Annotated in this window: 39 protein-coding genes; 22 read left to right on the top strand and 17 right to left on the bottom strand. The window is 74.2% G+C overall.

The genetic code is table 11. The annotated features are described in order from the left end of the window. Positions 1-157: 157 nt before the first annotated feature. Positions 158-466 carry a glutaredoxin family protein gene (locus ACI79K_RS18855; protein ID WP_456600473.1) on the bottom strand — a complete coding sequence of 103 codons (309 nt, stop codon included), beginning with the start codon at positions 464-466 and terminating at the stop codon, positions 158-160. A gap of 36 nt (positions 467-502) precedes the next feature. Continuing rightward, positions 503-1,240, bottom strand: a complete 738-nt coding sequence (locus tag ACI79K_RS18850) for a peroxiredoxin (RefSeq protein ID WP_456600472.1) — start codon at positions 1,238-1,240, stop codon at positions 503-505. A 186-nt stretch (positions 1,241-1,426) separates the two neighbouring features. Between ACI79K_RS18850 and dnaK the strand changes: the two genes are divergently transcribed. From dnaK to ACI79K_RS18830, 4 genes are all read left to right on the top strand, one after another. Next, the gene (gene dnaK / locus ACI79K_RS18845) at positions 1,427-3,241 is read left to right on the top strand and encodes a molecular chaperone DnaK (protein ID WP_456600471.1); all 1,815 of its coding nucleotides are present in this window, start codon (positions 1,427-1,429) and stop codon (positions 3,239-3,241) included. A 43-nt stretch (positions 3,242-3,284) separates the two neighbouring features. Continuing rightward, positions 3,285-4,196: a DnaJ C-terminal domain-containing protein gene (locus ACI79K_RS18840; protein ID WP_456600474.1), complete on the top strand. Its 912-nt coding sequence runs from the start codon at positions 3,285-3,287 to the stop codon at positions 4,194-4,196. Positions 4,197-4,253: 57 nt separating this feature from the next. Then, entirely contained in the window at positions 4,254-6,737 is a 2,484-nt protein-coding gene (locus tag ACI79K_RS18835; protein ID WP_456600470.1) for an ATP-dependent Clp protease ATP-binding subunit, read from the top strand. A gap of 69 nt (positions 6,738-6,806) precedes the next feature. Then, positions 6,807-7,280 (top strand): Dps family protein, encoded by a 474-nt coding sequence (locus tag ACI79K_RS18830; protein ID WP_456600469.1) that lies wholly within the window; start codon positions 6,807-6,809, stop codon positions 7,278-7,280. A gap of 197 nt (positions 7,281-7,477) precedes the next feature. Here ACI79K_RS18830 and ACI79K_RS18825 read toward each other — a convergent pair whose 3' ends face one another. The 7 genes from ACI79K_RS18825 to ACI79K_RS18795 are packed head-to-tail and all read right to left on the bottom strand — an operon-like array spanning position 7,478 to position 12,826. Continuing rightward, positions 7,478-8,467, bottom strand: a complete 990-nt coding sequence (locus ACI79K_RS18825) for a heme-dependent oxidative N-demethylase family protein (RefSeq protein ID WP_456600468.1) — start codon at positions 8,465-8,467, stop codon at positions 7,478-7,480. Further along, complete coding sequence (locus tag ACI79K_RS18820) at positions 8,464-9,408, bottom strand: PDR/VanB family oxidoreductase (RefSeq protein ID WP_456590517.1); 945 nt, start codon at positions 9,406-9,408, stop codon at positions 8,464-8,466. Before ACI79K_RS18820 ends, ACI79K_RS18825 begins: the two co-directional genes overlap by 4 nt. Continuing rightward, on the bottom strand, positions 9,405-9,950 hold the full coding sequence (locus ACI79K_RS18815) for a dimethylamine monooxygenase subunit DmmA family protein (RefSeq protein ID WP_456600467.1): 546 nt from the start codon (positions 9,948-9,950) through the stop codon (positions 9,405-9,407). Before ACI79K_RS18815 ends, ACI79K_RS18820 begins: the two co-directional genes overlap by 4 nt. Beyond that, on the bottom strand, positions 9,947-10,939 hold the full coding sequence (locus tag ACI79K_RS18810; protein ID WP_456600466.1) for a heme-dependent oxidative N-demethylase family protein: 993 nt from the start codon (positions 10,937-10,939) through the stop codon (positions 9,947-9,949). The genes ACI79K_RS18815 and ACI79K_RS18810 overlap by 4 nt, the downstream gene beginning before the upstream one ends. Then, positions 10,936-11,922, bottom strand: a complete 987-nt coding sequence (locus tag ACI79K_RS18805; RefSeq protein WP_456600465.1) for a PDR/VanB family oxidoreductase — start codon at positions 11,920-11,922, stop codon at positions 10,936-10,938. The genes ACI79K_RS18810 and ACI79K_RS18805 overlap by 4 nt, the downstream gene beginning before the upstream one ends. Continuing rightward, entirely contained in the window at positions 11,919-12,458 is a 540-nt protein-coding gene (locus ACI79K_RS18800) for a dimethylamine monooxygenase subunit DmmA family protein (RefSeq protein ID WP_456600464.1), read from the bottom strand. Before ACI79K_RS18800 ends, ACI79K_RS18805 begins: the two co-directional genes overlap by 4 nt. 5 nt (positions 12,459-12,463) lie before the next feature. Beyond that, complete coding sequence (locus tag ACI79K_RS18795) at positions 12,464-12,826, bottom strand: cupin domain-containing protein (protein ID WP_456590512.1); 363 nt, start codon at positions 12,824-12,826, stop codon at positions 12,464-12,466. 207 nt (positions 12,827-13,033) lie between these two features. Between ACI79K_RS18795 and ACI79K_RS18790 the strand changes: the two genes are divergently transcribed. The 7 genes from ACI79K_RS18790 (at position 13,034) to ACI79K_RS18760 (ending at position 21,021) form a co-directional block, all read left to right on the top strand. Then, positions 13,034-13,648, top strand: a complete 615-nt coding sequence (locus tag ACI79K_RS18790) for a helix-turn-helix domain-containing protein (protein WP_456600463.1) — start codon at positions 13,034-13,036, stop codon at positions 13,646-13,648. 266 nt (positions 13,649-13,914) lie between these two features. Further along, positions 13,915-15,249 (top strand): ammonium transporter, encoded by a 1,335-nt coding sequence (locus ACI79K_RS18785; protein ID WP_456590510.1) that lies wholly within the window; start codon positions 13,915-13,917, stop codon positions 15,247-15,249. Positions 15,250-15,436: 187 nt separating this feature from the next. Beyond that, positions 15,437-16,798, top strand: coding sequence for a type III glutamate--ammonia ligase (gene glnT, locus ACI79K_RS18780; RefSeq protein ID WP_456600462.1), 1,362 nt, complete (start codon positions 15,437-15,439; stop codon positions 16,796-16,798). 30 nt (positions 16,799-16,828) lie between these two features. Beyond that, a complete protein-coding gene (locus tag ACI79K_RS18775; RefSeq protein ID WP_456590508.1) occupies positions 16,829-17,737 on the top strand; it encodes a hypothetical protein in 909 nt (302 codons plus the stop codon). Further along, on the top strand, positions 17,725-18,465 hold the full coding sequence (locus tag ACI79K_RS18770) for a GltB/FmdC/FwdC-like GXGXG domain-containing protein (protein ID WP_456590507.1): 741 nt from the start codon (positions 17,725-17,727) through the stop codon (positions 18,463-18,465). Before ACI79K_RS18775 ends, ACI79K_RS18770 begins: the two co-directional genes overlap by 13 nt. 13 nt (positions 18,466-18,478) lie before the next feature. Further along, positions 18,479-19,828: an FMN-binding glutamate synthase family protein gene (locus ACI79K_RS18765; RefSeq protein ID WP_456590506.1), complete on the top strand. Its 1,350-nt coding sequence runs from the start codon at positions 18,479-18,481 to the stop codon at positions 19,826-19,828. Further along, the gene (locus ACI79K_RS18760; protein WP_456590505.1) at positions 19,825-21,021 is read left to right on the top strand and encodes an NAD(P)/FAD-dependent oxidoreductase; all 1,197 of its coding nucleotides are present in this window, start codon (positions 19,825-19,827) and stop codon (positions 21,019-21,021) included. The genes ACI79K_RS18765 and ACI79K_RS18760 overlap by 4 nt, the downstream gene beginning before the upstream one ends. A gap of 119 nt (positions 21,022-21,140) precedes the next feature. Here ACI79K_RS18760 and ACI79K_RS18755 read toward each other — a convergent pair whose 3' ends face one another. Both ACI79K_RS18755 and ACI79K_RS18750 read right to left on the bottom strand, forming a co-directional pair. Further along, positions 21,141-21,869, bottom strand: coding sequence for an ANTAR domain-containing protein (locus tag ACI79K_RS18755; protein WP_456600461.1), 729 nt, complete (start codon positions 21,867-21,869; stop codon positions 21,141-21,143). 256 nt (positions 21,870-22,125) lie between these two features. Continuing rightward, a complete protein-coding gene (locus ACI79K_RS18750) occupies positions 22,126-23,556 on the bottom strand; it encodes an amidase (protein ID WP_456600460.1) in 1,431 nt (476 codons plus the stop codon). 132 nt (positions 23,557-23,688) lie between these two features. On the opposite strand from ACI79K_RS18750, the gene ACI79K_RS18745 reads away from it, so the two are divergent. The 3 genes from ACI79K_RS18745 (at position 23,689) to ACI79K_RS18735 (ending at position 28,467) form a co-directional block, all read left to right on the top strand. Continuing rightward, entirely contained in the window at positions 23,689-24,753 is a 1,065-nt protein-coding gene (locus tag ACI79K_RS18745) for a helix-turn-helix transcriptional regulator (protein WP_456590502.1), read from the top strand. A gap of 343 nt (positions 24,754-25,096) precedes the next feature. Continuing rightward, the gene (locus ACI79K_RS18740; protein ID WP_456590501.1) at positions 25,097-27,235 is read left to right on the top strand and encodes a DEAD/DEAH box helicase; all 2,139 of its coding nucleotides are present in this window, start codon (positions 25,097-25,099) and stop codon (positions 27,233-27,235) included. After that, complete coding sequence (locus ACI79K_RS18735; RefSeq protein WP_456600459.1) at positions 27,232-28,467, top strand: 3-deoxy-7-phosphoheptulonate synthase; 1,236 nt, start codon at positions 27,232-27,234, stop codon at positions 28,465-28,467. The genes ACI79K_RS18740 and ACI79K_RS18735 overlap by 4 nt, the downstream gene beginning before the upstream one ends. Here ACI79K_RS18735 and ACI79K_RS18730 read toward each other — a convergent pair. Further along, positions 28,464-28,673: a PF20097 family protein gene (locus tag ACI79K_RS18730; protein ID WP_456600458.1), complete on the bottom strand. Its 210-nt coding sequence runs from the start codon at positions 28,671-28,673 to the stop codon at positions 28,464-28,466. The two genes, ACI79K_RS18735 and ACI79K_RS18730, sit on opposite strands and share 4 nt — an antisense overlap. 87 nt (positions 28,674-28,760) lie before the next feature. Here ACI79K_RS18730 and ACI79K_RS18725 point away from each other — a divergent pair, with 87 nt between their 5' ends. Further along, entirely contained in the window at positions 28,761-29,672 is a 912-nt protein-coding gene (locus ACI79K_RS18725) for a diacylglycerol/lipid kinase family protein (RefSeq protein ID WP_456600457.1), read from the top strand. An 18-nt stretch (positions 29,673-29,690) separates the two neighbouring features. On the opposite strand, the gene ACI79K_RS18720 is transcribed toward ACI79K_RS18725, so the two are convergent. Beyond that, entirely contained in the window at positions 29,691-30,482 is a 792-nt protein-coding gene (locus ACI79K_RS18720) for a crotonase/enoyl-CoA hydratase family protein (protein WP_456600456.1), read from the bottom strand. Between the two features lie 78 nt (positions 30,483-30,560). Here ACI79K_RS18720 and ACI79K_RS18715 point away from each other — a divergent pair, with 78 nt between their 5' ends. Next, the gene (locus tag ACI79K_RS18715; RefSeq protein ID WP_456600455.1) at positions 30,561-31,001 is read left to right on the top strand and encodes a DoxX family protein; all 441 of its coding nucleotides are present in this window, start codon (positions 30,561-30,563) and stop codon (positions 30,999-31,001) included. Positions 31,002-31,065: 64 nt separating this feature from the next. Here the strand turns inward: ACI79K_RS18715 and ACI79K_RS18710 are convergent, their stop codons facing one another. Continuing rightward, positions 31,066-32,688, bottom strand: a complete 1,623-nt coding sequence (locus tag ACI79K_RS18710) for a phospholipase D family protein (RefSeq protein WP_456600454.1) — start codon at positions 32,686-32,688, stop codon at positions 31,066-31,068. A 168-nt stretch (positions 32,689-32,856) separates the two neighbouring features. Next, on the bottom strand, positions 32,857-34,779 hold the full coding sequence (locus ACI79K_RS18705) for an FAD-binding monooxygenase (RefSeq protein ID WP_456600453.1): 1,923 nt from the start codon (positions 34,777-34,779) through the stop codon (positions 32,857-32,859). Between the two features lie 82 nt (positions 34,780-34,861). On the opposite strand from ACI79K_RS18705, the gene ACI79K_RS18700 reads away from it, so the two are divergent. Beyond that, entirely contained in the window at positions 34,862-35,635 is a 774-nt protein-coding gene (locus tag ACI79K_RS18700; protein WP_456600452.1) for an IclR family transcriptional regulator, read from the top strand. On the opposite strand, the gene ACI79K_RS18695 is transcribed toward ACI79K_RS18700, so the two are convergent. After that, positions 35,636-35,848 (bottom strand): zinc-ribbon domain-containing protein, encoded by a 213-nt coding sequence (locus ACI79K_RS18695; RefSeq protein ID WP_456590494.1) that lies wholly within the window; start codon positions 35,846-35,848, stop codon positions 35,636-35,638. A 154-nt stretch (positions 35,849-36,002) separates the two neighbouring features. Here ACI79K_RS18695 and fabG point away from each other — a divergent pair, with 154 nt between their 5' ends. From fabG to ACI79K_RS18680, 3 genes are read left to right on the top strand one after another with little or no spacing between them, the layout of a single operon-like run. Further along, a complete protein-coding gene (gene fabG, locus ACI79K_RS18690) occupies positions 36,003-36,689 on the top strand; it encodes a 3-oxoacyl-ACP reductase FabG (RefSeq protein WP_456590493.1) in 687 nt (228 codons plus the stop codon). Beyond that, positions 36,689-37,459 (top strand): enoyl-ACP reductase FabI, encoded by a 771-nt coding sequence (fabI, locus tag ACI79K_RS18685; RefSeq protein ID WP_456600451.1) that lies wholly within the window; start codon positions 36,689-36,691, stop codon positions 37,457-37,459. Before fabG ends, fabI begins: the two co-directional genes overlap by 1 nt. 37 nt (positions 37,460-37,496) lie before the next feature. Next, a complete protein-coding gene (locus ACI79K_RS18680; RefSeq protein WP_456600450.1) occupies positions 37,497-38,645 on the top strand; it encodes a ferrochelatase in 1,149 nt (382 codons plus the stop codon). A gap of 256 nt (positions 38,646-38,901) precedes the next feature. Here the strand turns inward: ACI79K_RS18680 and ACI79K_RS18675 are convergent, their stop codons facing one another. Further along, positions 38,902-39,636, bottom strand: a complete 735-nt coding sequence (locus ACI79K_RS18675; RefSeq protein ID WP_456600449.1) for a hypothetical protein — start codon at positions 39,634-39,636, stop codon at positions 38,902-38,904. 73 nt (positions 39,637-39,709) lie between these two features. Between ACI79K_RS18675 and ACI79K_RS18670 the strand changes: the two genes are divergently transcribed. Both ACI79K_RS18670 and ACI79K_RS18665 read left to right on the top strand, forming a co-directional pair. After that, the gene (locus ACI79K_RS18670) at positions 39,710-40,144 is read left to right on the top strand and encodes an NfeD family protein (protein ID WP_456590489.1); all 435 of its coding nucleotides are present in this window, start codon (positions 39,710-39,712) and stop codon (positions 40,142-40,144) included. Between the two features lie 77 nt (positions 40,145-40,221). Beyond that, on the top strand, positions 40,222-41,451 hold the full coding sequence (locus ACI79K_RS18665; protein ID WP_456590488.1) for an SPFH domain-containing protein: 1,230 nt from the start codon (positions 40,222-40,224) through the stop codon (positions 41,449-41,451). Positions 41,452-41,639: the final 188 nt, after the last annotated feature.

Genomic DNA, 41,639 nt, shown 5'->3' with positions numbered 1-41,639 from the left:
AGAGCCCGCCGGCCGACCACCGCCGCCGCGGCGCCCCCCCCCCCCCCCCCCCCCCCCCCCCCCCCGCCCCCCCCCCCCCCCCCCCCCCCCCCCCCCCCCCCCCCCCCCCGGGCGGCGGCGGGGAGCCGGTTGCGCCGTCCGCAGGCCCGGCAGGTGGTCAGAGCAGGCCGTGCCGTGTCAGCGCCCATTCCAGCTCCCTCACGGTCGGTTGCTCCAGCCACTGGCCGCCCACGTCGACGACCGGGTTCCTCAGGACGCCGCCGGTCATCCAGCGCAGCCGGCGTTCCGCCTCCGGATGGAGGTCGAGATCGACGTACTGGTAGGGCACCCCGGCGCGGTCGAGCAGTCGGCGGGTCATCTGGGTGATCCCGCACCACCGATTGCCGTACACGGTGACCGGTGCTGTCCCGACGGCCGGCCGCACCCGGACGGCCGGCTGCTTCGGGACCATGTACGTGGTCGCCATCGAGGCCTCCTTCGCACGTGTCGGCGCTCGATCGGTTCAGGCCGCCTCGCGGCGGCCGGTGAGCTCGTCGAGCGCGGTGAACAGCTCGTAGATGTCGGGCAGGTGGTCGACGCGCGGCGAGACGTGGGCCCACCGGATGACCCCGTCGGCGTCCACCACGTACAGCGCCCGGTCGCTGAAGCCGTCGGATTCGCGCCAGACGCCGTACCGGCGGGCCACCTCGCCCCGCGGGTGGAAGTCCGACAGGAGCGGGAAGCTGATCCCCCGGACGGCGGCCCACGCGCCGTGGCTGTACAGCGAGTCGACGGAGATCCCCACCAGCTCGGCGTCCCGGCTCTCGAATTCCGCGAGCTCCTGCTGGTACAGCTCCAGCTGCCGGCTGCACCCGGGGCTCCAGTCGAGCGGGTAGAACACCAGGACGACCGGTCGGCCCCGGAAGTCCGACAGGCTCACCGGCCGGCCCTCGGCGTCGGGCAGGGTGAACTCAGGCGCCCGGGTGCCCACGGTCAAGCCGGTCGATTCGGCAGCGCCGCCCATCGGCGGCGCGGTCAGGTACAGGTCGGCGACGTCCCCGAGGTCCGTCTCCGCTCGCCGGTCACGGCTGTCCCCGGCCGACGGCGTCCGGTTCGCCACCTCCTGCACCATCGCGTGCAGCACGGAGAGTGCCTCCGACACCGGCGAGTCGTCGAGCTGCTCACCGAGCTCGGCGAAGCGCTCCTCCAGTCGGGTCAGGCGGGCGGGCTCCGCCGCCCGCGTGGAGTACGTGGTCCCCATCGAACCCCCTCGTCGACAGTCCCGGTTCCACCCGGGCACGTTGTACCTCGTACCGACGGACCAAAAAACCTGCAGTGACCGGGGGAATATTTCGGCTGCGTGGCACGTCGGTCGGAACGCTGCCCGGGGCGCCGGCACGGCGTCCCGGCCACGTCCCGACGTGAGGAGAGTCAGGGAGGTTCGGACATGTCACGTGCGGTCGGTATCGACCTGGGCACCACGAACTCGGCCGTCGCCGTCCTCGAGGGCGGCGACCCCACCGTCATCCCCAACAGCGAGGGAGGGCGCACGACACCGTCGGTCGTCGCCTTCAGCCGCAACGGCGAGGTCCTGGTGGGCGAGGTCGCCAAGCGTCAGGCGGTGACGAACGCGGCCCGCACGATCCGGTCGGTGAAGCGGCACATGGGCACCGACTGGGCCACCGACGTCGACGGCAAGCGGTACACCGCCCAGGAGGTCAGCGCCCGCGTCCTGCAGAAGCTCAAGCGTGACGCGGAGGCGTACCTGGGCGAGCCGGTCACGCAGGCGGTGATCACCGTCCCCGCCTACTTCGACGACGCGCAGCGGACCGCGACGAAGGAAGCGGGCACCATCGCGGGCCTGGAGGTGCTGCGCATCGTCAACGAGCCGACGGCTGCGGCGCTGGCCTACGGGCTGGACAAGGACGCCAAGGACGAGACCGTGCTCGTCTTCGACCTAGGCGGCGGCACCTTCGACGTCTCGGTGCTGGAGATCGGCGACGGCGTCTTCGAGGTGAAGTCCACGGCCGGCGACACGCGGCTCGGCGGTGACGACTGGGACCAGAAGGTCATCGACTGGCTCGTGGACACGTTCCGCACCGCGGAAGGGGTCGACCTGTCGAAGGACCCGATGGCGATGCAGCGGCTCAAGGAGGCCGCCGAGCGCGCCAAGATCGACCTCTCCGGCGCCACGCAGACCCAGATCACCCTGCCCTACATCACCGCTACCGCGGAGGGGCCCAGGCACCTGGACGTCTCGCTGACCCGCGCGAAGTTCCAGGAGCTGACCGAGGACCTGCTGCAGCGGTGTCGCGGGCCGTTCGAGCAGGCGCTGCGGGACGCCGGACTCGGTCCGCGGGACATCGACCACGTGGTCCTGGTCGGTGGCTCCACCCGGATGCCGGCGGTCGTGGAGCTCGTCCGCGAGCTCAGCGGCAAGGACCCGCACCAGGGTGTGAACCCCGACGAGGTGGTCGCCGTCGGGGCTGCCGTCCAGGCCGGTGTGCTCCGCGGCGACGTCAAGGACGTGCTGCTGCTCGACGTCACGCCGCTCTCCCTGGGCATCGAGACGCAGGGCGGCGTGATGACCACGATCATCGAGCGGAACACGACCATCCCCACCCGCCGCACCGAGGTCTTCAGCACGGCGACGGACAACCAGCCCTCCGTCGAGGTGCACGTCCTGCAGGGCGAGAGGGAGATGGCCGCCGGCAACAAGACCCTGGGCCGGTTCCACCTGACCGACCTGCCCCCGGCGCCGCGTGGTGTGCCGCAGATCGAGGTCACCTTCGACATCGACGCCAACGGCATCGTGCACGTCTCGGCCACCGACCGGGCGACGGGCAAGGAGCAGTCGATCACCATCACCGGGCAGTCGTCCCTCAGCCGCGAGGACATCGACCGGATGGTCCGCGACGCCGAGGCGCACGCCGAGGAGGACCGCCGACGGCGGGAGGAGGCCGAGGCCCGCAACGACGCGGACGCCCTGCTCTACCGGAGCGAGAAGCTGCTGGCCGAGCACCGCGACGTGACCGGCCCCGAACGCGACCAGCTGGAGGCGGCGGTCAGCGAGGTGAGGGGCCTCGTCGAGCACGGCGAGGTCACTGCTCTCCGCGCGGCGACCGAGCGGCTGACCGCGGCGGGCACCGCCTTCGCCGCCCGGCTCCAGGAGCAGCAGGCTCCCGACGGTGGCGCAGCGACGGCCGCCGGTGACGACGACGTGATCGACGCCGAGGTGGTCGACGAGGGCAGCCGGGCGTGAGCCCGGCTGCCCTCTGGTGGGAAGGAGGTGGACGACCGTGGCGATGACCGCCGAGTGGCTGGACAAGGACTACTACCGCGTGCTCGGCGTCGCGGAGTCCGCGTCGGACAAGGAGATCACCCGCGCCTACCGCCGCCTGGTCCGGGAGCTGCACCCCGACACCAACCCCGACGCCGGGGCCGGTGAGCGGTTCCGGGACGTCACGTCGGCCTACGAGGTGCTGCACGACCCCGCGCGCCGGCGCGAGTACGACGAGGTCCGCCGGCTCGCTCCCGCCGGTCGGTCGACGGGCGGGCCGGGCTGGCCGCACGGTCGGTCCGTGCGGGTCAACCGGCGCGGTCCCCGGGCCGGGGGGCACCGGGTCACGGTCGAGGACCTGTTCGGCATGTCCGCCGACGACGGCGGGTGGGGGACCGGTCTACCCCGCCGCGGGACCGACCTGGAGGTGGCGGTGGAGCTGCCGTTCGACCAGGCGGTGCGCGGCACCACTCGCCGGCTCCGGCTGGGGTCGCGGACCGTCACGGCGCGCATCCCGCCGGGGATCGCGGACGGGCAGACGCTGCGGCTGGCCGGACGCGGGGAGCCGGGTGAGAACGGCGGGCCCGCCGGTGACCTCGTCGTGCGGGTCCGGGTGGCATCGCACCCGTTCTTCCGGCGGGACGGCCGTGACCTCGCGGTCACCGTGCCGGTGACCTTCGCCGAGGCGGCCCTGGGCGCCGACGTCCGGGTGCCCACGCTCGACCGCCCGGTCAGGGTCCGGATCCCGGCCGGGACGCGGAGCGGGACGACCCTGCGGGTGCCGGGCCGGGGTGTGCCGGCCGCCGACGGCGCGGGCGACCTGCTGGTCACCGTCGAGGTCGACGTGCCGAGGGAGCTGGACGAGCGCCAGCGGGCTGCCGTGCAGGCACTGGCGGCGGCGACCCCCGGGTCGCCGCGAGCCCACCTCGGGGTGTGAGGCACCGGCCGACACCCCGCCACCGACAGATCAACGACAGTGAGGAGGTGTTCCACCGTGGCCGGCGCATTCGACCCGAACCGCTGGACGCGCAGGACCCAGGAAGCAGTCCAGGCCGCCGTGGAGCGGGCACGGCAGGAGTCGCACCCCGAGGTCACGCCCGATCACCTGGTCGCGGCGCTCCTCGGGCAGGAGGACGGCGTCGTCCTGCCGCTGCTGCAGAAGGCCGGGATCGGCCTCCCCGGACTGCGGGACCGCGTCACCGAGGCCCTCGACCGGCTGCCGCACGCCTACGGGTCCGAGCCGCAGGTCGGTCGCGAGCTGCGTGCCGCGATCGAGGAGGCCGACCGGGTGCGCCAGCAGTTGCACGACGAGTACGTCTCCACCGAGCACCTGCTGCTGGCGGTCGCCGGCCACCTGCAGGTGTCGCGTGAGCAGCTGCTCGCCGGGCTCCAGCAGGTCCGCGGCAGTCACCGCGTGACCTCCCCGGACGCCGAGGAGCAGTACCAGGCGCTGGAGAAGTACGGCCGCGACCTGACCGAGGAGGCCCGCAAGGGCAAGCTCGACCCGGTCATCGGCCGGGACGAGGAGATCCGCCGCGTCGTCCAGGTGCTGTCCCGCCGGACCAAGAACAACCCGGTCCTCATCGGTGAACCCGGCGTCGGCAAGACCGCCATCGCCGAGGGGCTGGCCCGCCGGATCGTCGAGGGCGACGTCCCGGAGAGCCTGAAGAACAAGCGGCTGGTGGCGCTCGACCTGGCGTCGATGGTCGCGGGTGCGAAGTACCGCGGCGAGTTCGAGGAACGGCTCAAGTCGGTCCTGCAGGAGATCGCCGACGCCGAGGGCCAGGTGATCACCTTCCTCGACGAGATGCACACAGTCATCGGCGCCGGCTCGGCCGAGGGCTCGATGGACGCCGGCAACATGCTCAAGCCGATGCTCGCCCGCGGCCAGCTCCGGATGATCGGCGCCACGACGCTCGACGAGTACCGCAAGCACATCGAGAAGGACCCGGCTCTCGAGCGCCGCTTCCAGCAGGTCTTCGTCGGCGAGCCGTCGGTGCAGGACGCGATCGCCATCCTCCGCGGCCTCAAGGAGCGCTACGAAGTCCACCACGGGGTCCGCATCCAGGACGCCGCGCTGGTGGCCTCCGCGGTGCTCTCCGACCGGTACGTCACCGGCCGGTTCCTGCCCGACAAGGCGATCGACCTGATCGACGAGGCGGCCAGCCGGCTGCGGATCGAGATCGACTCACTGCCCACGGAGATCGACGTCATCGAGCGGCGGATCCGGCAGCTGGAGATCGAGCGGGTGGCCCTGGCCAAAGAGACCGACGACGCCAGCCGCGACCGGCTCGCGGCGCTCGACCAGGAGCTCTCCGACCTGCGCGAGCAGTCGGCGGGGATGAAGGCGCACTGGCAGGCCGAGAAGGAGGCGATCGGGCGCATCCGGGAGCTCAAGGAGGAGCTGGAGGCTCTGCGCGGCGAGGTCGAGCGCGCGGTCGACCTGACCCGGGCCGCGGAGATCCGGTACGGGCGGATCCCCTCGGTCGAGCGTGAGGTGGAGCAGGCGACCGAGCGGCTGGCCGAGCTGCAGTCCACCCAGAAGATGCTCAAGGAGGAGGTCGACGAGGAGGACGTCGCCGAGGTGGTCAGCCGCTGGACCGGCATCCCCGTCGCCCGGCTGATGCAGGGCGAGGTGGCGAAACTGGTCCGGATGGAGGACGTGCTGCACGCCCGCGTGGTCGGGCAGGACGCCGCCGTCCGCGCCGTCGCCAACGCCATCCGGCGCAGCCGGTCCGGGCTGGCGGACCGCAACCGGCCGATCGGCAGCTTCCTGTTCCTCGGCCCGACGGGCGTGGGCAAGACCGAGCTCGCCCGCAGCCTGGCGGAGTTCCTGTTCGACGACGAGCGGGCGATGGTCCGGATCGACATGAGCGAGTACATGGAGAAGCACTCCGTGTCCCGCCTGGTCGGTGCGCCGCCGGGCTACGTCGGCTACGACGAGGGCGGGCAGCTCACCGAGACGGTCCGCCGGCGTCCGTACGCCGTCGTCCTGCTCGACGAGATCGAGAAGGCCCACCCGGACGTCTTCAACGTCCTGCTGCAGGTCCTCGACGACGGCCGGCTGACCGACGGTCAAGGCCGCACGGTGGACTTCACCAACACCGTGCTGATCATGACGTCGAACCTCCCCGGCGACCCGGCGGACTTCTTCAAGCCGGAGTTCATCAACCGGGTCGACGAGATCGTGCGGTTCCGGTCGCTCACCGAGGACGACATCGAGCAGGTCCTCGAGATCCAGCTGCGGCAGCTGGAGACGCGGATGGCCGAGCGGAAGCTGACGCTGGAGGTCAGCGACGACGCCCGGCGCTGGCTCGCCCGTCGCGGGTACGACCCCGACTACGGCGCGCGGCCGCTGAAGCGGCTCATCCAGCACGCGATCGTCGACCCGCTGGCGCTGGAGCTGCTCTCGGGCGTCTATCGGGACGGCGACACCGTGCACGTCGACGTCGCCGGTGACGACATCGTCCTGAAGTGAGCCCACCGCCACGGCCCTGTCGCAGGGACGTGGCACCCATCCCTACGACCGCTGGAGGAGGAACCGCCCATGACCGAGATGAGGAGTCGGCTGCCCGAGGACGTCCGGAAGACCGTCGGGGAGGCGCTGCAGGGCGCCGTCGTCGACCTGGTCGACCTGGGGCTGGTCGCCAAGCAGGTGCACTGGACGGTGGTGGGGCCCCACTTCCGCAGCGTGCACCTGCACCTGGACGACGTCGTCGCCACCACCCGGCAGTACTCGGACGCGCTCGCCGAGCGTGCGGTCGCGATCGGCGTGCTGCCCGACGGCCGGTCGACGGCCCTGCAGGAGCAGTCGGCGCTGTCGCAGCCGCCGCTCGCCTGGCTCCCGGCCGATGAGGCGATCAGCTTTCTCGTCCACGCGCTCGACGAGGTCGTGGCGCGGATGCGGGCACGCATCGACGACACACGGGACGACCCGGTGTCGCAGGACCTGCTGATCGAGACGACCGGTGCCCTCGAGAAGCAGCTCTGGATGTGGCGGGCGGAGAGCCTGCCCCGGTGAGGCGGACCGGGGAGGCGGCGGGCCGGCCGCTCGCGTCGGCCCGCCCCTGGCCGCCAGGTCCGGGATGTCGACGACGTCGAGGACCCCGGGCCCGCCGGGGGTCCTCGGCACCGCACGCATGCAGGGAGGCTGGGGCAGCGGACCGCAGCATCCCGGCGAGGTGCGCCGGACGACCCCGGGAGCGGCGCCAGGTGCGGCTAGGCCGCGACGGTGGGGTGCACGGCGTCCGCCAGCCAGGCCACGACCTCGTCGCGGTAGGGCGCGATCCCCTTGTACTCGGCGATGTCGGCCGGGAGCTCGGCGACGATCGCGGAGAGCTGCTCGCCCCAGCCCGGGACCGTGACGATCTCGGCCAACGGCGCCATGTACGTGCGGATGTTGAACGTCAGCGTTCCCGTCAACGGCAGCCGGGTGAGGTGCTCCAGCTCGATGCGCAGCTGCAGCCGGCCGAAGTCGCCGTCCCGCACCAGCTGGGGGATGTCGGCGTCCCACTCCGGCTTGGCCTCCAGGCTGATGTCGCGCCGCGGTGAGCCGTGGGCGGAGAAGGTCCAGTTGACCCGGCGGTAGGTCTGGTCGGCCGTGATGCCCCGCATGAACCGGGTGGCGCGGCTGGTCACGCCGTCCTCGTTGAGCCGGGGCACGGGGCCGTGGATCTCGTCGAGGTGCATGCCGATGTCGAACTTGACCGACCACGCGGCGGCCCAGGTGACCAGCGCGGCGTCGAACCACAGCCGGCCGCCGCGCTCGCTGACCATGAGGATGTCGTCGGGCACCTGGCAGCCGATCCAGGTGAGCGGATCGGTCGGCAGCGTGGCGGCATCGCCCAGGACGAACGACTGCTCGATGCCGAGGAGGTCGTTCCGCCAGGAGAAGACCCCGGACCCGAGGTCGGTCAGGTGCATGGCGTCCGGGCGGGCGGTCACGAGTTCCCGGAGCAGGTACAGGAGCATGTCCCAGCACGCCGGCTCCATGTGCGGGAGCACCTGCCGCCGCCCGGGGTCGCGGGCCAGCACGTCGCGGCGCAGCGCCATCTGCTCGGCGTAGTCGTCGCCCAGGTCGACGACGTGCTCGCCCCAGGACCCGGCGGGCGTCGCCACGCGCCGGCGGGCGGGCTCGACGTTGACCGTGTACCGGAAGGACCGGTCGGTGGGGGCGAAGGGCCAGGGCAGCCGGGGCAGATCGCTCACAGGTCCAGCTCCAGGTGGGTGTCGGCCGCCCGCGACACGCAGGCGAGCATGTGGGTCGAGGACTGCCGGTCGGAGTCATCGAGAACCAGGTCCCGGTGCTCCACGCGGCCGGCGGCCACGGGGACCAGGCACTGGCCGCAGACGCCCTGGCGGCACATGTGGGGGACGTCGACGCCGGCGCCGAGCACCGCGTCGAGCAGGCTGGTGCCGCTGGGCACCGGGAGCTCCCGGCCGCTGTGCCGCAGCCGGGCGGTGAACGGCCGGCCGGGGGAGAGCTCCCGGGCCTGGAAGTGCTCGAGGTGCACGCGGGCCGGTGGCCAGCCGGCCGCGCGCGCCGTCGCGGTGAACAGGTCCAGGAGGGGGGTCGGGCCGCAGGCGTAGGCGTGCGTGCCCCAGGGCTGGACCGCCATGCGTTCGCGCAGCGCACCGGCCAGGGCCACCCGGCCCTGCGCCTCCACCAGGTCGTGACCGGCGAGTTCGCGGACCTCCTCGAGGTGGGCGGCCTCGCCCCGGCGGTATCCGTAGACGACCTCCACGGGGCGTCCCCACGCACGGGCGGCGGCCAGGTGCGACAGGATCGGCGTGACCCCGATGCCCGCCGCGACGAGGAAAGCCTTCCGCGCGGCCAGCTCCGGCCGGAACGCCGACCGGGGCGGCTCCACCGGCAGCAGGTCGCCGACCCGCAGCACGTCGTGCAGCCAGGCCGAGCCCCCGCCGTCCCCGGTGCGGAGGACGGAGATCCGGTAGTCGCCCGGGGCGATCCCGGAGCCGGTGAGCGAGTACGCGTTGCGGGTGCCGCCGGCGGTCACGACCACGTGGCTGCCGGGCGCGTACCCGGCCAGCGACCGGCCCTCCGGGTCGGTCAGCACGATGTGCCGCACCCGGTCGGTCACCGCCTCGATCCGCGTCACCCGCAGCAGCTGCGTCGCCGGAACGCTCATCCCGCCTCCCCAGGTGCCGTCACCGCGGAGGCCAGGTAGCTGCCCCGGTGCCCCGACGCGTGCTCGTGCACCTCGAGCCGCAGGCCGCACCCGGGGCAGTCGACCTCCGCGCCGGGAGCCACCGGGAGCCGTGCGGTGGTCTCGCAGTGGGCGCAGAACACCGGGATCGGCCCCCGGGTGACGGCGAAGGCGGTGATCTCCTCGGGCAGCAAGCCCAGCCCGCGGGCCAGGGCGACCAGGGCGAGGACGTCGGCCTCGGGCCCGGCCACCAGCACCCGGTCGCCGACGTGCATCCCGTCGAGGCGGCGGGCGAGCGAGGCAGCCGACGACCCGTCCACGCCCGGAAGCCCCCAGCGCCGCACCGGCCGGCCGTGCTCGCGCGCCTCGGCCGCCCACCGGTCGACGACCTCCGCGGCCCGGCCGCCGACCTGCACGAGGAGGAATGCGCGGCCGGTGAGGTCCAGCGAGGGGGGCTGCGCCGGCCACGAGGGGACGCTCGTGCGGCGCGGCCGGAGCTGCTCTCCCGTCAGGACGGCGGTCATGCCGCACCGCGCAGCCAGGCGACGGCGGCGGAGCGGAAGCGGGTGAGGCCCTTGTAGTCGGCCATGTCCTCCGGCAGCTCCTCGAGGACGGCGGCGAAGCGGTCGCGCCACGCGGGCACCCGCGCCAGGTCCTCCAGCGGCAGCAGGTAGGTGCGGATGAGGAACAGCACCGCCCCGGAGCTGGGCAGCCGGACGAGGTGCTGGACCTCGACGCGCAGGTGCAGCCGGGAGCCGAGGTCCTGCTCGAGGACCAGACGCCGGTCGGGGCCCCACTCGGGATAGGTCTCGGTCGCGGTGTCCAGCCGCCGGCCGACGGTCATCGTCCAGTTCGTGCGGCGGTAGGCCTCCCCGGGCTGGAGCCGCATGAGGAACTGGTGGGCGCGGTCGATGACGCCCTCGGGGTGCACACGGGGGACGGGCCCGTGGATCTCGGGGAAGCTCATGCCGACGTCGAAGCGCATCGACCAGTCCGCGGCCGCCGTGACGACGCCGGCGTCGGCCCACAGCGCTCCCTCGCGCTGGTCGAGGAGCACGAGGTCGTCCTGGACCTGCGGTGCGATGAACTCGAGCGGACCGGACGGCAGCGTCGCGTCGTCACCGAAGGTGAACTGCTGCCCGATGCCCAGCAGTTCGTTGCGCCAGCGCCAGCGGTCCCCGCCGAGGCGGTCGAGCGCGAACACCTCCGGGCGGGCCCGCTGCAGCTCGCCCATCACGTAGAGCATCGCGTCCCAGGCGGCCGGCCTCATGTGCGGCAGCTCCTGCAGCCGTGTGGGGTCCGCGGCCAGCAGGGCGGCGCACTCGGCGCTGTCGGAGGCGTAGTACTCGTCGACGTGCAGGACGTGCTCGCCCCAGCTGCCGGCGGCGGTCGGCCGTGGCGCGACCGCCGGCTCCACGTTGGCGCTGTACCGGTAGGTGTCGGTCGGGAAGGGGAAGGGGAACGAGGTGATGCGGGCGGGCAGGGCCCGGTCGCGGATGTCGGTGGCTGTCACAGGTCGAGCTCCAGGGTGGGGCCGGTGCTGCGGGAGACGCAGCACATGACGCTGTCGGCGGCGGCCTTCTCGGCCTCGCCGAGGAAGAGGTCGCGGTGCAGGGGGGAGCCGGAGACGACGGGGACGCGGCACTCGCCGCAGACCCCCTGCCGGCACAGGTTGGGCACGGGGACGCCGGCGTCCTCGAGGGCCTCCAGCAGGCTCGCCCCGGACGGGACCCCGACCCGCCGTCCGGACCGCACGAGGGTCACCTCGAACGGATCCCCCGGGTCGAGCGCGGCGGCGGAGAAGCGCTCGGTGTGCACCCGCGCCTCCGGCCAGCCCAGCCGCTCCGCCGTCCCGAGGACCGTGTCGAGGAGGGCGGCCGGCCCGCAGGCGTAGAGGTGGGTGCCGAGCGGGGCGGAGGCGAGCGCGGCCTCGATGCGGGCGACGAAGCCGGCCACCTCCGGGTGCTCCTCCAGGCGCGGGCCGCAGAGCTCGCGCAGCTCGTCCAGGTGCGCTCCAGCGCCCGGGCGGTAGCCGTAGAGCAGCGTGAAGTCCCGCTTCCAGCGGACCGCGGCGCGGGCGTGCGAGAGCAGCGGGGTGATGCCGATGCCGCCGGCGACGAGCAGGTGGTGCCGTGCGGTGGCGACCGGGGCGAACGCGCTGCGCGGCCCGTCGGCCGCCACGACGTCCCCGGCCACGAGCTCGTGCACCCAGCGCGAGCCGCCGGACCCGTCGGGGCAGAGCAGCACCGAGATCGAGTAGCGCACCGGGGCTGTCCCGGAGCCGGTCAGCGAGTAGGCGTTGCGCCGGTCGCCGCAGTGCAGCACCACGTGGCTGCCCGGTGGGAAGGCGGGTAGCGGTCCACCGTCGGCGGAGACGAACTCGACCGACCGGATGCCGGCTGCCGCCGCCCGCACGCCGGCCACCCGGAGCCGGAGCGCGCCCCGGCCGGTGCGCGTCGGGGCATCCGCGGGTGCAGGCGGGGAGATCGTCGTCATGCCGGCACCTCCACCGGAGCGGCGGGGGCGGCGTCCTCGGCGTCCACCATGTACCCGAGGTAGGCGCCCAGCCGCCGGGACACGTGGTGGTAGACGTGCAGCGTCCGCCCGCAGCCCCGGCAGACGCAGGTCGCGCCGAGGGCGGCCGGGGTCTCCGTCTCGTGCGCGCAGTGGGCGCAGTGGACCCGGCGGCGGGGAACCCCCGTCACGTGGGTCAGCACCTCGGCCGGGACCGCCCCCAGCCGGAGGGCCCGGGCGCGGGCCCGGAGGACGCCGTCCTCCGGGCCCGCCACGAGCAGCCGCCAGCCGACCACGGCCTCGCCGGCCCGGGCACCCACCCAGGCCAGCGCCTCGGCGGTGCTGCGCGCCCGCAGCACGCTCACCGCCGCGCCGGCGGCCGCGGCCTGCGCCGCCCAGGCGGAGACGACGGGGTCGGCGGCCTCGTCGAGACCCAGGACGGCGGCGCTGCGGACGCCGTGGGGGAAGGCCGGCGGCGCGGCCGCCCACCGCGGCACGCTGGTGTGCTCGATGCCCATGCCGATCAGGGGGCGAAGGACCGCTGGCCGGTGTAGAAGCCCAGCGCCCGGTCGGGGGTCTCGAAGCGGATCCGCGAACCCTTCGGGAAGAACAGCACGTCCTTGGGGCGAGCGATCACCTGCGCGCCGCTGTCGAGGTCGGTGAGGTGGAACTCGCCCTCCACCACGACCTTCATCTCGTCGTAGGTGTACGTGTAGTCCAGCGGCTCGCCCGCGAGCAGCTCGAAGAAGCCGGAGCACAGCTCCGACCCCCCCGGGTTGGCGAACGTGTCGCCGATGGCGGCGTTGACGCCGGGGACCTCCATGCTCGGGAGCCCCTCGTAGGTGCCGCTCGCGTGTCCGAAGACGATGGTGCCGGTGGTGCTCATGTCCGCCTCCTCAGCGCGGGACCCGTCGGGGCGACCGATCCCTGCGGGTGGACGATATGTAACGCCAGTGGACGATTCGATGGGTGTCGGCGCTGTAACGAGTCGGTGACGAGGACCCTTCGCGGGTGCGGTGACGCCCCTCCCGTCCGGGTCATGCGGCCGCGGCGGAGCCCGCTCGTCCGCCGGAGCGGCCCCTATGCTCGCGCCGTGGAGGCAACCCCCGAGCCCGGCGGGCACGACGACGCGCCCGGCGGACAGCTGGAGGACGTCATAGCGATGCGCGTCCGCGAGTTCCGGCTGGCCAAGGGCGTCTCGCTGGCCGAGCTCGCGCGGACGACCGGCCTGAGCAAGGCGATGCTGTCCAAGATCGAGCACGCCCAGACCTCCTGCAGCCTGTCCAGCCTGGCGCGCCTGGCCGAGGCGCTGGCAGTGCCGGTCACGGCGCTGTTCCGGGGCGTGGACGCCGAGCGCGAGGCGGTCTTCACCCCGGCCGGCCACGGGGCGCAGATCGTCCGGCGGGGCAGCAACGTGGGGCACCTCTACCAGCTCCTGGGGGCGCTGCGCGGGGAGCACAAGCGGCTGGAGCCGCTGCTGGTCACGCTCACCGAGGCGAGCGAGGTCTTCCCGCTCTTCCAGCACCCCGGCACCGAGTTCATCTACGTGCTCGAGGGCGCGCTGATCTACGGCCACGGGGAAGCCCGCTACGAGATGCGCCCCGGCGACTCGCTGATCTTCGACGGCGAGGGGCCGCACGGGCCGGTCGAGCTGATCGAGCTCCCCATCCGCTTCCTGACCGTCACCGGTTACGGGCACGTCGTCTAGGTCGCGACCGGCCGCACCGCGCACCCGTGCGGCGGCAGCTCTCGCTTTCGTAACGCAGATTCACGTCCGCGTAACCACGAGGGCGTCCAGCACCATGAGACTGCGTTTCACGACGTGACACGCAACGACCGCCTCGCGCCCCGGTGCCCTCGGTGCCGGTCGGGCGGTGGTCGCCGGCGTGGCGTTCCGCACCCGTGTGTCCGGGTGCGATCCACCGATCTCGTGGCGTGGCCGGTCCCGCCCGACTCACCTGAGGAGAGTGGCTCATGCCTGCAGCCGACCTCGCCTGGCTCCTGGCGGCGTTCGCGCTCGTGCTCCTGATGTTCCCGGGCCTCGCCCTGTTCTACGGGGGCATGCTCGGCAGCAAGAACGTGCTCAACATGGTGATGATGGTCATGAGCACGCTGGCCGTCACGAGCGTCCTCTACGTCCTCTTCGGCTACGGGCTGGTGTCGGGCGACTCGCTCGGCGGCTGGGGCCTGATCGGCAACCCGGTCGACCACCTCGGTCTCGCCGGTTTCCACGACGACGGCGGCACCGGTGGCGCGGAAGGCGTCTACTGGACCGCCTTCTTCATCCTGTTCGCCGCGATCACGATCGCGATCGTGGCCAGCGGCGCGGCCGGCCGGATGAAGTTCGGCTCGTGGCTGGTCTTCTCCGCCGTCTGGCTGACCCTCGTCTACTTCCCGCTCGCGCACTGGGTGTTCGCCTTCGACGACGAGGAGAGCGGCGTCGTCGGTGGCTGGATGCGCAACGTGCTGCAGCTGCACGACTTCGCCGGTGGCACCGCGGTCCACATGAACGCCGGCGTCGCCGCCCTGGCGCTCGCGATGGTCCTCGGCAAGCGGCGCTCGCCGACGCACCGGCCGCACAGCCTGCCGCTGGTCGTCCTGGGCGCCGGGATCCTGTGGTTCGGCTGGATCGGGTTCAACGGGGGCTCGGCGGCCGGGGCGAACTTCCTCGCGCAGTACGTCGTCCTGACCACGCTGCTCGCCGGGTCCACCGGCATCCTCGGTTTCCTGCTGGTCGAGAGGCTGCGCGACGGCCACGCGACGACGCTCGGCATGGCGTCCGGGGCGATCGCCGGACTGGTCGGCATCACGCCTGCGGCCGACACGGTGAACGCCGCCGGCGCGCTGGTGGTCGGCTTCGTCGCCGGCGCCCTCGTCGCCTGGGCGGTGACCTGGAAGACGAAGCTGGGCATCGACGAGAGCCTCGACGCGTTCGCCGTGCACGGCGTCGGCGGCATCGCCGGAACGCTCTGCGTCATGCTCATCGGCGCGTCGAACTCGCCGGGCGGGGTGCAGGGCGTCCTGCTCGGTGGCAGCTTCGACATCGTCTGGCGCGAGCTGGTGGCGATCGTCGCGACCTGCACCTTCTCGTTCGTGATGACCTACGCCATCGCCTGGGCGCTGCAGCGCACGATCGGGCTGCGCGTCGACGAGGCGACGGAGGACGCCGGCCTGGACGTCGCCGTCCACGCCGAGTCGGCGTACGACTTCGACCGGGGCGTGAGCCCGACCCGGGTGGGCGCGACCGTCTACGGCCTCGACGAGGTGCCCCCCGCGCCGGTCGCCGTCGCCCCGACGTCGCCGCGCTGACCTGCGCCGCCCCCCGGCGCAGCCACGTGACACCGGAGGCCGGTCCCCGATGGGGCCGGCCTCCGGCGCGTCGCGCGAGGTCTGCGGCAACACGAACCTGGCGCGACCGTAACGCCGCGGAAACGGTGGCCGTGTTCACTCCTACGTGACAGAGGTTCATGTCAGTGAACAGCCGCAGGAGGATCCCGTGCCGCTCACCGCCACCCGTCCCGAGGCCCCGCCCGTCGCCGTCACGGCCGAACCCGAGGTGCTCGACCTCGCCACGCGGGCCCGCGCCGACGGCACGCAGTTCATCCTGGCGCTCTTCGTGGACCTCACCGGCAAGCCGTGCGCCAAACTGGTCCCGGTCGAGGCGGTCGAGGAGCTGCAGACCGAGGGTGTCGGCTTCGCCGGGTACGCCGTCGGCGCCATGGGTCAGGAGCCGAAGGACCCGGACCTCATCGCGATCCCTGACCCGGCCTCGTACATGCCGGTGCCGTTCATCCGTCCCGGCCTGGCGATCGTGCACTGCGATCCGCACGTCGAGGGCCGGCCCTGGCCGTATGCGCCGCGGGTGATCCTCAAGGAACAGCTCGCCCGCGCCGCGGAGCTCGGCCTGGACCTCAAGGTCGGCGCGGAGGTCGAGTACTTCCTCGTCGAGCGCGGGCCCGACGGCGCCCTGCGCCCGGCCGATCCGAGGGACACCTCCGAGCGCCCGTGCTACGACGCCCGCGGCCTCACCCGCATGTACGACCACCTGACCGAGGTCTCCCGGGCCATCAACTCCCTGGGCTGGGGCAACTACGCCAACGACCACGAGGACGGCAACGGGCAGTTCGAGCAGAACTTCGCCTACGCCGACGCGCTGACCACCGCCGACCGGGTGGTCACCCTCCGGTACCTGCTCTCGGTCCTCGCCGAGCAGCGGGGCATGACGGCCACCTTCATGGGCAAGCCGTTCACCGACCGCACCGGCAGCGGCCTGCACATGCACCTCTCGCTGTGGCGGGGTGGCGCACCGGTCTTCCCGGACGCCGAGGACCCGCGCGGCCTCGGGCTCTCGGCCCTGGCCTACTCCTTCGTCGCCGGTCTGATCGAGCACGCCTGCGGCCTGCAGGCGGTCCTCGCTCCCACCGTCAACGCCTACAAGCGCACCGGCGCGACGGGCACCCGGTCCGGCGCCACCTGGTCCCCGCGGACGGCGTCCTACGGCGGCAACGACCGGACCCACCTGCTCCGCGTGCCGGACGGCAACCGGGTGGAGCTGCGGGGTGGTGACGGCTCGGCCAACCCCTACCTCGCCGCGGCGACGGCGCTGGCGGCCGGGCTGGACGGGGTGCGCCGGGGGCTGGACCCGGGCGACCCGGGGGCCGCCACCAGCAGCCCGCTGCCTCCCACGCTGCTGCACGCGGTCGAGGCGATGGAGAGCGACCCGGTGGTCGCGGGTGCTCTCGACGTCGCCGGCCCGGGTGTCGCGGCCTACTTCGCCGGCGTCAAGCGCGAGGAGTTCTTCGAGTGGCACGGGCAGGTCACCTCCTGGGAGGTCGACCGCTACGTGACCGCCTTCTGACCAGCCGGATCGTCGAGAGGAACCACCCCCATGTGCGGGATCGCCGGGCTCCACCTGCGGGAGCCCTCCCTGTACCCCCGGCTCGGTGAGCTGCTGACCGGGATGCTCTGCCAGATCACCGAGCGAGGACCGGACTCCGCCGGGATCGCCGTCTACGGCGATCCGCGCTGGTCGCCGCCGGGGGAGTCGACGGTGTCGCTGCTCCCGGGAGACGCGAGCGCCCAGGAGGTCGGGACGGCGCTGCGCGAGCGGCTACCCGAGGCGGTGGTGGTCGACGCCGGGCAGACGCTGCTGGTGCACGCCGCGACCGACCCCGACACGCTCGTCGCCGCCGTCCGCGTGGCGGTCGGGCGGGTGGGGAAGGGCGAGGCGATCGTCATCGGCCAGGGGGAGGACCTCGCCGTCCTCAAGGGGGTCGGCCACCCGCAGGCCCTCGCCGCCGAGTTCGGCCTCGCCGCCGCGCAGGGCTGGCAGGGGGTGGCGCACACCCGGATGGCCACCGAGTCCGCGGTGACGCCGCAGGGCTCGCACCCGTTCTCGGTCGGCCCGGACCAGTGCCTGGTGCACAACGGATCCTTCGCCAACCACGCGACGATCCGCCGCGAGCTCCGGGCCGCCGGTATGACGTTCGACAGCGAGAACGACTCCGAGGTCGGCGCCCGGTTCGTCGCCGCACAACTGGCCGCCGGCTACGACCTCGAGAAGTCGCTGAAGCTGCTCTGCGAGCGGTTCGACGGCTTCTACACCCTGCTGGTCGCCAACCGGGACAGCTTCGCCGTGGTCCGCGACGCCATCGCCTGCAAGCCCGCCGTCGTCGCCGAGACGCCGCAGTGGGTGGCCATGGCGTCGGAGTACCGCGCCCTCGCCGGGCTGCCCGGCATCGAGAACGCCCGCATCTTCGAGCCCGAGCCGGAAGAGGTCTACGCATGGCAGCGCTGAGCACGTCCCTGGAGTTCGCGGAGGGACGGGTGGAGCTGGCCGAGCCCACCCTCGTGGACCTGACCGTGTCCGACGTCCGCGCGCTCAACAGCGCGCTGCACGCGGTCGACGTCGCCGAGAAGGCCCCCACCTGGCGGGTCGCGAACCCCGACGGCCGGCACAACATCGCCGTCGGCCTGGACGCCGACATCGACGTCGTGGTCGACGGGCACGTCGGCTACTACTGCGCCGGCATGAACAAGGCCGCGACGGTGACCGTCAACGGCAACGCCGGCGTCGGGGTCGCCGAGAACATGATGAGCGGGACCGTGCGCATCCGCGGCAACGCCTCGCAGTCGGCCGGGGCCACCGCGCACGGCGGGTTGCTCGTCGTCGAGGGGTCGGCGGCGGCGCGCTGCGGCATCTCGATGAAGGGCGTGGACATCGTCGTCGGCGGCGACGTCGGCCACATGAGCGCCTTCATGGGCCAGGCCGGCCGGCTGGTCGTGTGCGGCGACGCCGGCGACGCGCTCGGCGACTCCCTCTACGAGGCCCGCATCTACGTGGCCGGCTCGGTGAGGTCGCTCGGGGCCGACTGCGTGGAGAAGGAGATGCGCGCCGAGCACCTCGCCGAGCTGGCCGGCCTGCTCCGTGCCTCCGGGGTCGACGCCGACCCGTCGTCCTTCCGCCGCTACGGCTCCGCCCGGCAGCTCTACAACTTCCACGTCGACAACGCCTCGGCGTACTGAGAAAGGGCACCCCGTGACCGACAACCCTGCCTTGCGCCAGCCCGCCCTGCCCCCCGACCCTGCCCTCCGCGAGTCCGCCACCTTCGACCGCGCGACCATCGCCGACATCCAGCGCGCCGCGGAGACCGGCATCTACGACATCCGCGGCGGCGGCGCCAAGCGCAGGGTGCCGCACTTCGACGACCTGCTGTTCCTCGGCGCCAGCATGTCCCGCTACCCGCTCGAGGGGTACCGGGAGCGCTGCGACACCGACGTCGTCCTCGGCGACCGCAACGCCACCTACCCGCTGCACCTCGCCACGCCGGTGACCATCGCCGGCATGAGCTTCGGTGCGCTCTCCGGCCGCGCCAAGGAGGCGCTCGGCCGCGGCGCCAGCGAGGTCGGCACCTCCACGACCACCGGCGACGGCGGGATGACCCCGGAGGAGCGCGGCCAGTCCAAGCACCTCGTCTACCAGTACCTCCCGTCCCGCTACGGCATGAACCCCGATCACCTGCGCATGGCCGACGCCATCGAGGTCGTGCTCGGGCAGGGGGCGAAGCCCGGCGGCGGCGGGATGCTGCTCGGCCAGAAGATCACCGAGCGGGTGGCGGGCATGCGGACCCTGCCGATGGGCGTCGACCAGCGCAGCGCCTGCCGGCACCCGGACTGGACCGGCCCCGACGACCTGGAGATCAAGATCCGGGAACTGCGGGAGATCACGGACTGGGAGAAGCCGATCTACGTCAAGATCGGTGCCACCCGCACCTACTACGACGTCAAGCTCGCCGCCAAGGCCGGGGCCGATGTCATCGTGCTCGACGGGATGCAGGGCGGCACCGCCGCGACGCAGGACGTCTTCATCGAGCACGTCGGCATCCCGACGCTCGCGGCGCTGCCGCAGGCCGTGCAGGCGCTGCAGGAGGAGGAGCTGCACCGGAAGGTCCAGCTCGTCGTCTCCGGCGGTATCCGCAACGGCGCCGACGTCGCCAAGTGCATGGCCCTGGGGGCCGACGCCGTCGCGATCGGCACCGCGGCCCTGATCGCCCTCGGCGACAACGCACCGCACCTGGACGCGGAGTACCGCCGGCTCGGGTCGGCGGCGGGGTACTACGACGACTGGCAGGCGGGCCGCGACCCGGCCGGCATCACCACCCAGGACGACGAGCTGGCGCAGCGTCTCGATCCGGTGCAGGGCGGCCGGCGGCTGGCGAACTTCATCCGGGTGATGACGATGGAGGCGCAGATCATCGCCCGCGCCTGCGGCAAGGCCCACCTGCACTCGCTCGAGCCCGAGGACCTGGTCGCGCTCACCATCGAGGCCGCCGCCATGGCCCGGGTGCCGCTGGCCGGCACCAGCTGGATCCCGGGGCACGGGCTGTGACCGCGACGGCCACCACCGCCGACGTCGTCGTCGTGGGCGGCGGGCTCGAGGGCACGTCCATCGCCTGGTCGCTGGCTCGACGAGGGGTGACCGACGTCGTCGTCTGCGAGCGGGACACGGTCGGCTCCGGCGGCACCGGCAAGTCCAGCGGCATCGTGCGGTGCCACTACGGGGTCTCCTCGCTGGCGGCGATGGCCACCCGCAGCCTCGAGCTGTTCGAGAACGCCGCGGACGTCCTCGGCGACGACGTCGGCTTCCGGCAGACCGGGTACGTCGTCGGCGTCGGCGAGCCGAACGTCGCCGCCCTGCGGGCCAGCCTGGCCAACCAGCGGGCGGTCGGGGTGCAGACCGAGGAGATCGACCGCGCCGAGGTCGCGCGCCTGTGGCCGGTGGCCGACCTGTCCGACTTCGCCGCCTTCGCCTGGGAGGCGCGCGGCGGCTACGGCGACGCGTACCAGACCGCCCAGGGGTTCGCTGCGGCCGCGCGGCGCCTCGGCGTCCGCATCCGCCAGGGCACAGCCGTCGCCGAGGTGCTGGCCGACGGCGGCCGCGCGACCGGTGTCCGGCTGGCCGATGGGACGGCGATCAGCGCCGGCACCGTCGTCGTCGCGGCCGGCCCCTGGTCGGTGCCGCTGCTGGCGGAGCACGGCCTCGACCTGCCGATCAGGGTGCACCGCGAGCCGATCGTGCTGCTGGACCCCGGGGTCGACCTCGGCCCGGTGCCGGTCTTCTCCGACCTGGTGTCGCTGCAGTACATCCGCGCCGACGGCGGCGGGCAGCTGCTGTTCGGCAACAGCGACCTCTCCACGCCGGAGCCCGCCGACCCGGACGCCTACCTGAACCGCGCCACCGACGAGTTCCTCGAGATGGCGGTGGAGAAGATCTCGCACAGGTTCCCGGGGTTGGCGGACGCCTCGGTCGCCGGCACCTACGCCGGCTGCTACGACGTGACCCCGGACTTCAACCCGGTCATCTCGGAGACGCCGGTGGAGGCGCTCGTGGTCGCCGCCGGCTTCAGCGGGCACGGGTTCAAGATCTCGCCGGCGGTGGGACGGCTGGTCGCCGACCTGGTCGTCGACGGCAAGAGCTCGGACGCCGACATCCCCGACTCCGACTTCCGGTTGTCGCGGTTCGCGGAGGGCGCTCTCCTCACCAGCCCCTTCCCCTACGTCGGTGCGGGGGAGATGCGCTGACCGGGCGTCTCCTCATGTGTCGCCCTCGGCCCTGCGTCGCAGTCCCTGGCCCACACGGGTGGACGGGCCCCGAGCGCTCCGCTCGCCACGCGGCCGGCAGGGGGCCGACGGCACCACGGTCAGGGGCTCAGGAGCTCCCCGGTGCGGACCAGGTGGTCGGCGACGTCGCGCAGCTTGGTGTTCGTCGTCATCGACGCCGTGACCAGGAGGTGGAACGCCTGGTCGGCGGTGAGCTTGTGCCGTTCGATCAGGATGCCCTTGGCCTGCTCGATGACCGCGCGGGACGCGAGCGCGGCCTGCAGGTGGTCGGCCATCTCCTGGGCGCCCCGATAGGCCTGCACGCTCGCGGCGGCGATCCCCGCGTAGGGGGCGAACCCGGTCGCCACCGTGCGGCTGGCCTCGTCGAAGGCGGCGGCCTCGCGGGCGTAGATGTTCAGCGAACCGGTGAGCTCCTGCTCACCGGCGAACACGAGCGGCACCGACAGCGAGCTGAGGTTGCCGCGCTCGGCGGCCTGCCGCGCGTAGTCCGGCCAGCGGTGCTCGATGCGGGTGTCGACGATCTCGGTCGCGACGCCGGTGCGGGAGGCGTGCAGGCACGGTCCTGCGTCCCTCGCGTACTGCGCGCGATCCAGGTCCCGGGCGAGGGGGCCGGTGTCCACGACCGTGGTGGCCTCACCCCCGATGACGAGGGTGACCGATGCCTCCGGGGCGCCCGGCATGACGCTCTTGGCCCGGTCCGCCAGTGACTGCAGCAGGCTCTCCATCGACAGCTCGCGCAGCGACAGCCGCCCGAGGTTCTCCAGCGCAGCGGTGGCGTGGGTGGATCGGCGGTCGGGAATGCGGGCCACCAGGGCCTCCGGTCTGGCTCATACCGAAGGTGACCTCGGCGGCGCACCCGTACCGGGTGTCTCACTTCGCTGCGCCGCTGTTTTGACGCACCAGGGGTGCCCGGACGATGTCTGGGCTCAGGCAGAGCTTACGCGGCCCCTCCCGGGCCCACGCCCCCGACGCGGCGGTCCCGGCGTGCAGCGGCCTGTCGACCGGGCGGGCGACGAGACCTGCGCACCACGCCGTCGCGGTCCCCGCTGCGCGCGGCGGCAGGGCTCAGCCGGCGAGGACCGCGGGCCGGCGGCCGGCCCACGGGAGCGCCTCCTCCAAGAAGGCGGCGACGGACAGCAGCGTCTCTTCGGCGGCGTAGCGACTGCAGAGCTGGACCCCGACCGGCCACCCCTCGGCCGTCGGGATGCCGGGGACGCTGACCGCGGGCATGCCCGTCACGTTGGCGGGCGCGGTGAACGGCGCGAACGCGAAGATCCGGTCGTACCAGCCCCGCGCGTCCAGGCTCGGGTCGTTCTGGTCCAGGTGACCCAGGGCGGTGTTCGGGGCGGCCGTCGTCGGCGTCAGCAGCACGTCGTGGCGCAGGAAGAACTGGGCGATGGCGCGGGTGGTCGCGTTGAACACGCGGTCGGCGGCGTAGAGGTCCATCGCGGTGAGAGAGGCGCCGTACTCGGCGCAGGCCAGCGTCGCGTGCTCCAGCACGTCGCTGCCGAGCTCCACACCGAGCGCGGCGGCGGCCCCGTACGCCCCGTCGGCCAGGAAGCTGCACCAGGCGGCGAGGTTGGCCGTGTCGAACGCCTCCACGTCGAACTCCGGTGCCGCCTCGACGACGGCGTGCCCGTCCGCCGCGAGGGCCTCGGCGGCGGCGCGGACGGCAGCGACGCAGGCGGGGTCGACCGGGACGCCGTTGGGCGCAGCGGTGGCGACGGCGATCCGCAGCTTCCGCGACGGCGGGCGTGCCGCGTCGCGGAAGCTGGTCACCGGCTCCGGCAGCAGGTACTTGTCGCCGGGCTCGGAGCCGTGCAGGGCGTCGAGCAGCCCGGCCGCGTCGCGGACGGTCCGGGTCACGGCGAACTCGACGCCGAGGCCGAGCAGCGGATCGGCGAAGTCGGGTGCGACGGTGATCCGCCCCCGGGAGGGCTTCAGGCCGACCAGGCCGGTAGCAGCGGCCGGCACGCGGATCGAACCTCCGCCGTCGTTCGCGTGCCCGACGGGAAGGGCACGCGCGGCGACCAGCGCCGCCGATCCACCGCTGGAGCCGCCGGGGGAGCGGGAGGTGTCCCAGGGGTTGCGGGTCGGGCCGTTGGCCACCGACTCGGTGGTGGCGTTGAAGCCGAACTCGGGGCAGGCGCTCACTCCGATGGCGGCCAGGCCGGCCTCCCGGAACCGCCGCATCAGCGCGGTGTCGTAGGGGAAGGGGATGCCGGGGCCGAGCAGCCGGGAGCCGTCCCGCTGGGGAACGCCCTCGGCATGCATGACGAGGTCCTTGATGACGAAGGGCACCCCGGCGAACGGGCCGTCGGCGCTGGCGGCCAGCGGCCTGTCGAACAGGTCGCCGACGAGGGCATTGAGCTCACCGTTGACCGACTCGACGGCGGTCCGGGCGGCCTTCTGCACCTCCTCGTGGGAGACCTGCCCGGTGCGGACCAGGCCGGCCAGCCCGGTGGCGTCGTGCTCGGTGTACTCGGAGACCTCCACGGTCACTCCTTCGTCGTCGGCCGGTTCTCGCGTCGGCGACGGATGCTGCCCGGTGGCCGGGCGGTGCACATCGGTGGAAATGCGGACCACCGGGCAGCTACCGGGTGGCTCGAGTGCGTGCTTGGATGCCGCATGAGGTCCGCTTCCGGCTCAGGGGCATCGCGGCTCGGCGCCGCCCTGGCCGTGCGGGACGCCGCGGATGCGGTGGTTCGCGGCGAGGCCCAGTCCGGTCGCGCCGATGCGGTGCTCGAAGCGTTGCTGTCCGTGGTCCGACCGTCGGCCGCGGCCGTCTCGCAGTGGGACCCGGTGCGCGGGCGGCACCGGACGGTGGCCAGCGCCGGCTACCGCGAGGACGCGCTCGCGCTCATGGAGGCGCATTTCCACGAGGACCCGCGGTTCCCGGTCGCCCGCAGCCAGGGGCGACCGCTGCGGGTGCACGACATCCGGCCCGACCAGCGTCGTGGGCTGATGTTCGAGGAGGTGATCCGACCGGCCCGGTTCACCGACGGCGTGACCCTGTGCCTGTCGGCGGCCGGGCGGTACGTCGGCTCGGTGCACGCCTCCACCGCGGACGGGGAGGTGGACGACGAGACGGCGGGCGTGCTCCGGTTGATGTCGGCGGACCTGACCTGTCTCCTGGATCCGTTGGAAGGTGCAGCGGTCCCGGTGGCGGAGGACGCGGGGGCCTTCGCCTGGTCGCCGGCGGACGGGCGGTGGCTGGTGCTGACGCCGTCCGGCCGGCCGTCGCTGGTCGCACCGGCATCTCCGCTGGCCGCCCTGCTCCAGCCGGCGCGGTGGCCCTCGCGGATGGGGCGTCACCTGCTGGTGATCACCGGCGCGGAGCTGCTCGCGGTGGAAGCGCGTCCGGCGGGCCGCTGGGTCGTGGTCGAGCACCGGGCGTCCGCACCACCGGCGGGGCTGTCGCTGCGCGAGCTCGAGGTGCTGGCCGCGCTGGCGACCGGCGCGACCAACCGGATGGTGGCGCGCTCCCTCGGAGTGGGGGAGCGGACTGTGGCCACGCACGTGGAACACCTGCTCGCCAAGCTCGACTGCGGCAACCGGGCCGGCGCCGTCGCCTTCGCGGTCGCGGTCGGGCTGGTACGCGCGGGGCGCGGTGCCGCACCGGCCCCCGCCCGGACGGGTTCCTCGACCGCGCCGGGCACGCGGGCGCGTACCCCTGCGCCACGACCGGCCTGACCGACGCGCGCCGCACCGGCGCGTGCGGCCGGGGCGGGCCCACGGACCCGCGCTCCCGCCGCGAGGCCGCCGGGGGGCTACTGTGGAGGGCGTACCGGCTGCTCGCCGGCACCGCCCCGCCCGGCAGCACGCCTGCTCGCGCGGTCGGTGCCGCCGCCATCGACCGGCGGCCGGCGGACCGAACCCGGCTCGGGGGCATGGCCCCCGCGTCGGTGCCCGGTGCACCAGCGGGTCCGGGTCCGCGCGGTACTGGGCGGTGCCGGTGCGGTTGCACCGTCCGCCCGCGGGGCCGCGTGCACGTCCTGCCGCGGCGACCGTGCCGGGCAGTGCAGAGGAGGAGTTCGTGGCTCGACCAGGACGGCGCTCGACGAGCGCCCGGCGCGGCGCCCCGCGCACCCAGCGGCGCGTGCGCGACGGTGACGTCGTCGCCGTGCTGGCCCGCGCCGTCCGGGACGTCGAAGCGGCGGTCAAGCGCGACCGCGTGACCCCCTCCGTGCGCGCGGAGTTCCAGGCGATCGCCCTGGTGCTGCGCGAGGAGCGCGCCCGGGTGCAGGCTGACCAGGACACCGGCGAGGCCCGCCGGGCCGAACAGCTCAAGCGCCTGGACGGCATCGCGACGATCCTGGCCACCACCGCGGTGCGGAACTCCGGCCTGCTGGCGCTGCTCTCCGACGACGCCGTCGCCTCGGAGGCGGCGCGGTCGCACCGGCGGGAGCTGCTCGCCGCAGCCGGCGTCGAGGTGCCGGTGGAGGAGGACCCGACGCCGGCCCCGGCCGCCCCCGTGGCCGCCGCCACCTCCGCCGCCGCCGAGCGCCAGGTGGTGCCGCAGTCGGTCATCTCGCGGCAGCTGGCCAACCCGTTCCTCGCCCCCGACTTCGAGGCAGCCCGGCAGAGCACCGTCCGCCCGCGCCGGCTGGCCGGCTGGGAGCTCCTCGAGCCCCTGTTCAACTCCTTCGAGCGCGCCGGCGGCGGCGCCCCGGCGTGCATGCCGCTGCCGTTCCCGAGCTCCCAGTTCACCCCGGCGGGGCTGGAGCTCATGCCGCACCAGGGGCAGCTGGTCGCGGCGGCGGCGAACGGCCACCGCACCTTCCTGCTCGCCGACGAGCCCGGCCTGGGCAAGACGGCGCAGTCGCTGCTGGCGGCCGAGGCGGCGCAGGCGTTCCCGCTGCTCGTCGTCGTCCCCAACGTCGTCAAGACCAACTGGGCCCGGGAGGCCGCCCGCTGGGTGCCCCAGCGCCGGGCCACCGTGATCCAGGGCAACGGCGAGAACGCCGACGGCTTCGCCGACATCGTGATCGTCAACTACGAGGTGCTCGACCGGCACGTGGGCTGGCTGGGCGGCTTCGGCTTCGGCGGGATGGTCGTCGACGAGGCGCACTTCATCAAGAACAAGACCTCGCAGCGCTCCCAGCACGTGCTCGAGCTCTCCGAGCGGATCCGGACCCGCGCCGGGCGGCCGCTGCTGATGGCCCTCACCGGGACCCCGCTGATCAACGACATCGACGACTTCCGGGCGATCTGGCAGTTCCTCGGCTGGATCGACGACGAGAAGCCGCTCGGGCGGCTGATGGAGTGCCTCGAGGAGACCGGCCTGACCCCGGCCGACCCGGGCTTCTACCCAGCGGCCCGCCAGTGCGTGATCGACCAGGGCATCGTGCGCCGTCGCAAGGTGGACGTGGCCGCCGACATCCCCGCCCGCCGCATCGCCGACCTCCCCGTCGAGCTCGACGACAAGGCCGGCCGGTCCATCCGGGCGGCCGAGCGGGAGCTCGCCCGACGGCTGGTGAAGCGCTACGAGAGCGCCCTGGCCGCGCGCGAGTCGGCCACCGAGGTCGAGGGCATCGACCGCGAACTGGTGCGCAAGGTCGCCGGCTGGGAGCTCAAGGACACCAGCACGAAGACCACCGGCGAGAACGTCTTCGGGATGATGCGCCGCATCGGCCAGGCGAAGGCCGGGCTCGCCGCCGACTACGCCGCGCAGCTGGCCCGCAGCGCCGGCAAGGTGGTCTTCTTCGCCAAGCACGTCGACGTGATGGACGTGGCCGAGGAGACCTTCGAGGGCATCGGCCTGCGGTACTCCTCGATCCGCGGTGACCAGACGCCCTCGGTGCGGCAACGCAACATCGACGCGTTCGTCAACGACCCGGACGTCGCCGTCGCCGTCTGCTCGCTGACCTCGGCCGGGGTGGGGCTGAACCTGCAGGTCGCGTCGGACCTCGTGCTCGCCGAGCTGTCCTGGACCGACGCCGAGCAGACCCAGGCCATCGACCGCAGCCACCGCATCGGGCAGACCGAGCCGGTCACCGCGTGGCGGATCATCGCCGCGCAGACCCTCGACGCCCGGATCGCCGAGCTCATCGACAGCAAGGCCGGGCTGGCCGCGCGGGCCCTGGACGGCTCCGACGAGGAGATGCAGGCCTCGGCGGATGTCCAGCTGGAGGCGCTCGTCGCGCTGCTCACCGACGCCCTGGAGAACCGATGACCGACCAGCAGACCGCGGAACCGATGCTGGCCGCGGCGACGCGGGTGGCCGAGCTGCTGCTCGAGGTGCAGACCCGCGTCAACCGGCGGATCGACGCCGAGCTGGCCGAGCTGCTGCCCGTCGTCCAGCGGCAGGTCGGCGTCGCACCGGACGACGCCGCCGACCTGTCGGACCTGGTCAACGCGCGGATCACCGGCCTGAGCGTCGTCGTCACCCCGGCCGCGGTCGCCGCCGCCGTGCCGGTACCGCCTGACTCGGCCGCCACGACGCGGGCGGCCCGCCGGGCGGTGGCCGGCGTCCTCACCGGTGCCGACGACCGCCTCGCCGTCATCGCCGGGCCGTGCTCGATCCACGACCCCGAGGCCGCCCTCGAGTACGCCGCCTTCATCGCGCGCATGCGCGAACGGCACGGTGCGGACCTCGAGATCCTCATGCGGACCTACACCGAGAAGCCGCGCACCGAGGTCGACTGGAAGGGCTTCGCCTACGACCCGTTCCTGGACGGGTCGAGCCGGATCAGCGTCGGACTCGTCGCCACCCGGATGCTCATGCGCCGCATCACGGCGGCGGGTGTGCCGGTGGCCGCCGAACCGCTGAACGCGCTGACGCCGCAGTACGTCAACGGGCTGGTCACCTACAACGGCGTCGGGGCGCGCAACGTCACCGACCAGACCGCCCGGGAGCGGGTGTCCGGCTTCTCCTCGGTCGTCGGGTTCAAGAACTCGCCCGAGGGCAGCGTCGACTCCGCGATCCAGGCGATGGTGACGGCGCGCGCGCCGCACGAGTTCCTGGGCGTGGACGCCCACGGCGTCTCCGCCCAGCTGTCGACGACGGGCAACGACACCGGCCACGTCATCCTGCGCGGCGCCAAGGACGGCCCCAACTACTCCGCCGCGCACATCGCCGACACCAAGCGCCGGCTGGCCGCGCGCGGGCTGCCGGAGGTCGTCGTCGTCGACGCCTCGCACGGCAACAGCCAGAAGAACCACCTGCGCCAGATCGAGGTGGTGCGCGACCTGGCCGGCCAGATCGCCGGCGGGGAGCAGGCCATCCGCGGCGTGATGGTGGAGAGCAATCTGGTCGCCGGCCGGCAGGACCTGGACCAGCGGCACCCGGAGCGGCTGGAGTACGGCTGCAGCGTCACCGACGCCTGCGTCGACCTGCCGACGACCGAGCTGATGCTGGCCGAGCTGGCCGAGGCGGCCCGGGCCCGGCGGGGCGCTGCCCGCTAGAAGACCCCCAGCCCGCAGGAGGGGCAGCGCGCCGCGGGGAGCTGGGGAGCCCGGAGCAGGGAGCCGGTGGCCAGGTGCTCCTTGCCGAGGGCGGTGACCCCGACCGACTCGCCCTCGGGGATCCAGTTGAGGTAGATCGACTGGCCGGCGATGTGTCCCCGCTCGAGCTCGCTGCTGCAGCGGGGGCAGGTGGCGGGCAGTGGCACGGCGGCTCCTCGGCAGCGCTACGGTCGGCGACCGTCATGCTGCCACAGGGGGCGTCCCCGTCCCGACGAGTCGAGCGAGGAGGCCCCGTGCCCGACGACGCACTGCTCCTGGTGGTGAACCGGGCGGCCGGTACCGCGCACGACGAGGCGGTCGAGGCGGCGGTGGCAGAGCTGCGCACCGGCGCCGACGTCGCCGTCGCCGCCACCGGTGACGCCGCGGAGCTGGACGAGGTGTTGCGCGACGACACCGGCCGCCGGGTGGTCGCGCTGGGCGGGGACGGGTCCGTGCACGCGGTGGTGGCCGCCCTCGACCGGGTGGGCCGGCTGACGCCCGAGGACCCCGTCGGCATCATCGCCTGCGGCACGGGCAACGACCTGGCCCGCAGCCTGGGGCTGCCGCTGGACCCGGCCGAGGGCGCGGCCGCGGTGCTGGCCGGCCGGCCCCGCCGGCTGGACCTCCTGCGCGACGACGCGGGCGGGATCGTCGTGAACGCCGTGCACGCCGGGGTGGGCGCCGAGGCGGCCGCCGAGGCCCACCGGCTCAAGAGGCGGCTCGGCGCGGCGGCCTACCCGCTGGGCGCCGCGATCGCCGGGGTGTCCGGCGCCGGGTGGGAGCTGTGCGTCGAGATCGACGGGGAGGTGGCCGCGACCGGCGAGTGGGCCGCCGACGGCCGGCTGGGCGTGCTGATGGTCGGGATCTGCAACGGCTCGACCATCGGGGGCGGCACCCCGCTGGCGCCGGACGCGCGGCCCGACGACGGGGAGGCCGACGTCGTCGTGAGCGTCGCCACCGGACCGGTGGCGCGGGTGGCCTTCGGGACGGCGTTGACCACCGGCGGTCACGTCGAGCGGGACGACGTGCTGGTGGCGCGCGCCCGGGAGGTGCGCCTGTCCGGGAGCACCGTCGCCGTCGACGCCGACGGGGAGCTCGACGAGATCGCCGTCGCCCGCACGTGGCGGGTGCAGCCCGCCGCCTGGTCGGTCCTCGTCCCGCGGTAGCGGGTCGGGAGCGGCTGCTCAGGCGCGGTTCCCGAGCCGGCGGCGGACGACCGCGGCCTGCTCCGGCGAGCCGATGAGGGCGCCGATCTCGGCCTGCTCGGCGGCCAGCCCCTCGGCGAGCGGCACCCGCCCGGCGAGGTCGACCAGCCGCTTGACCGCCCGGGTGGCGCTGCGGCTGTGCCCGGCGATCTCGCTGGCCAGCTCGAGCGCGGCGGCCAGCGGGTCGGCGGCCTCGCGGGTGGCCAGCCCGAGGCGGACCGCCTCGGCACCCGACACCTTCCGCCCGGTCAGCGCGAGCTCCTTGGCGACGTCGCGGCCGACCAGCTCGGGCAGCAGCTGGGTGCCGCACATGTCCGGCACGATGCCCCACAGGATCTCCATCAGCGACAGCTGCGCGTCGGGCGCGACCAGCCGGATGTCGGCACCGAGGGCGATCTGCAGGCCGCCGCCGAACGCGACGCCCTGGACCGCCGCGATCACCGGGGCGGGCACCAGCGACCACACGTGCACGGCCTGCTGGGCCAGCGCACCCGCCGCGCCCAGCGGCTCCCGGGCGACGACGACGCGCTCGCCGCCCTCGGCCATCGCGGCGAAGGAACCGAAATCCAGGCCGGCGCAGAAGGCCCGGCCGGCCCCGGTGAGCACCACCGCGCCGACATCGTCCCGCTCCATCAGCCCGGTCCCGACGGCGACGAGCGCCTCGAACATCGCGGGGTCCAGCGCGTTCAGCTTCTCCGGCCGGTCCAGCCGCACCGTCGCCACGCCGTCGGCCACCTCGAGCGCCACCCGGCGCGACACGTCGTTGTCCACCTCCGCTGTCTACGGGCGGCCGGACCGGCGTGTCAACGAGCGCGGTGGGTGGGTCGACGCCCCTGCCTACGCTGCGCCATGACCTCCTTGCCCCGTACCGCTGCCCGGCTGCTGCTCGGCGCGACGATGGTGGGCGCCGGGGTGCTGCACCTGACCACCCAGCGGCAGGAGTTCCAGGCCCAGGTGCCCGGCTGGTTCCCCGTCGACGAGGACCTGACGGTGCTGGGCTCGGGCGTCGCCGAGATCGCGCTCGGTGCGTCCTTCCTCGCGTTGCCGCGGAAGCGGCGGCTGGTCGGGGGGCTGCTGGCGGTGTTCTTCGTGGTGATCTTCCCCGGGAACGTCGCGCAGTACCTCGAGGGCACCGACGCCTTCGGACTGGACACCGACCGCAAGCGCCTCGCCCGGCTGTTCTTCCAGCCGCTGCTCGTGCTGTGGGCGCTGTACGGCGGCGGCTGGCTGCGGCGCGGCCGGAGGCGGGATCGACTCAGCCGACGAGCAGGTCCACCCACGACTCGGTGAGCCAGGACCGGAACTCGCCGACGCCCACCTCGGGGACAGGGCGCCCGGCCTCGGGTGGGTCGGGTCAGAGCTCCCGCCGCAGTCGCATCGTCCAGGGGCGCCCGTCGGGGTCGTAGACAGCGTCGTAGACCGGTGTGATGAGCCAGCGCTTCCACAGCGGCCCGTTGCGCCGGGGGTGGGCACGCAGCCGGCCGGTCGGTCGCGGTCCGCGGCGGCCGCTGTCGTGCCAGGCGTCGAGCGCCGCCGCGGATCGACGCATCGCCGCCACCGCGTCGTCGGCGTGCAGGAGGTCGGCGTCGTCGCCCTCGGCCCGGTCCAGGTGCTCGCGCATCAGGTCGAGCCGCAGCCGGCGGGCGAAGGTCCGTGCGCCGTCGCCCAGGCCACCGGGGTCGACCGGCTCCCGACCGTCGCGCGACTCGTCGAGCACGGCAGCGGTGAGCTCGGAGTCGTGGGTCCAGGAGCGCCGGTTGAGGTTCGCGCTGCCCACGGCGGCCCACACGTCGTCGACGATGCACACCTTGGCGTGCACGTAGACGGGGAAGCCGGCCTCGTTCTCCAGGTCGAACAACTGCACCCGCTCGCCCCCGGCGGCCAGCACGGTGCGCCAGGCCGCGTTGCGGCCGCGCAGGGTGGCCGGCCGGTCGAGGCGCCCCTCGCCGTCGACGTGCCGGGGGACGACGGCGATCAACCGCAGCTCCGGGGACCGGCGCAACGCGGCCGCGAAGATCCGCGCGACCTCGCTGGACCAGAGGTACTGGTCCTCGACGTACACCAGCCGACGGGCGCGGGCGAGCGCCTTCGCGTAGCCGTGGGCGATGCTGCGCTCGCCTTCCGGGGCGAAGGGATGCGCAGGGCGGCGGCGGGGGTACGTGCGCAGCAGCTGCACCGTGCAGGTGCCGCTCGGCGCCGGTGGAGGTGACGGCGGCGGGACGGGGTGGACCGGGCGGGCCGCCCCGAGCAACCGGTCGGTCACGCGCTGCCAGGGCCAGCGGACCGGCGGTGCCGGGTCGGCCCACCGTTCCCGGAACACGGTCGCCAGGTCGTGCACCGCGGGCCCGGTCAGCCGCAGCTGGACGTCGTGCCACGCCGGGGTCGGGCCGTACGCGGCGTTGAACCGCTGCCGCTGCGGGTCGCCGGTGTGCGCCGGCCCGTCCCGGCGGGTCCGGGCCGGATCGATGCCACCGAGGAACGCGACCTCACCCGTCGCGCCGGTGACCGTGACGAGCTTCTGGTGGTGCGACCCCAGGGGTCGCACCCGCGCGTCCAGCACCGCCTCACCCCCCGCCGCGTGCACCGCTCGCGCCAGCTCCCGGTGGGGGCCGAGGGTGAAGCCGAGCGCCGTCGCGTGCGACCGCCACAGCAGCAACCGGACGTCAGCACCGCGGCGGGCGGCGCCGACCAGTGCCGCGGCGAACGGCGGACCGTCGTCGTCGAGCAGCTCCTCCGGCTCGGCGCGCCAACTCGCCAGCAGGACGAGGTCCTCCGCGCCGGCGGCGTCCAGCACCGCGCGCAGCTGCCGGAGATAGGGGCGCCCGTCGACGACCGCGTCCACCGCGTTGCCCTCCCGCCACGCCGGCAGCGTTGTCGCGGAGTTCCCGCGTTGCTCGGCGGTGAGCAGCCACGGGTGCCCGCCGCCCAACCGGCGCACCCAGGGTGGCTCCCGACGCCGGCGCGGCCAGAACGGCATGGCGGGCGGATCACTCCTCGGTGCCTGGTCGTGGCGGCCGTCCGGGGACGGCCCTGGCCGGCAACGCGCCTACCCCTGTTCCCGGGCGGGCACACCGGGTGCCGCCGTGCGGGGGTGGGGGGACGCGGCGCAGGTGCGCTCACCGATGCCGGGGCTCGCGCCGGGCCGCTACCGTGCCTCGACCAGCACTCCGGCGAGGAAGTCGGCCAGCTCGTCCCCCGCGTCCAGGGGCAGCACCGCCGCCACGTGCTGGTCGGGTCGCGCGAGGACCATGCAGCCGCGCTCCCGGTCGATGCCCCGCATCGCGAAGACGTTCCCGGCGGCGTGGTCGGGGGAGAAGGCCTTCTCGTAGTCGACCAGCCCGAGGCGGCCCTTCCGCGGCAGCAGCACCGCCGGCAACCGGTCGACGGCCAGCTCGCGGTGCTCCTGCTGGAAGATCGCGCGGACGTCGATCACCGAGTCGGGCTCGGCGCCGTCGGGGGTGTACCGGGCCAGGGGTGAGTTCGCCGACCCCAGGTGTTCCAGCAACGCCCGGGCCCGCGACCCGGGGTCGGTGGGCTCGGCGGAGTCGGCGAAGACGTAGAGCCGCCAGGCGCCGTCGGCCCGGGCCACGTGCCCCAGCTGCACGGGCTTCGCGTCGGCGACCCGGATCACCGGGGCGGAGTGGAAGCGCATGCCGACGGGGTAGCCCAAGGCGAGCGACTGGTGCTCGGCGCTCCCGGTGATCATCGACGGCGCGTAGCGCGTGGCGACGCCGGCGGTGAACCGGCCCTGCTGCACGAAGTAGCGCTGGAACTCCTCGGGGTCGACGCCGTGGTCGCTCTCGTCCTCTTTCGGGGGCGCGCTGAACATGCGGGCGAACTCGCGGTCGAAGTCGATGAGCTCCTGGGCGATCGCCTGCCGCTCCGCGGAGTAGGTGTGCAGCAGCTCCGGGCGGGCGGTGCCGCGCAGCACCGCGGCCAGCTTCCAGCCGAGGTTCCAGGCATCGGCCATGGAGACGTTCATGCCCTGGCCCGCCTTGGCGCTGTGCGTGTGGCAGGCGTCGCCGGCGATGAAGACGTGCGGCAGGCGCGTCGCGGTCTCCTCCGCCGGCACGTCGTCGAACCTGTCGCAGAGCCGCTGGCCGATGTCGTAGACCGACCACCAGCCGACGCCCTTCACCTCGATGGAGTACGGGTGCAGGATCCGGTTGGCCACCGCGGCGAGCTTCTCCGGCGTGACGGCGCGCCGGTCGCGGAGCTCGCGGTCGGCGACGGCGTCGAGCTCGATGTAGAGCCGGACCAGGTAGCCGCCCTCGCGCGGGATGATCAGCAGGTTGCCCTGGTTGGCCGAGTGGATCGCCGCCTTCAGCCGGATGTCGGGGAAGTCGGTGACGGCGAGGACGTCCATGACACCCCACGACTGGTTCATCGCATCGCCGACCAGCTCGCGGCCGATCGCCGTGCGGATGCTGCTGCGCGCGCCGTCGCAGCCGACGACGTACCGCGCCCGGACCGTCGAGACCTCGCCCGTCGCCCGCCCGCCCCGGAGGTGCTGCAGGGTGAGGGTGACCGGGTGGTCCGAGGTGCCGCTGGTGTCGACGTCGACGCCGGTGGCGTGCAGCCCGTAGGAGGGCGCCAGCCGGCTGGCCGAGCGGGCCATGTGCTCGCGGAGCCAGGCCTGCATCCGCGCCTGGTTGACGATGACGTGCGGGAACTCCGAGAGCCCGTCCTCGACGTCCTGGACGCGACCGGTCCGCGCGATGCGGGTGCGGTCGGCCGGGTCGGGCCGCCAGAAGGCCACCTCGTTGACCCAGTAGGCCTCCGCGACGAGCTGGTCGGCCAGGCCGAAGGCCTCGAACATCTCGACCGTGCGGCAGGCCACTCCGTCGGCCTGGCCCACCTGCAGGGGCCCGTCCCGCCGGTCGACCACGACGGTGCGGATGTCGGGGAAGGCGGCCAGCTGCGCGGCGAGCACGAGCCCGGCCGGGCCGGTGCCGACGATGACGACGTCCGCCTCGGTGGGCAGCCCCTCCGGCCGGTCGGCGACCGACGGGTGCGGCTCCTCGACCAGCGGGTCGCCGGGCCGGTAGCCGTCGAGGTAGAACTGCACGTCTCGTCCCCTGACATCCGTACGTGTGCTGGCACCCGCGACGCTGCCCCACTTCCCGCGGAGGGGAATAGAGTTTTCTGCGGTGAAGAACAAGCCCGCGTACGCGATCGGCTCGGTGGACTCCGCTCTCCTGCTGGCCAGCCTTCTGCAGCAGGAGGGCCCCATGCGGGTGACCGACGTCGCCGGTCGGCTGGGCGTCTCCGCGTCCACGGCCCACCGGCTGCTCGGGATGCTCGTCTACCGGGACTTCGCCGAGCAGCTGCCCGATCGCCGGTACGGGCCCGGATCGGCCCTGCGTCCGGCCACGGCGCCCCCGGCGTCGGTCGCCCTCCTGCGGGACGCCGCCCTGCCGCACCTGCGGCGGCTCGTCGACGCGGTGGGGGAGACGGCCAACGTCATGCTGCTGGCCGGTCGGGAGGTCCGGTTCGTGGCGACGGTGGAGAGCCACCAGGTGCTGCGCGTCGGCGACCGCACCGGGCGGGCGCTGCCCGCCCACCTCACCTCGGGCGGCAAGGCGGTGCTCGCCGCTCTCGGCGCCGAGCGCCGGGCCGACGTCCTCGCCGGCCTGGACGAGCCCGCGGCCGCCCGGCTGGAGCGGGAGCTGCGCACGGTCCGGCGTCGGGGCTTCGCCCTCAACGACCAGGCGACCGAGGCGGGGCTGACGGCGGTCGGGGTCGCCGTCCCGGCGGCGGGCGGGCTCGACGGTGCGGGGCTCTCCCTGGCCGCACCCTCCGCGCGGTACTCCCGCGACCGGCTGCCGGAGTGGGTCGGCCACCTGGCCGAGGCGGCGGGGGCGGTCGCGCGCGCCCTGGACGCGGGCCGGTCCGACGGCGGAACGGCCGGCGGCCGGCGCTGATCACCCGGCCCGGGCGTCCACCGCGGCCCCGCAGACCGGGCACACCTCGAGCTGCCGGCGTCGCCACCGCAGGACGGGCACGAAGAAGACCGTGAGCTGCCGGAACTGCCGGACCCGGGTCCACCGCGCGGTGTTGCCGCACCGGGGACAGGTGCGGGTCGCCCCCGGGCCCGCGTCCCGCTGCTTGGTCCCGAAGCCGAAGAGGAAGAACATCCCGTCAGCGTGGACGATCGCTGCGACGCGCGCGCGTCGTCCCCCGCGGCCCCTACCGGCCGGTAGGCGGTGTGACCTGCGCCCAAGGGCTAGGTTCGGACCGGAACACCGGGTCGTCGGCGCAGGGGAGTGGCACGTGGGCAGGTCGGTACTGGTGACCGGCGGTAACCGGGGGATCGGGCTGGCCATCGCCCGGTCGTTCGCCGAGCAGGGCGACTCGGTCGCGGTGACGCACCGCGGCAGCGGCGCCCCCGACGGGCTGTTCGGCGTCCGGTGCGACGTCACCAGCGCCGAGGACGTCGACCGCGCCTTCGGCGAGGTCGAGGAGCACCAGGGGCCGGTCGAGGTGCTGGTGAGCAACGCCGGCATCACCCGCGACGGCCTGCTCATGCGGATGAAGGAAGAGGACTTCGCCGACGTCGTCGACGCGAACCTCACCGCCGCCTACCGGGTCGCCAAGCGCGCGACCCCGAAGATGGTGCGCGCCCGGGCCGGCCGGATGGTGTTCGTGTCCTCGGTGGTCGGGCTGCTCGGCTCGGCCGGACAGACGAACTACGCGGCGAGCAAGGCCGGGCTGGTGGGCCTGGCCCGGTCGATCGCGCGCGAGCTCGGCAGCCGGAACATCACCGCGAACGTGGTGGCACCCGGGTTCGTGACCACGGACATGACCGCGGAGCTGCCCGAGGCCCGGCAGCAGGAGATCCTGGGCCAGGTGCCGCTGGGCCGGTACGCCGACGCCGACGAGGTCGCCGGCGTCGTGCGCTTCCTGGCGTCGGACGCGGCGGCTTACATCACCGGGGCGGTCGTCCCGGTCGACGGCGGACTCGGAATGGGGCACTGATGGGCATCCTGGACGGCAAGAAGATCCTGATCACCGGGGTGCTGACCGAGGCGTCGATCGCCTTCGCCACGGCCCGCATCGCGCAGGAGCAGGGCGCCACCGTCGTCCTGTCGAACTTCGGCCGCGCCCTGTCGCTGTGCCAGCGGATCGCCAAGCGGCTGCCGCAGGAGGCCGCCGTCGTCGAGCTCGACGTGACGAACACCGAGCACCTGGCCACGCTGGCCGACCGGCTGCGCGAGCAGGGCTTCGACCGCCTCGACGGCGTGGTGCACTCCATCGGCTTCGCGCCGCAGGAGGCGATGGGCGAGGGCTTCCCCGAGGTCGCCTGGGAGCACGCCGCCACCGCGTTCCAGGTGTCGAGCTGGTCCTACGCCTCGCTGACCCAGGCCTGCCGGCCGCTGCTGGCCAACCCGTCCTCGGTGGTCGGGCTGACGTTCGACGCGACCGTCGCCTGGCCGGTCTACGGCTGGATGGGCGCGGCGAAGGCGGCGCTGGAGTCGGTCAGCCGCTACGTGGCCCGCGAACTCGGCCCGGAGGGCGTGCGGTCCAACATCGTCGCCGCCGGCCCGCTGCGCAGCATGGCGATGAAGTCCATCCCCGGCAGCAAGCAGTTCGAGGAGGCCTGGGAGGGCCGCGCGCCGTTGGGCTGGTCGGTCACCGACACCGAGCCCGCCGGGAAGGGCGTCGTCGCCCTGCTGTCGGACTGGTTCCCCGCGACCACCGGCGAGATCGTCCACGTCGACGGGGGCTTCCACGCCGTCGGCGTGTGAGTGCATCCGGCGACGCCCCGCAACAGGAAGAACCCACGTGCCCCGCGCAATCGTCGACATCACCCCTGCCGGCCAGCGACCCGACGAGGACCCCGCGCTCGCCGTCCGCAACAACGGCGGCGTCGCGCCGTCGGCCGAGCCTGCCCCGCCCGGCCGGCGGGAGGCGCTGCTGCTCCTGTCGTTCGGCGGCCCGGAGGGCCACGACGACGTCATGCCCTTCCTCGAGAACGTCACCCGCGGGCGGGGCATCCCGCGCGAGCGGCTGGCGGAGGTCGCCGAGCACTACCACCACTTCGGCGGCGTGAGCCCGATCAACGACCAGAACAAGGCGCTGCTCGCGGCGCTGGAGGCGGAGCTCCGCTCGGCGGGGATCGACCTGCCGGTCTACTGGGGCAACCGCAACTGGGCGCCCTACGTCGAGGACGTCTGGCAGCAGATGACCGACGACGGCATCCAGCACGCCTACGTGCTGGCGACGTCGGCCTACGCCTCCTTCTCCGGCTGCCGGCAGTACCACGAGGACATCGCCCGCGCCCGCGCCGCGCTGACCGGCGACGCCGCCGCCCCGGGCGGCCCGACCGCGGAGAAGCTCCCGCACTACTTCGACGCCGACGGCTTCGTGCGGGCCAACGCCGACGCGCTCGCCGCGGCGCTGGCCGAGCTCCCCGAGGAGCTGCGCGCCTCCGCCCGCCTCGTGGCGACCGCGCACAGCATCCCGGACACGATGGCCGCCGTCGCCGGACCGGAGGGGCACGCCTACGAGGCGGAGCTGATGGCCGCCGCGCAGCAGGTCGTCGACCTCGCCGCCCCGGGCCGGCCGTTCGACCTGGTGTGGCAGAGCCGCAGCGGCCCGCCGTCGGTGCCGTGGCTGGAGCCGGACGTCAACGACCACCTGGAGGGGCTGGCGGGGGCGGGGGAGACTGCCGTCGTCCTCTTCCCGGTCGGCTTCGTCAGCGACCACCTCGAGGTGATCTGGGACCTCGACAACGAGGCGAAGGAGACCGCCGAGCGGCTGGGCCTCGCCTTCGCCCGCGCGGCGACGGCGGGGACGCACCCGGCGTTCGTGACCTCGCTGCGCGGGCTGCTCGAGGAGCGACGCGCCGGGGGCGAGCCGCGCCTGGGCACCAACTGCCCGGCGTCCTGCTGTTTCGTCCCGCCGCGCCCGAGCCGTCCCGCCGCCGGCTGACCCGCTCTGGGGGTCGTGCTCCCGCTCCGGGGGCCCTGCGGGACCCGCAGGGCGTGCGGAACACCCCAGAGCGCGGCGAGGGTGCGCCCACGCCGAGCCGTCCCGCCGCCGGCTGACCCGCTCCGGGGGCCGTGCTCCCGCTCCGGGGCCCTGCAGGACCCGCAGGGCGCGCGGAACACCCCCAGAGCGTGGCGGGGTCGTCCCTACCCCCGATGCAACGGCTGCACGGTGCAGGGCACGGCACGTGGCCGCGGTGTCATCGGGGGACGTCGTTGTACGCGGCGGTGACCGCCTCGCGCACCGCGTCGGAGAGCGGACGCAGGGCGGCGTCGCGGGCGGCGATCTGGGCCTGGTTGACCGCTGCCCCGGGTGCGTCGGTGGCCGCGAGGTCGAGCACGGCCGCCAGCCGCTGCGCCCGCCCGAGCACCGACAGCGCCAGCGGGTCGTGGTCGAACGGCAGGCCGGGGGCCGGCTTGGGGCGTGCCAGGTCGGCCAGCAGCGCGGGGACCTCGGGGTGCCAGCGTGCCAGGTCCAGGTCCGCCAGCGTCCGGGCGGCGTCGGTGACGGCGAGGTCGAGCGCCCCGGAGACCGCGCGCAGCCTGCCCTCCGCAGGCGGCGGCGGGGGCGCCGCACCGTCGAGCGGGAACGCCGTCCAGGTGACGACCTCCGGGCCGGTCCGCGGGACCAGGACCAGCCGGGTCCCGACGGCGGCCTGCCCCGCCTCCAGCGCCGCGGCGGCCAGGCCCGGCACCGCAGGCAGCCCGCGCACGTCGCCGGGTACCGGCAGCACCAGCCGCAGCCGCTGCTCGCCCAGGCCGCGCAGCGCGGTCAGCGCCTCGCCGAGCGGCACCGTCCCGGCGCTCCCGGGCATGCCGGCCACGAGGTGGGCGTGCTCGCCGGTCAGCGCCTCCAGCGTCTCGTCGTAGGAGGCGCGCCCGCCCAGCCAGGCGGTCGTCCAGACCGCGAGCCGGCCGGCGGGGTAGTCGTGCACCGGTCGAGGCTACGTGGGCGCGGCCGGGCCGCCGCGCGGCCTCCCGGGGCCGCGGCTCTGCCAGACTTGGTGCATGGCGTGGTTGCTGTGGTTGATCGGTGCAGGGGCGCTGGCCGTCGGCGAGATGCTCACCCTCGACCTGGTGCTGCTCATGCTCGCCGGTGGCGCACTCGGTGGCATGACCGTCGCGCTGCTGGGTGGCGCGCTGTGGTTGCAGCTCGCCACCTTCATCATCGTGTCGGGGGTGCTCCTGGTGGCGGTGCGCCCCTTGGCGAAGAGGCAGCTGACCGATCGCACCCCGCTCCAGCTCGACGGCGTCGACACGCTCATCGGCAAGACGGCGGAGGTCTCCGAGCCCGTGGACGCCTCCGGTGGCCGGATCCGGCTCGGGGCCGACGAGTGGAGTGCGCGCAGCCAGCACAGCGCGGAGTCCTTCGGCGTCGGTGAGACGGTGCGCATCCTGCAGGTGGACGGTGCGACGGCGGTCGTCGGCGACGCGCTGGAGTGACGCCTGTCCCCAAGGTGCTGACCCGGGGGACCCGGCAGGGCAGGATCAACGGTGACCCCCGACGAAGGGAGCTCGCCGTGGATGCGGCACTCATCGCACTGATCGTCATCGCCGTGCTCGTGATCATCGTGATCGCCAAGAGCGTGACGATCGTCCCCCAGGCGCAGGCCAAGGTCGTCGAGCGACTGGGCCGGTACAGCCGGACCCTGTCGCCGGGCCTGTCGATCCTCGTGCCGTTCATCGACCGCGTGCGGGCCACCATCGACCTGCGCGAGCAGGTCATCTCGTTCCCGCCGCAGCCGGTCATCACCGCCGACAACCTGCAGGTCGGCATCGACACCGTCGTCTACTTCCAGGTGACTGATCCGCGACTGGCCGTCTACGGCATCGCCAACTACATCACCGGCATGGAGCAGCTGACCACGACCACGCTGCGCAACGTCGTCGGTGGCCTCAACCTCGAGGGCGCCCTGACCGGCCGCGACGGCATCAACAGCCAGCTGCGCTCGGTCCTCGACGGCACGACCGGGCCGTGGGGGCTGCGCGTGGCGCGCGTGGAGATCAAGGCGATCGACCCGCCGCCGTCCATCCAGGACTCGATGGAGAAGCAGATGCGCGCCGACCGCGACAAGCGCGCCATCATCCTGACCGCCGAGGGTGCCCGTCAGTCGGCGATCACGACCGCCGAGGGTGAGAAGGCCGCGGCGATCCTCTCCGCGGAGGGCAAGAAGCAGTCGGCGATCCTCGAGGCGGAGGCCGAGCGGCAGAGCCGGATCCTGCGCGCCGAGGGTGAGCGCGCCGCGCTCTACCTGCAGGCGCAGGGGCAGGCGAAGTCGATCGAGACGGTGTTCCAGGCCATCCACGACGGCAAGCCCGACCAGGGGCTGCTGGCCTACCAGTACCTGCAGACGCTGCCGCAGATCGCCCAGGGCGACGCCAACAAGATGTGGATCGTGCCCAGCGAGTTCAGCAAGGCGCTCGAGGGGCTGGCCAGCCTGGGCGGCGCCGAGGGCGGGAAGTCGTGGATGGACGTCGAGCCGTCCGGCGACGGCGGCGGCGGCCCGAAGGACGGCGGCCTGGACACCAGCAGCTGGTTCGAGTCGCAGCTGCCGCGGGCAGCCGACCAGCCGGAGGCCAAGATCGAGCTGTCGTCGATCACCGACAGCGCCCCGGCGGTGCCGACACCGCCGCCGCTGTCGCAGGTGAAGCAGGACGTGCGGGAGTCCGGTCCCGCGGCGGACCCGCGCAACCGTCCGGCGGAGATCGACCCGCCGGACGCCGACCCGCCGTACGGCTCGCAGCAGTAGCAGGAGAAGGACCCCGTCCTCCCCACCCCTCGCGAGCTCGCGGCGGGTCCCTGGACGGGGCCGCGGGGGGGGGGGGGGGGGGGGGGGGGGGGGGGGGGGGGGGGGGGGGGGGGGGGGGGGGGGGGGGGGGGGGGGGGGGGGGGGGGGGGGGGGGGGGGGGGGGGGGGGGGGGGGGGGGGGGGGGGGGG

This window comes from Blastococcus sp. SYSU DS0616 (assembly GCF_054051015.1).
This window is presented reverse-complemented; position numbering and strand designations above follow the sequence as displayed.

Coding starts and splice junctions, on each gene's coding strand:
- ACI79K_RS18800 (WP_456600464.1), bottom strand. CDS start 12,458: ATGGGCATCGAGCACACCAGCGTGCCGCGGTGGGCGGCCGCGCCGCCG.
- ACI79K_RS18850 (WP_456600472.1), bottom strand. CDS start 1,240: ATGGGGACCACGTACTCCACGCGGGCGGCGGAGCCCGCCCGCCTGACC.
- ACI79K_RS18695 (WP_456590494.1), bottom strand. CDS start 35,848: ATGTTCTTCCTCTTCGGCTTCGGGACCAAGCAGCGGGACGCGGGCCCG.
- ACI79K_RS18775 (WP_456590508.1), top strand. CDS start 16,829: ATGTGCGGGATCGCCGGGCTCCACCTGCGGGAGCCCTCCCTGTACCCC.
- ACI79K_RS18745 (WP_456590502.1), top strand. CDS start 23,689: ATGAGGTCCGCTTCCGGCTCAGGGGCATCGCGGCTCGGCGCCGCCCTG.
- ACI79K_RS18735 (WP_456600459.1), top strand. CDS start 27,232: ATGACCGACCAGCAGACCGCGGAACCGATGCTGGCCGCGGCGACGCGG.
- ACI79K_RS18795 (WP_456590512.1), bottom strand. CDS start 12,826: ATGAGCACCACCGGCACCATCGTCTTCGGACACGCGAGCGGCACCTAC.
- ACI79K_RS18830 (WP_456600469.1), top strand. CDS start 6,807: ATGACCGAGATGAGGAGTCGGCTGCCCGAGGACGTCCGGAAGACCGTC.
- ACI79K_RS18815 (WP_456600467.1), bottom strand. CDS start 9,950: ATGACCGCCGTCCTGACGGGAGAGCAGCTCCGGCCGCGCCGCACGAGC.
- ACI79K_RS18805 (WP_456600465.1), bottom strand. CDS start 11,922: ATGACGACGATCTCCCCGCCTGCACCCGCGGATGCCCCGACGCGCACC.
- ACI79K_RS18715 (WP_456600455.1), top strand. CDS start 30,561: ATGACCTCCTTGCCCCGTACCGCTGCCCGGCTGCTGCTCGGCGCGACG.
- ACI79K_RS18710 (WP_456600454.1), bottom strand. CDS start 32,688: ATGCCGTTCTGGCCGCGCCGGCGTCGGGAGCCACCCTGGGTGCGCCGG.
- ACI79K_RS18785 (WP_456590510.1), top strand. CDS start 13,915: ATGCCTGCAGCCGACCTCGCCTGGCTCCTGGCGGCGTTCGCGCTCGTG.
- ACI79K_RS18855 (WP_456600473.1), bottom strand. CDS start 466: ATGGCGACCACGTACATGGTCCCGAAGCAGCCGGCCGTCCGGGTGCGG.
- ACI79K_RS18770 (WP_456590507.1), top strand. CDS start 17,725: ATGGCAGCGCTGAGCACGTCCCTGGAGTTCGCGGAGGGACGGGTGGAG.
- ACI79K_RS18670 (WP_456590489.1), top strand. CDS start 39,710: ATGGCGTGGTTGCTGTGGTTGATCGGTGCAGGGGCGCTGGCCGTCGGC.
- ACI79K_RS18840 (WP_456600474.1), top strand. CDS start 3,285: ATGACCGCCGAGTGGCTGGACAAGGACTACTACCGCGTGCTCGGCGTC.
- fabI (WP_456600451.1), top strand. CDS start 36,689: ATGGGCATCCTGGACGGCAAGAAGATCCTGATCACCGGGGTGCTGACC.
- dnaK (WP_456600471.1), top strand. CDS start 1,427: ATGTCACGTGCGGTCGGTATCGACCTGGGCACCACGAACTCGGCCGTC.
- ACI79K_RS18820 (WP_456590517.1), bottom strand. CDS start 9,408: ATGAGCGTTCCGGCGACGCAGCTGCTGCGGGTGACGCGGATCGAGGCG.